Origin of the sequence: Rhizobium esperanzae, assembly GCF_014197615.1 — a bacterium.
GTDB classification, from domain to species: domain Bacteria; phylum Pseudomonadota; class Alphaproteobacteria; order Rhizobiales; family Rhizobiaceae; genus Rhizobium; species Rhizobium esperanzae_A.
The window spans coordinates 1-57,671 of sequence record NZ_JACIFY010000027.1 but is presented as its reverse complement, the minus strand read 5'-3'; the positions used below and the strand labels follow the sequence as shown (position 1 = coordinate 57,671).

Genomic DNA, 57,671 nt, shown 5'->3' with positions numbered 1-57,671 from the left:
TCAACGCGCCTCTTGCCGGCAAATCAAAGACGACGAAGCAGAGCCCGCATAACAGCGTCTGCAGGAAGGCCACGCCAATGACACCGCGTGAGACGTTGCGAACGGTTGTGGCCGCAAGCTTGGCGAAACCAACGCCCCTGTCGCCGGCAACTCTGTTGGCAAGCGCTGACACGATCGAACTCATTCGTTCGCCTGTTGTCATCAGAAAGCCGGACAGCACGACGGAGACGATGAAGCCCAAAAGGCCGGCGCCGATCGAGGCGAGTTTGGTGAGGACGACGCCGGCGATCTCGCGCAGAGGCGCCTGAAACTTGGTGATCGATGCAGCGAGGTTGCTGACGATCTGGTTCCAGGCGGCATAGAGACGTTCACCGACGACCGGCCACTCCCGGATGCCTTGAGGAGCAGAAGGCAAGGCAAAATTGTCCGTCTTTAATCTTGCTATGAGAGCCTGTGCCGCATCGGCAAAATTGACGGCAACAAGCGACAGGGGGGCGATGACGAGAAGCAGACAGGCGACGACGATGATCGTTGCCGAAATGACCGGACGGTTTCCAAGGGCGCGTGCCAGCATCTGGTGCAAAGGAAACATCGCTATCGCCAGGATCGCCGACCAGATGACGATCAGCGCGAACGGGGCGACCAGACGGAAGGACCAGTAGGCGAACAGTGCGATGATTCCCAGTCGCACGAGATCGCTGACCCGTGTCTCGATCGAAGCCTGCATTATGTCGGTGGGCTTCCCCGCCTCGCCCCGTTTCTGCTCCAGATTCATCGTGGTCAGCCCGTCTGGTTTGCCGTCGATCGGCCGATCGGTCCGCCATTCACCGCGCAGTCACGTCGGGAACGACATGCCGAACGCTCTGATCTTCGACATATCCGCCCGGGCGCTTCTGCCGCTTGCCGAGATCCGGCGCCTCGAACTTGACGCGCTCATAGGGTATCGACTGCAGGATGTGGGAGATGCAGTTTATGCGCGCCTGTTTTTTGTCATCCGAGGGAACGATCCACCAGGGCGCGTGATTGCTGTCGGTCATCCGCAGCATCGCATCGTAGGCCTTTGTATAATCCCACCAGCGTTGATAGGATTCGACATCCATCGGGCTCAGCTTCCACTGCCGAAGCGGATCGTCGATCCGGCGTTTGAAGCGCCGCTCCTGCTCCTCCTCGCTGACGGTGAGGAAGTATTTGAGCAGAATGATACCGCTTTCGACGATCGCTGCCTCGAAGCGAGGTGCCAGCTCAAGAAAACGCTCGGCCTTCTTTTCGCTGGTGAAGCCCATCACCCGGTCCACTCCCGGCCTGTTGTACCAGCTGCGATCGAAGATCACGACTTCGCCTGCGGCCGGCAGGTGAGTGATGTAACGCTGCATGTAGATCTGCGACTTCTCGCGATCGGTCGGGGCGGGCAGCGCGATGACGCGGAAGACGCGTGGACTGACCTTCTCAGTGATGCGCTTGATCATTCCACCCTTGCCGGCGGCATCGCGACCTTCGAAGATGATGACGATCCGGGCGCCTGATTTCTTCACCCAGGCCTGCAGATGGGCGATCTCCACCTGCAGACGAAGGATTTCCTTTTCGTAGTTCCAGGATCTCTTCTTTTTCTTGTCCTTGTCCTTGTCTTTGCGTTTCGCATCGGCCACGGCCTCTTCGATATTTGTGTCGTACCCCTTGTTCATAACTCCCTCCGTTCATGACCCTGGACGGGGCCATTCGTTTCTTCCGCCTTGTCGAGAATTGCGTCGCGTGCCGGTTTAAGGGCCGCCATTGCCTCGTCCTTGTCGGAGAAAATGTTCCCCGGGCCGATAGCCGTGATCACGCCGGCGCGGTCGAGCAACTCGCGGCTCTCCTCGTTGAGATCGGCTATCGCGAAGGTGACGTTTTGTTTCGAGAGCGTTTCGGCGACGACATCGAGGGCCGCTGCGCCGGTGCTGTCGATATGGGAGATGGCGCTTGCATCAAGCAACAGGGATCTGGTGCCCTGCGCGAGCTCCGTGCCGATGGTCAGCAGCCGTGTGCGGACATAATCGGCGTTGAAGAACAGAATGTTGCCCTGGATCAGGCATATCGCGACCCCCTGTTGCGGGCGCGCCTGGGGAAAGCGGGCGAGATCAAAGAAACCCTCCCGGCCTTCGATCCTGCCAAGAAGGCTGTCGCGCGGATACATGGTCTTGCGCAAGAGATAGACGAGGGTTGCGGCAATCGCGACAATGACGCCGTTGAGAACGCCGAAGCTGATTGCGCCCCACATGGTGATCAGCGCGAAGACGAATTCCATCCGGCTGATGCGCCAGACTTTTTTCAGTTCGCCGATGTCGATCAGGCCGATCGCCGCCATTGCCAGAATGGCCGCAAGCGCGGGCAGGGGCAATATTCGCAAGGCGCTGTGCAGAAAGACGAGAGCAGCAATCAGCGTGGCTGCGGACACAAGTCCCGCCGCCTGCGATACGCCGCCTGCAGACATATTGATTGCCGTTCTCGAATCCGAGACGCTGATCGGAAACGAACCGAAAAGGCCGGGGGCGAAATTCGCCGCCCCGAGGCCGATCAATTCCTGGTTCGCGTCCACCTCCTGTCCGGCACGCGTGCCGAAACTGCGGGCGGCGACGATCCCCGCTCCGAAGCTGACGAGGAAAACAGCGGCGGAGCCAAGGACGATCTTGTCGAGCGGCATCTCGTAAAGGGCAGGAAGCGAAAACCTCGGCAGGCCGCGGGGGATGTCGCCCACGACGGCTATGCCGCGTCCCTGGAAGTCGAAGACCGCAGACAGGATCACCGAGACGACAACGACAAGAACAGGGCCTGGCACCTTGAGACGCGCGGCTCGGACTACCCACAACAGCGCGAACATCGACAGGCCGAAAATCAGCGACGGCCAGTGGATCGAACCGCTTTTGCGCACTATTTCGAGGATCGGCGGAACCAGCCCGTCAGACTCGATCTTGACCCCGGTGAAGCGATTGATCTGACCGACGAGGATCGACAGGGATACGCCGGCAAAGAATCCGACGAGAATTGGGCGGGAAAGAAAGTTGGCCACGACCCCCAGCCTCAAAAACCTGGCGGCAAGGCAGAACACTCCGACGCCGAGCGCCAAGGCGGATGCTATCGCGATGCGGTCCACGCCTGCGGCTGCCGGCTCAACTGCGATGATCGTGGCCATCGCGGCGGCGAGAACGGTCATGGTTGCCGCATCCGGCCCGACGACCAGCAAGCGGGACGGCCCGAAAATGGCGTAGGCGATCGGCGCGACGATGCTCGCATAGATCCCCGTTTCGGGGGGCAGGCCGGCAATCGCGGGGTAGGCAATCGCGCTTGGCAGTCCGACGGCTGCAATCGACAGCCCGGCAGGGATATCGTTTCGAAGCCAGTTTCGGTTGAAGCCCTCCAGCCCCTTCAGCATCGGTATGCCGAAACTTCCAATCACCGCCTTGCTCCCCCTGGATTGCGCTTCGACGTCTCCCGAAAGTCCAGCTGGGCTTCAGCCCAGCCGTGTCCGTTCAATGCTCAAGGAAAACGAAGTTCATCCAACTGCTCATCCGCAGAAGTACCTTGCGGAGAACGGCGACGTGATGCCAGTGCTCGGTGTAGACGGCAACGTCGGCAACGACGCCGCCCGGCAGCTGGTATTTGCTCGTATCCTCGAGGATCTCGATGCGTGCCAGCGTTTGACCCGGGGAGGCGCGTTCGGGCGACTGCGGATCGATCAGCGCTCCCGTCGGCTGAAGCTGGCCCTGCGCCATCACGTCGATGATGCCCTGGATCCGGGCCTTGAATATCTTGCCGGGCACGGCCTTGAACGAGACTTCGGCCTCATCGCCAACCCGGACCCGCTGCAGCGAGTTCTGGATGAAGGCGGCGGCCAATGTCCGGTCTTCGCTGTTGATGAAGACCATGACAGGCCGCAAGGGCAGCGGGTTCGCCATCATTCCCGGCCGCAGGAAGACCTGCGCCACGTAGCCGGCGCTCGGAGCGCGAACTGTCGTCTGATCGAGGTCGTATTCCGCATTGCCCAATTCGGCCTCCAGGCGTGCGACCGTCGGGTTGGTGCCGTTGATCTCCGATTCATAAGCGAGCCTGGCTTGCGCTGCCTGCGCCCGTGCGGTCTCGACCGCGGCTTCCGATGTCAGATAGATGCCTCGCCGGTTCTCGACTTCGAGTTCGGAAAAGACAGCGCCTTTGCCGCTCGATTTGGCGTTCTCGTTCGATTGCTGGAATTTTTCGAAGCTTTGCAGGGAACGGTCGCGGGAGGCTTCGGCACCTGTCACGGCAGAGTTCGCGGCATCGAGCGCAGATTTCAGTTGAAGGACAGTCTGTTTGGCCTCCGCCAGAGCGGCTCTCTTCTGGTCGACGACGAATTGATAGGGTCGCGGGTCGATACGAAAGAGGACATCGCCTTTCTTCAATGGCGTGTCGGGCTGGACCGGGACCTCCACGACCTGGCCGCCAACCGTCGGAATGACCGGCGCGGAGGTAAAGTAAATGCGCCCGTCGCCCGAATAGGGATGATTGTAGCTCATGATCAGCAGGAGCGCTGAGATCAGGAAGACGCCACCCAGGACTGCCGTGGAAAGCGTCCATTGGTTTACCGGAATTCGGAAAACCTTGAAGATCGTCCAGCAGATTGCGGCATAGGTGAGAATGAGAAGCAGGTCCATCAGGCTTTCTCCCTCTCCAGCGGTTGGGCTTCGAGTTCGGCGATCCGGGCTTGAAGGCGTGCTATTTCGGCGTTCGCCTCCACTTCCTCCGCCAGTTTGCCGTCGGGCTTGATCCCCCAACCGCGGTCCTCTCGATAAAGGGTGGCCCAGATGAACAGAAACGGCCATATGGCGTGCAGGGTGAAGAGGCTTACCCATCCGGCGACATGAATGGCGTCCTGATGCGGGTGATTGCGTTTCTTCGCGATGATGTGAGGAATGTCATGGATCGCGATCACGGCGTAGAAAAGCGTTATGACCGTGAAAAGCAGCACCCCGAGTGCAAAATAGTCCAGAAACACGGCGCCCCCTTCAGCTTTCGGCTGAATATGACCGAACCGTTCGGCCTTGCGTGAAGGCAGATAGTAACGCCGTTAGCAGCCGAACGCGTGTAGCATCACGTAACATCTATAGAAGGAGGAATGGCGCCAGTGCCGGGCCGGCTATTGCGAAGCGATTGCGACCCCCGCCGTCTGCAGATCCGCCAGGACGCGTTGCTGATCCTCGGGACGAGGCAGGCGCCTGCCGATCTCGTTGCGGATGTTGGCTAGCAACGCCGGCGCGTTCGCCTTGAGCCACGCATGCTCCTCGCGTGCTTCGTCGAGCCTGCCCTCCGCGCCGAGGATCGCAAGCAGCACGAGGTGGTGTATGGGGTTGTATCGCAGATCCGCCATCCTGACCCATAGTTCGGCTGCCCGGTAGTCCCCCCGCATATAGGCGCACATCGCCAGACCCACTTCGAAATACCCTTTCGGGCCGGGGGTTTTGTTGATGGCTCCCGACATCAATTCACAGCCGGTATCCCATTTGCCGGAAAGCGCCAGGCGGAATCCATATTCGCCCGCAAGCTCCGTATCGTTGGGATTGATCTCATAGGCAGCAGCGCCCGCGCTCAACGCTGCATCGACATCGCCGCTGAAGAAGTCGGCAAGCATCAGCGCCTGCAAGGCGCGGGCGTTTTGCGGATCGAGGTCGACTGCGCGCCGCGCGGTTTCCAGGGCCGATTTCAGCGATTGCATGGCAGGCGCTTTGTCGAGACTGTATTGAAACCGAAGCTCATCGAGATAGGTCATCGACAGCAGGGCCCAATAGGTCGAATTTCCGGGGAGGTGCTTCGTTGCTTGCTGAAGGCAGGTCCGGACAGCATCCCGGCCCTTCGGATTGAGGTCGACACGGTAGCGGTAGTAAGATTGCGCGCAGGCATAATCGCCCCAGTCCTCGGGCGCGGCCGGTGATATCTTCGCGGTATCGTTCCGGAAAATGATCCCGTACGGCGATGCAAGCGCCGTCGCAACGTCCTGGGCCAGGTCGGCTTCAACCTGCAATACATCCTGTATCCGAAGGTCCTTGTCATAGCTGTTCGCCCAGATCACCGACCCATCGTGACGGTTGACGAAGCGTGCGGTCAACCGCAGCCTGCTATCTTCCACTCGTACCCGGCCTTGCAAGGCGAAACGCGGTTCCTGCAGGTCTTTCGACGGCGGCTGCCCGGCCGATACCGCAGGCAGATTGGAAATCACGACAATTTCCCGGAATTTTGCCAGGCGACCAATGACCTCGTCCGTCAGTCCTCGGGCGATGCCACCCGATGCGCCGGCTTCAGAAATGTCTTCGAATGGCTCGACAACAACTTGGGGGAAATCCGGCCGATCCGTGGGGGAGATAGAGGGGCGCGAGAGGGGACTGAACAAGGAAGGAACAGCGAAGACCGCGATCAATGCGGTCAGACCGAGGGACACCGGCGTCACATAGAACGTCCAGGACGCGGGGGCGGATTGAACAGCGCCATCGTCCAAAGGCGAATGATCTGCAGGTTTCGACGGGGCGACGGTTTGCGCGACCGGGGCGGGGCTATCGCTCGCTTCCGCCAATGGCTCGGGGTCTGTCGCGGGGCAGGCGTCGGCGTGTCTGAAGCACGGCACATACCCGCCTTTGGGGATGGTAATGATGACCTTATCGAATTGGCCAGCGACCAGATAATATCGTTCGAGAGCGCGGCGTATGCGACCGGCCTCAATCCTCACGACGGGATCGTTCTGGGCATCGAATGAGGCGTCTCGTCCAAATACCTCCAGGGCGATGGTGTAGGCCTTCAGATAGGCCCCGCGTTCAGCGAGCGTTTCTTCGACAATATAATCAAGAAATCGACGCCCACGGTCAGGTGCGTGAAACTCGCGGCTGGATCTGATGCGATCAAGCTGCTCTCGTGTTTCCGATATAGTGGGAATTGCCGCGCTTGGCGGCCCCTTTGCTCTTGCGCTTTGCATCGTCGCCCCCCGATGAAGCCAGCCGCCATGCCCACGACCGTAGCTTCTTGTATGTTACATCGCTAAATAAGCTTGATGCAATATATTAATTCATCTGCTTTGCACGAAGACAAAGAGCGGGATGGATATGGGGGCAGGCAATCCAGAAAAAATGGCCATCCTCGCGCTGCTCGAGGCCCACTTGCCCGAGCATCTCCCGCTGGCACGACGGCTTCTCGACGTGGACGAAAATTTCCACAGCATGTGCCAGGACCTGGCAGCAGCCATCGAGGCGCTCACCAACGTAGACTTGCTTCCCGTCAGCGTTCGGGAGGTGCGGCGACAGGAATACGGCAGCCTGGTCGAGGGGCTCATCGAGGAAATAGGAGATGCAGTGCTTCGTTCCAAGGTCGTGTCACTGAAGCGTTCCACCGATCCGATGCCATAGCCAGCGTTGTCGCAAAACCGCTGCACAGTTTCGTGCGGCATGCTTTTAGGAGATCGATGCGTGATGAAAGCGAGATATTTCAGGCTGCTGGCCGGCTTTTCAGCCATAACAATCTCTTCCCTGCCGCCTGTGCCGTGGACTTACGCGCAGACGGCAGCGCCGGCCACCAAGGCCGAGCCCGCGCAGGCGCCGGCCGCGGAAGCGGCCGGGCTCTCCGACGACGAGCTCGAGGTTCTCGTGGCGCGTATCGCGCTTTATCCCGACGATCTCGTCGCAGCGATCTCGGCGGCTTCGCTATTTCCGCTGCAGGTCGTCGAGGCGGCCCGTTTCCTGGAAGCCAAGAAAAAGAATGCCAGCCTCGAGCCGAAAAGCGAATGGGACGGAAGTGTGATTTCGCTGCTGAATTACCCGGAGGTCGTCAAGATGATGAGTGACGATCTCGAGTGGACGCAGTCGCTCGGAGACGCACTGACCAATCAGCAGAAGGATGTCCTCATCGCAATCCAGCAGCTTCGGGACGAAGCCATTGCGAAGAACATCATCAAGACGGACGACAAGGTCACCATCGTCAACGAGGGCGACAACGTCATCATCCAGCCCACCAATCCGGAGAAGGTCTACATCCCGCAATATGCGCCGGAGATGTTCTACGAGCCGAATTATGCCGTCGAGCCGATCTCCTATTATCCGGATTCCTACGACAACTACTACTATCCCGGGGCCGGCTTCTTCGCTGCTGCCGTGACCGGCGTCGCCTGGGCTGCGATCGTCAATTGGGATGATTGGGGCGTGTGGGGCGGGCGTTGGAACGGTGATGTCGACATCGACTGCAACAATTGCTTCAACAACCGCAATTTCAATGGAAAAATGAACTTGAACGATGTCGACTGGAAGAATGTCGATCGCAGCAAGTTGAGCATTGGCAAGGATCAACTGAACAAGCTCGATCGGTCGGCGATCCGCTCCAATCTCCAGACGGACAGCCGCAACCAGCTCAAGAACCAGGCGGGCAACCTCCAGAGGGAGCGAACCCAGTCGAGGGGCGATGTCGGGGCCCGAGCCGCGGACGTTCGAAAGAATACCGCGCAGGGGCTGAAGTCAAATCCGAAAACCTCAGTGGGCGACACGGCCAAACGCGCCAACGCGCCACGCGCCGACACCCGTCCCGCCAACGCAGGCAATCGTCAGGCCAATGCTGCCCCGAAGGCGAAACCGAAATCCGGCAAGCCCAAGATGGCCGCTAAAGCCGATAACCGGAGCCGCCAGCAGAGCGCACTCGGGAATGTCCAATCGGGTCGCCGCGAGGTCGTGAACTCTCAGCGCGGCGGTCAAAGCATGGGTGGTGGCCAGCGCGGCGCACCGCGGGCAACGCAGCACCGGTCTCGACCGCCCGTCTCACGTGGCGGTGGTGGGGGCGGACGCGGCGGTGGCGGTGGGCGTGGCGGCGGCGGCCGCCGCTGACATTGGCAGATGCTTTCCTGAAGGCCAAACCATGGGGTGAGCCGATGACACGACAATCGAGACTGATTTCATTGATGCTGGGTGCGGCGGTTTTCTGGACGGTACCGCAGCTTTCGGTGGCGCAGGAGCAGAGCAATCTTGAAGAATTTGCGGCTGGAACCCCACCCACCTTCGATAGTCCGTCACTCGCGGTCGACCAATTCAAGCAGGTCTTGGCCTCGGGCGAAGTCGACGGCCTGGCAAACCTCTTGGGGCTCAGTGCCGCCAAGCTGAAGGCGAGCAACGAAGCGATGATCGCCTATGCGTTGATACGCGAGGGCGCCGGCAAGCAGGTCGTTCTTCAAGATCTCGGCGATCGCAAGGTCCTCGCGATCGGCGATCAACTGTGGCCCCTGCCTTTCCCGCTCAGTCGCGACCAGAACGGCAAATGGGCTTTCGACAGGAAGATCGGCCTTCAGGAAATCGTCAATCGGAGAGTCGGCAGGAATGAACTGGCGACCATCCAGACGATGACCGACTATTTTATCGCCCAGTATGAATATGCGCGGGAAGATCGCGATGGCGACGGTGTCTACGAGTTCGCGCAGAAGCTCGTCAGCACCAAGGGGGCACGGGACGGCCTGTACTGGGAGCCGGGAGCATATGAAGAGGAGAGCCCTGCCGGCGGTCTCGTCGAGAGTGCAGCCTTCGGCAACGCGAAGCGGGGAGAAGGCTACTACGGCTATCGCTATCGCATCCTGACGGGGCAAGGCTCCAACGTCGTCGGCGGCAAGCAGAGCTATATTGTCAATGGGAACATGACGGGCGGCTTTGCCCTGATTGCCTGGCCGGTAAGCTACAGGGTAACCGGCGTGCAGACATTCATGGTGAACAACATGGGTGTCATCTACCAGCGAGATCTGGGTGATCAGACCGAGCGACTGGCATCGGCGATCAAGGAGTTCAACCCGGGTGCCGACTGGAGCCTGGTTGAAGATTAGAGAGGCCGTATGGCGGCGAAATCGCCGGGCGCTGGAATGCCAGCGCCCGGTTGGAATAACGTTTGTCGCCGGTCACCTCGCGGCCGAGCCAGGAGGGTAGAGACGGACGGTCCTTCTCGCTTCTCATTTCGATCTCGGCAATGGTCAGACCCTGATAGGCGCCACCGAAGACGTCGATCTCCCAGACATTACCCTGATCGACAACTTCGTACCTTGTCTTTTCCAGCACCGTGCCACGGACGTGAAGCAGCAATTCCTTGGCTTCAGCGAGGGGAATGTCGTACTCGAATTCCTCGCGCGTCAGGCCGCGTTTACCGAACTTCACCGCCAGCCGGGCCGTCCGGTCATCGATCAGGCGAATGCGCAGGCTGCTGGCAGCGCCTCGTGCGAGATAGCCTTGTCGCAACATGTGCATGCTTGTCGCGCTGGAGCGCCAGGCGTCGCTGCGCACGAGAAACTTGCGCTCGATCTCGACAGTCTTCATGCCCGGTTACTCCACCGGTTTTTCCCAGGTGAGGAAAAGACCGATATCGCCTGGAATGCCGCCCGGGAAATTGATGACCAGTGCCTTCAGGCCATAACCTTGCGGCCTGCCGATCTCTTCGAACAGGTCGTAGAGTTCCTTGGCCTTTCCCTGCAAGGTGTTCTGCCATCCGGGCAAACCGTTGTTGATTGCGCGGCCGCTGTCGGAGCAAAAACTCGATGGAAAACTGTAGATCATGGCCTCGAACTTGCCGTCGGCAGCGGCTTTCGACACGACGCGCCTGATCACCGTGCGTTCGGCATCGCCAATTTGCTTGCGGAAGAAATCCTCAACGAATTCAGAGTGTTTTTTGGCTTCGCGCGCCTTTATCTTCTCTTGGCGTTCCATCTCGAGAAGTTGCAGTTCGAGTGCGCGTTTGCGCAACTCTTCCGCGCTCGTCATCGACGGGGTAGAAGCAGCAGGTTCGGTCATCGCTTTGCCCTCCATGAATTACAATAGAGATAAAATGTCGTGGGTTCGGATGGCAGTAAAATACGGTATCATACATGATGCCCGAACGACCTGCCGGGCGTGCCTTCCCGAGGGGCTTCAGCCGAGGCCCCGGCCTCCACGTCTCCCGACTTCTGGAACACCAAAATTGCTCGGCCTGATCCGTGGGAGCCATAGCCGGCTACTGTTGCCGGTCGTGCGCCGCCGGGCCATCGCGATTGACTACGCTCAATGCCTGATTGCGCCACATCGGTTAGATTCATCGTGCAGAACCCATGCTTCTTTCGGGAGTAGCCAACATGATGAAGCTATCTTTGGCACTTGCAATCGCGATCTCGACGATCACGGTATCAGTGCAGGCCGACGCCCAGCAGAGCCGGCGCGAATACCGCAGAATGAATTGGAGCGAAAACCTGCCGGAGGCGGTCCGAACATATCATGACAAGCGTTTTACTGTTGTCAGCTATCGAATCGCCGACTTTTCGGAGACGGGCCGTCATCCCCCGCAAGGCAGCGAAAAGGAAGTCGAGGCCATTCGCGCAGCCGCTCGGTCAAATAAATGGCTTGTCGGCAAACTGAAGACGAAAAAGCTTACGCCGAACGATATTGAATGGGTCACCAGAGCGCGGAACGGCAACCTGACCTTCTACGTCGAATGAGCGTGGTGCTCCGGGTCCTGTGCCGCGCGACCTGCTTCAGGTGCTGAGCGCGGCAAGCCTGTTGCGATCGAGGATGTGGACATATCGTTGGCCGCGTCCGAAAAGCTGGACGATGTGCCGGGTCCTGAGCTTGGTAAATGAGCGCGCCACCGATTCGACCGTCAATCCGAGATAGTCGGCAACATCGGTGCGCGACATCATGAGTTCAAACTCGTTGGTGCCGCCATTGCGGGCCGACATTTCCTGCACAAAAGTCGCCACACGTTCGAGAGCGCCCTGGCGGGCGACGATAAGCTGCCGCGAATTTGCAATCGCCAGGCTGGACAAGGCTATATCCAACAAATTGATCGGCGGCATCGGACCGCCGGCTCTCGGAACGGACCGAATTTGGGAGTCGCAGATCGCCTCTGCGAAATCATCATGGATGTCTCCATCCTGCAGGCCGAACCATTCCCCCGTTCCGTAGAATGAAAGAATGTGGCGGTGCCCGTTGCGCATTATTCGATAGACCCTCACCGCACCGGACTGGACCTGGTAGAGGGATGATGCCCGCTCGCCCTCGCGATAGATACCCTGGCCCGGGAGTAGCCATAGAAGAGTGCTTGGCGGTAGCCGTCGGGTCTCACCTGCATTAATGCCGTTCGGTTCCGGCATATAGCGTTCGGCAGCCTGGCTCGTGGTCAACATTGCTGGTCCCCCCGTGAAGCTGAACTCTTACAAGGAAGGGCGACACTGAAAATTGGGGACGATCACTACGTAATTGTACGTGATGTCAGCCGTAGCGGCAGAATGAGACCTCCTTCGAAGAGGCAGCCTCCGTCGCGGTTCGAACTTCCTGTCTCCGGGAGTGATCAGGATCAAGGCAGGTTGCAAGCCGATAGGCTAGGATTCCTCAATTCGGCCCGGCCGCCTCTCACGTTCAGGTGAGCCGCCGAGCCCTCAGCATTGCTGTGAGGTGCCAGGATGTGGCGATCAATCAATGACGCGCCTTTTGCGCAGGATATCGAACTCGCCGTGATCGACCATGAAGGCGTTCACGCCCTTGTCTTTCCGTGTCAGCGAATATTCGGCGGCTGGGTCGATGCACGAAGCGGCAACAAGCTGGACGTCCACCCGACCCATTGGAGGCGGTGGCTGGCCGAGGAGTTCCACGCCGGCGGCCGGGCAATCGGTCACTGATATAGCGATGTGCAAGCCGTTTGATGCGTCGAGCATTGCTCGCGATCAATGACACCACCAGACCCGGCAACTTAACCTGGCACAGATCGGTTTGGCGCCCGCGGGGCACATGCCCTTGGTCGGCGAGACATGCTCAACAGTAGAGACAAGAAGCCAGGGAGAACCTCATGCGTGGTTTCGGTGTTCACTCGGAGGTCGGAAAGCTCCGGACCGTGATGGTCTGCAAACCGTCCCTGGCTCATCAGCGTCTGACGCCCGGCAACTGTCATAGCCTGCTCTTCGATGATGTACTCTGGGTGCACGAGGCGCAGAAGGATCATTTCGATTTTGTCCTGAAGATGCAGGAGAGGGGCGTCGAGGTTCTCGAGCTTCACGATCTGCTTGGCCAGACGCTTGCCGACAAGCAGGCACGTGATTTCGTGCTGGATCGTCGGATCACCCCGAATGTGCTCGGCTCGCAGATCGCCGAAGCCGTGCGGCCGTGGCTTGACGAGATGCCTGCCATGCAGCTCGCGGCCTACATGATCGGCGGCATTTCGATCGCCGATCTTCCCGAGGTCAAGGCCAAGTCATTGATGCTGAGCGCGCTGGCGGAGTCCGAATTCGTCATACCGCCGGTTCCCAATACGCTGTTTCAGCGCGATCCGTCCTGCTGGATCTACAACGGCGTGACATGCAATCCGATGTTCTGGCCGGCAAGACGCGCCGAGACCCTGATCCAGCGGGCGATCTACAAGTTCCACCCGTCGTTCAAGGATGGAGATTTCCAGATCTGGTGGGGCGATTCAGATCAGCAGTTTGCCAATGCTTCGATGGAGGGCGGCGACGTCATGCCGATCGGCAACGGCACGGTGCTGATCGGCATGGGCGAACGCACGACCTATCAGGCCGTCGGCCAGGTGGCGCAGACGCTGTTCAGGAGCAAAGCGGCAACGAGGGTGATCGGCTGCCTGATGCCGAAGAGCCGCGCGGCAATGCACCTCGATACCGTCTTCAGCTTCTGCGACCGCGATGTCGTGACACTGTTTGCCGAGGTCGTCGACCAGATCCGCTGCTACAGCATGCAGCCCAAGGATGATGACGGCACATTCGAGGTCCATCCCGAAAATCGGCCGATGCTCGAGGTCGTCAGCGAAGCGCTTGGATTGCCTCGGCTGCGGACCGTCGAGACCGGCGGCAATTCCTATCAGGCCGAGCGCGAGCAATGGGACGACGGCAACAACGTCGTCGCCCTCGAGCCAGGTGTCGTCGTCGCCTACGATCGCAACACCTATACCAACACGCTTCTTCGCAAGGCGGGCATCGAAGTGATCACCATTCGCGGTTCCGAACTCGGTCGCGGCCGCGGCGGCGGTCACTGCATGACATGCCCGATATGGCGCGACCCGGCATACTGACGTCTCGCACACACGCAACGGACTCGACGGAGCAAGACAATGAGCTTCAATCTGCGCAATCGTTCGCTTCTGACCGTGCAGGATTATACCCCGCGCGAATTCCGGTATCTCCTCGACCTCGCCCGCGACCTGAAGCGGGCCAAGTATGCCCGAACCGAACAGCAGCATCTCAAGGGCAAGGAAATCTGCCTGATCTTCGAGAAGACTTCGACGCGAACCAGATGCGCCTTCGAAGTCGCCTGTTCGGATCAGGGCGCCAACGTGACCTATCTCGATCCGTCGGGTTCGCAGATCGGGCATAAGGAATCCTTCAAGGATACGGCGCGTGTCCTCGGGCGGATGTACGACGCGATCGAATATCGCGGATCTGCGCAACAGGGCGTGGAAACGCTCGCCCGTTATGCCGGCGTGCCGGTCTATAACGGCCTGACGGACGAATACCATCCGACCCAGATGCTGGCCGACGTGATGACCATGCGCGAACACAGCGACAAGCCAATCGCCGATATCAAATACGCCTATGTCGGCGACACGCGCTCGAACATGGGACATTCGCTGCTGATCGTCGGCTGCCTCGTCGGAATGGACGTGCGCATCTGCGGTCCCAAATCGCTCTGGCCGTCGGAAGAATACATGCAGATCGCCAAGGAGCTGCAGCAAAGGTCCGGCGCGCGCCTGCTTGTCACGGCAGATGTCGAGGAGGCTGTCCGCGGCGTCGACTTCGTGCATACGGATGTCTGGGTCTCGATGGGCGAACCCAAGGACGTCTGGCGCGAACGCATCAAGCTGCTGACGCCCTACCAGGTCAACAAGGCCTTGATGAAGGCAACGGGCAATCCCCAGGCCAAGTTCATGCACTGCCTGCCGGCGTTCCACGACAGCGAGACGGTGCTCGGCAAGCAGATCGCCGAAGACTACGGCATGAGCAACGGCCTCGAAGTGACGGACGACGTCTTCGAGTCCGAGGCCAATGTCGCCTTCGAGCAGGCCGAAAACCGCTTGCACACGATCAAAGCGCTGCTTGTCGCGACCTTGGGAGACTAGGATGCGTGTCGTTATCGCGCTTGGCGGCAACGCCCTTCTCCGGCGCGGAGAAGCCATGACCGCAGATGTCCAGAGGCGAAACGCGCGGATCGCGGCGGAAGCGATCGCGCCGCTGGCCGCCGAACATCAACTGATCATAACGCACGGCAATGGACCGCAGGTCGGGCTGCTTGCGCTTCAAGGTGCGGCTTACAAACCCGACGAGGCCTATCCTCTCGATGTGCTCGGCGCGGAAACCGAAGGCATGATCGGTTATATGCTCGAGCAGGAACTCGGCAATCTTCTGCCGTTCGAGCAGCCGCTGGCAACGCTCCTGACCATGGTCGAGGTCGACGGCGCCGATCCAGGCTTCCAGAACCCGACAAAATTCGTCGGCCCGGTCTACGAAAAGGCCGATGCCGATCGTCTTGGCAGGGAAAAAGGCTGGGTGTTCAAACAGGATGGCGAGAAGTGGCGGCGCGTGGTCGCGTCGCCGCTGCCGAAGCGCATCTTCGAGGTCCGCCCGGTGCGCTGGCTGCTGGAACAGCGAACCATCGTCATCTGTGCCGGCGGCGGCGGCATTCCGACGATGTACGAAAAGGGCAGCGATCGCAAGCTGATCGGCGTCGAAGCGGTGATCGACAAGGATCTGTGCTCGGAGCTTCTGGCGCGTGAACTCGATGCCGATCTCCTGATCATGGCAACCGACGCCCGCGCCGTCTGCACGGACTGGGGCAAGCCGTCTCAAAAGTCCATTCACACGACACGTCCCGAAGATCTCAAGCAGTTTTCCTTCCCCGCCGGTTCGATGGGGCCGAAGGTCGATGCCGCATGCCATTTCGCCGAGGGGGCCGGAAAGACTTCCGCAATCGGAGCTCTGGCGGATATTGCGGCCATGGTACGCGGCGAGTGCGGGACGATCATCAGCAGCAGTTTCTCAGGGCTGACCTGGCACGCATGAGCGTGGGCAACAACCCCGCGTCAGGCGAGGCATCAGGAGACGAGCTGGGTGTCAGGAGATGGCCGGGCGCGTTGCAGTGCCTGCCGCCATCTCCTCACTGGCGACCGGCGTCGCCGCATTTCGTCTTTGCCAGACATAGACCGGGATCCCGAGCATCAGCAGGACGAGACCGTAGAGCACGGGCTCAGCACCCGAACCATAGAGGGTGAACATCGCGAAAACGAAGGCGATGAGTTCGACAGCGGTGACGCGCGGGAAACCTCTTCCATTGCGCAGGCGGGCAGCAACGAGGGTTCTGGCAAGCGAGCAGAAGGCATAGGGGACGACCGCGGTCATCGTGCTCAACCCGACCATCAGGCGATAAACGGCGGCGAAGCCCTCGGATCCGAGGGCCTGGACGACGACCAGGACAGTTGCAAGCAAGGCTGAGACGATCATGCCGACGGCCGGCACGCCACGGGACGAGAGCCGGGCAAAGAGCGGAGGGAACAAGCCGTCCCGGGCGGCGGCCATCGGAACCTGCCCCATCAGCAACGTCCAGCCGTTCAAGGCGCCGATGGAGGAAAGAATGACGGCGATCGAGATCGCCAGCTCTCCGCCGCGTCCCCACATGATGCCCGCAGCCGCAGAGAAGGGCGCGACCGAATGGACGAGTTCCTGGCGGGGCACAAGGCCCATCACGACGATCGTGCCGAGCACATAGAGGGCCGCGGCGATCGAGATTCCGAGAACGGTTGAACGGGGGATGGTTCGTTCCGCGTCCTGGACATCGCCTGCGGGAACGGTCGCCGATTCGAGCCCGAGATAGGCAAACATGGTCAAGGGCGCCAGCGCTGCGATCGACCCGAGGAGCGGCTGGCCGCTGGGGTTGAATTCGGAGAAATGAGAGGTGTCGATATACAGCAGGCCGACAATGGCAACAGCGCCGAAGGGAATGAGCTTGGCGTAGGTGGTGACCTGTGCAAACAGGCCGGCCGCATGGACACCGCGGAGATTGACGAGCACGATCGCCCAGATCACCCCAAGCGTCAGGCATGTCGCGGTGAAGCGGTTGCCGAGCACAGGAAAGAGATCGACCATCACGCCGGCAAAGGCGATGGCGATGACAGGAAGCGATGTCCAGATGGAGATCCAATAGCCCCAGGCAATCAGGAAGCCGGCGAAATCGCCGTAAGCCAGCCGCGTATAGGCGTAAGGACCGCCGACGGCCGGCACGAGACTGGCCAGCCGCGCGAAGGTGAGGCCGAGGCAGATTGCACCGGCTCCCATGATGATCCAGACGATGATGGCAAGGTTGCCGTAGGGCGCAACGGCGGCCGGCGAAAGGTAGAAGCCTGAGCCGACCATGTTTCCGACGACGATGGCGGTGCAGGCGGCCAGTCCCAGGCTCTTGCCATTCGACGACGTTGCCATCAGATCCCCTCCGCGAAGCCGCCTGCCGGGTGCCGTGGCTTCTCCGGCGGCCATTTCCAAGCGTGATCTTCACTCCAATGGTCAACCGCCGCAATCCGGTTCAATGCGTAGTGGTCGATCGGCCCCGATCCCTTCACGATCGACACGGAGGTTTCTTGTTTTTATGCATGACGTTATCCCTGAACCGCTGCACACTTCCGGGCGACATGCATTAGAATAAGCGGCAGGTCGGCCGCAGAGAGGTGACGATGTGAGCGAGCAGGGGTTTCTACGCATCTCGATTGCGGCGACCGTCGTGATTGCCGCCCTCGGTATCGTCTTCGGCATTCTTTCGGGCTCGTTCTCCATCGCCTTCGATGGGGTCTATTCACTGGCCGATGCAGCAATGACCGGGCTTGCGCTGTGGGTTTCGAGCCTGATCGTCAAATCGGCTGAGAGCGATGCGGTGTCGGGCAGGATCCGCAACCGCTTCACCATGGGTTTCTGGCACCTGGAGCCGATCGTGCTGATGCTCAACGGCTGTCTGCTGATGACTGTCGCGGTCTATGCGCTGATCAACGCGATCATCAGCATCCTCGGCGGCGGGCACGAACTTCATTTCGGTGTCGCGATCGCCTATTCGGCGGTGACGGTGCTTGTCTGCGCCGGCATGGCCGTTCTGGGCATCAGGCTGAACCGCAGCCTGAAATCCGATTTCATTTCCCTCGACATCAAGGCCTGGATCATGTCGGGCGGTATCGCGCTCGCCTTGCTGATCGCGTTTCTCATCGGCCTTGCCGTGCTGCCGACCCGTTTTGCCTGGGTCGCCAACTACGTCGATCCGGCGGTTCTCGGATTGGTCTGCCTGGTGATGATCCCGCTTCCGATCGGCACGGTCTGGAAGGCGCTGACCGAGATCCTGCTGATGGCGCCGGTCGATCTCCAGGACCATGTCGACCGCGTTGCCGCGGAGGTGGTTGATCGTCTCGGCTTCCTCTCCCACCGCGCCTATGTCGCCCGCGTCGGCAGGGCGATGCAGATCGAACTCTATTTCATCGTGCCTGAGGGGCTGCCTGCGAAGACGGTCGAGGAATGGGATGCGCTTCGCGACGAAATCGGCGCCGCAATCGGCGACGAGAGCGCCAATCGCTGGCTGACGATTGCCTTCACGGCCGATGCGGAATGGGCCGAATAGGCCCTCCAGGGCCCTTGTCTGTGCGCCTTTGCCGAGCTTCTGCGCCCATCTTGATTGCGATCAACGACGGTTGTGCGCCCGGCGTGTACGATTCTGCAGCCTGAGACGAGTGCGGCCGCGCGGCGCGCTGCTGCCTTCGAAAACCGGACTCTGGAGGGTCGCATGGAATTCCATAAGGCATTTCCGGTAGCCGTCATCGACGAGGATTTTGACGGCAAGAGTGCTGCCGGGCGCGGAATGCGCGATCTGGCCGCGGCGATCGAGAACGAGGGCTTCCGCATCGTTTCCGGTGTCTCCTATGAGGATGCGCGCCGGCTCGTGCATATCTTCAACACGGAATCCTGCTGGCTCGTTTCCGTCGACGGCGCGGAGGACAAGGCGTCGCGCTGGCAAGTGCTGGAAGAGGTGCTGAGCGCGAAGCGCCGGAAGAACGATCGGCTGCCGATCTTCCTCTTCGGCGACGACACGACCGCCGAGGACGTCCCGGCCGGCGTGTTGCGCCACGCCAATGCCTTCCTGCGGCTTTTCGAGGATTCGGCGGAGTTCATGGCTCGCGCCATCGTGCAGGCCGCACGCAACTACCTCGACCGGCTGCCGCCGCCGATGTTCAAGGCGTTGATGGATTATACGCTGGAGGGCGCCTATTCCTGGCATACGCCCGGCCACGGCGGCGGCGTCGCCTTCCGGAAAAGCCCGGTCGGGCAACTGTTCTACAGCTTCTTCGGCGAAAACACGCTGCGATCCGATATCTCCGTATCGGTCGGCAGCGTCGGTTCGCTGCTCGATCATGTCGGGCCGATCGCCGAGGGGGAGCGCAATGCCGCGCGTATCTTCGGTACCGATGAGACACTGTTCGTCGTCGGCGGCACGTCGACCGCCAACAAGATCGTCTGGCACGGCATGGTCGGTCGCGGCGATCTGGTGCTCTGCGATCGCAACTGCCACAAGTCGATCCTGCATTCGCTGATCATGACAGGGGCGACGCCCATCTATCTGACACCGTCGCGCAACGGCCTCGGCATTATCGGTCCGATCTCGAAGGATCAGTTCACGCCTGAATCGATTGCCGGCAAGATCGCCGCCAGCCCCTTTGCCGGACAGACCAGCGGCAAGGTCCGGCTGATGGTTATCACCAATTCGACCTATGACGGGCTCTGCTACAATATCGACGCCATCAAGGCATCGCTGGGCGATGCGGTCGAGGTGCTGCATTTCGACGAGGCCTGGTACGCCTACGCCAATTTCCACGAATTCTACGATGGCTTCCACGGGATTTCGTCGAACCAGCCCGCGCGGTCGCAAAACGCCATCACCTTCGCCACGCACTCGACGCACAAGCTGCTGGCAGCGCTGTCTCAGGCGTCGATGATCCATATCCAGCATGCCGAGACCAAGCGTCTCGACGTTACCCGCTTCAATGAAGCCTTCATGATGCACACCTCGACCTCGCCGCAATATGGCATCATCGCCTCCTGCGATGTCGCCGCCGCAATGATGGAACAGCCGGCCGGGCGGGCGCTGGTGCAGGAGACGATCGACGAGGCGATCAGCTTCCGCCGAGCAATGAATGCGGTGAGAAAACAGACGGAAGGCGGCTGGTGGTTCGACGTATGGGAGCCGACGGTTGCCGAGCAAACGCCGAGCGACACCCATGCCGACTGGGTGCTGAAACCTGACGATGCCTGGCATGGTTTTGTCGGCCTTGCCGAAAACCACGTCATGGTCGATCCGATCAAGGTCACCATCCTGTCGCCAGGCCTGTCGGCAAGCGGGGTAATGGACGAACATGGCATACCGGCGGCGGTCATCACCAAGTTCCTGTCGTCAAGGCGTATCGAAATCGAGAAGACCGGCCTCTATTCCTTCCTGGTGCTGTTCTCGATGGGCATTACCCGCGGCAAATGGAGTACGCTCGTCACCGAGCTCCTCAATTTCAAGGATCTTTATGACGCCAATGCGCCATTGACCCGGGCGTTGCCGGCGCTCGCCGCCGCCCATCCGGAAGCCTATGCCGGCATGGGGCTGAAAGATCTCTGTGAGCAGATCCATGCGATCTATCGCAAGGACGACGTGCCGAAGGCGCAGCGCGAGATGTACACGGTCCTGCCCGAAATGGCGCTGCGTCCCGCCGATGCCTATGATCGGTTGGTCAAGGGCAAGATCGAAAGCGTCGAGATCGACAATCTCATGGGTCGCATCCTCGCGGTGATGATCGTTCCCTATCCGCCTGGAATTCCGCTGATCATGCCGGGCGAGCGGATCACCCCGTCGACGAAGTCCATTCAGGATTACCTGCTCTACGCCCGTGATTTCGACAGCAAGTTCCCCGGTTTCGAAACCGATATTCACGGCCTTCGCTTCGCGCCCGGTGATAGCGGACGCCGCTACCTTGTCGATTGCATTGCAGGGGAGGGGCAGGAATGATCCCGCGTGATGTGAAGTCTCCGACGGTCGCCATACCCTTCCACAAGATGCTGAAGATCGTGGCGATCGTCGACCGTGACAATTCTCAGGCGCAGGCGCTGGTGTCGCAGATCACTGCCCAGGGTTTTGAGGTGGAACTGCGCGACGATTATTCCGCCGATGCCTCCGAGGATGCGGATGTCGGCGCCTATGTCGGCTCGGTCGAGGGCGGCAGGCTGCCGGCGGCGCGCAGCTTCCTTCGTTCCGTCAGGGAGATCGGTTTTCGTACGCCAATCTGGGCGATGGCCGATACGCTGACGATTGCCGATATGGATGTCGTGGAGATGGCCGGCGAGGTGGATGGTTTCGTCTATCTCGGCCAGCAGACGCCGACCTTCTATGCCAAGCAGATCGTCTCCAGCGCGGTCAATTACGGCAAGTCGCTGCTGCCGCCCTTCTTCGGCGGCATGATGGCCTATGACGGCGAGGCCAATATCGCCTTCGATTGCCCGGGGCATCAGGGTGGTCAGTTCTATCGAAAGTCGCCGGCCGGGCAGCTCTTCTTCAAATATTTCGGCGAGAGCATTTTCCGCAACGATCTCTGCAATGCCGACGTCGATCTCGGTGATCTCCTGATCCATGAAGGTCCCGCCGTCGAAGCTCAGAAGCAGGCGGCCCGCATCTTCGGCGCCGACCGCACCTATTTCATCCTGAACGGCACGAGCACCTCCAACAAGGTGGTGGCCAATGCGGTGCTGCGCAGCGGCGATCTCGTGCTCTTCGACCGCAACAATCACAAATCCCTGCATCAGGGCGCCCTCGTGCAGGCCGGCGCCATCCCGATCTATCTGCCGACCGCCCGCAACTCCTTCGGCATGATCGGGGCCGTCGATTGGGCGGCCTGGGACGAGGCCTGGCTACGGCAAAGGATAGAGGAGCACCCGCTCGTTACCGACAAGAGCCGTGCGAAGGCGGAAAGGCCTTTCCGTTTGGCCTGCATCCAGCTCGCGACCTATGACGGCACGATCTACAATGTCGCCCAAGTCATGGAGAAGATCGGCCATCTCTGCGATTACGTGCTCTGGGACGAAGCCTGGATCGGCTATAATGCCTTTCATCCGCTGTTCGATGGCCACAGTCCGATGCGGCTGAAAGACCTGCGACCGGATATGCCCGGGCTGTTTTCCACCCAGTCGGTCCACAAGCAGGGCGCCGGTTTCTCGCAGGCGTCGCAGATCCACAAGCGGGACGAACATATCAGCGGTCAGCGTCGGTTCGTCGAACATAAACGCTTCAACGAATCGCTGCTGATGAATGTCTCGACCTCTCCCTTCTATCCGCTTTTCGCCTCGCTCGACGTCAACGCCAAGGTGCATGAGGGAAAGGCGGGCGAGATGCTCTGGGATCGCTGCATCGAGCTGGGGATCGAGGTGCGTAAGAAGCTGCGCGGTTTCGTCGATCATTACGAGTCCAAAGCCGCAAGCGCGGAAGAACAATGGTTCTTCGATCCCTTCGTGCCGGACAGGGTCTCGGTCGCAGGCTCCAGACCGAGGAATCCTTCAACCGCTTCCCGGGCTTCAATTACGAGGTTCAGGGCGTGTTCCAGGAACGGATCGATGGGCGGATCAAATTCCACACATATGTCGTGCGCGAGTAGGGGACGGAGGATCTCATCATGACCGACAACACGATGCATCTCGCGACCGAGACGACGGCCAAGAAGAAGATGAACCTGGTGCAGCTCACCTTCATCGTCGCCGTCAACATGATGGGCTCGGGCATCATCATGCTGCCCGCCAACATGGCGCAGGTCGGGGCGATCTCGCTGCTTTCCTGGCTCGTCACCGCTGTCGGCTCGATGGCGATCGCCTATGGTTTTGCCCAGGCCGGGCTGTTCAACCAGCGCCCCGGCGGCATGTCGGCCTATGCCGAGGACGCCTATGGGAAGGACGGCTATTTCATGGTGTTCTTCCTGTATTTCCTGTCGCTTGCGATCGGCAATGTCGCCATCGGCATTTCGGCTGTCGGTTACCTCGCCGGGTTTTTCCCGGTGCTGACCTCGACGCCTGTTATGACCTGCGTGGCCCTGATCATTCTTCTCTGGCTGACGACGGCCGCCAATTTCGGCGGTCCGCGCATCACCGGGCGCATCGGCTCGGTCACGGTATGGGGCGTTATCCTGCCGGTCGGGCTGCTGTCGATCATCGGATGGCTCTGGTTCAGTTCCAGCACCTTTGCCGCCGCCTGGAACCCGCAGGGACTGTCGCTCGGGCAGGGGATGGGATCGAGTATTTCCCTGACGCTCTGGGCCTTCCTCGGCATGGAGTCGGCGGCGCAGAATTCGGATGCCGTCGAGAACCCGAAACGGGATGTGCCGCTCGCCTGCATGTTCGGCACTCTCGGGGCCGCCGTCATCTACATCCTGTCGACGACGGTCATTCAAGGCATCGTGCCGAATGCCGAGCTCGCCGCATCGACGGGTCCGTTCGCGCTCGCCTATGCCAAGATGTTCAACCCGACGATCGGTTCGATCATCATGGCCCTTGCCGTGCTGGCCTGCCTGGGTTCGCTGCTCGGATGGCAGTTCACCATCGCGCAAACCGCGCGCACGGCGGCGGAAGAGCGGATGTTCCCCACCGTGTTTTCACGGGTGAACGAGATGGGGGCGCCGGTCCAAGGCATGGTCATCCTCGGCGTCGTGCAGACGGGCCTGGCGTTGATGACGATATCGCCGACCCTCAGCGAACAGTTTTCCGCTCTCGTCAACCTCGCTGTCGTCACCAACGTGCTGCCATACATCATCGCGCTGTCTTCGCTCTTCGTCATCATGAAGGCGGCGCGCGTGCCGCAGGCGAAATACCGGCTCAACGCCGTCATTGCCCTCGTCGGCATGCTCTACAGCGTGTTCGCCATCTACGCCTCCGGCAAGGACGCCGTGCTTGGCGGCATGCTGGTCACGGGTCTCGGTTTCATCATTTACGGCCTGATCGCACCGCGCTTTACCAACGGCGCGAACCGCGTGCCGGCAGAATAGTGCAGGGGAGGAAGAACCATGCCAATCAGCAAAGGGCGGTGGACAGCGATTGCCGCCTCCATCTTCATCGGTGCGCTGGCGACAGCCGCCTTTACCCCGGCTGCCGCGCAGACGCTGGACCGTATCCGCGGCAGCAGTTCGCTGAAGCTCGGTTACGATCCGGATGCAAGGCCGTTTTCGTTCAAGTCGGACCAGGGTGCGCCCGACGGCTATGCGGTGGCGCTTTGCAACAAGATCGCCGACGGCGTGCGGGCGGAACTGAAACTCTCGCAGTTGAACATAGAATGGGTACCTCTCGGCAACGATGCCCGGCCGCGAGCCATCCAGGACGGTGTGGTGGATCTCGTCTGTGCGGCCGAGCCGGTAACGATCAGCCGCAGGCAGGAGGTTTCGTTCTCGCTGCCGATCTTTCCGAGCGGTACCGGCGCGCTGCTGAGGGCAAGTGCGCCGCTGGCCTTGCGCGAAGTCCTGGAATATGGGCAGCCGTCGAGCCGGCCGATCTGGCGCGGCTCTCCGGCGCGCACGATCCTTGAGCACAAGACCTTTTCGGCGATTGCCGGAACCGCCAGTGAACGGTGGCTCTCCGACAGGATCGAGACCTTTCAGCTGGCTGCAACGACAGTCGCGGTCAACAACTATCAGCAGGGCATCGACCGCGTTCGCGACGGAAGCTCGGCGGTGCTGTTCGGCGACATGTCGCTGCTGATGGACGCTGCTGCACGCAGCGATGATTCCGGCAACCTCATTGTTCTGAAGCGCCATTTTACCTTCCAGCCCCTGGCGTTCGAGATGGCCCGGGGTGACGAGGACTTCAGGCTCAGCGTCGATCGCGCGCTGAGCCTGGCTTATGCCGCCCCGGAATTCCGAGCATTCTTCACGACCTGGTTTGGTCCGCCGGACGAACCGATCGAGACTTTTTTCCGCCAGACCGCCTTGCCGGAATAATAAGAGGCGCAAGGCTGCCAAACGACAAGCGTCGTCATCGAGCACCGGTGAAGTCAAACGGCGTGTTCACGGGAGGGCGCGATGGGCTCGCAGGGCGGGCAAGGTGACGATCCGACAGCGGACCCCGTAAGGGTCCGCGATCAGCTTGATCGCATCCTATCGAGTGTGGAATTCCAGGCTCCGGACCGCAGCCGACGGTTTCTGGCATATATTGTCGCCGAAACCCTGGCAGGACGGGAGACGAACCTGAAAGCCTACGCAATTGCCCAGGCGGTCTTCGGCCGGGATGCGTCCTTCGATGCGCAAAACGACCCGGTCGTTCGCATCGAAGCGGGGCGTATCCGCCGGGCTCTGGAGCGCTACTATCTGGTGGTTGGACGAGACGATCCGATCCAGATCACCATTCCCAAGGGCCGATACGTACCGAGCTTTATCGTAAGGCAGCCGATCTCACCAGAAAGCCGTTCCGAGCCAAAGGGCAATCGTCGGCACACGGCGCCAGCGGCCCAACAGAAGCCGTCATCCTATCGGGACCTCCTCCTGCCGATCGGCGTGCCGCTTGTCCTTGGTCTTGTGGCGATCCTCTCTCTGATCCGGCCGCTCGAAGGACTTTTCGGCTCCTCCACCCCCTCGGTCGCCTCGCTCTCGTCCAAGGGAGATGAATTGAGGGCTGAGATCCTCGTCGAGCCTCTGGTCGGCACAGGTCGCCAGAATGGCGATGCGGAGATCGCCAAAGGGCTGACGGACGAAGTGATCGCGCAGCTGACGAAGATCAACTCCATCGTCGTCAAAGCGGCCGGTCCGCAAACGCAGATCGTTGCGTCAAACCAACGGCAGCTTTCCCTGCAGGGAAGCTTGGGAACGGAAGGCTCCAGGCTGCATGTCCAAATCCGGCTGGTCGATCGCGCCGACGGCACGGTAACCTGGACGGGCGCTTATGACAGAACCTTCGAGGGCCGGAGTATTCTCGACGTCCAGGAAGAAATCGCCCGGCAGATCGCCGACGCGATATCCAGCCGGCAATGACGTCAACCTCCATCGCGAGAGCTTACGTGATGCTACAGGCACTTGCAGCCTGACGGTGCTAGTCTTTGACTGGGGCATTTGTTCAGGGCGTCCCTGGCCGGATGCGCTACGGGCGAGGTGGTTCATGCAAAACGACATCACCGTACACATCGTCGATGATGAAGAAGAGGTTCGAAAGTCTCTGACTTTCCTGCTCGTCTGCGCCGGCTTTGCTGTACGCGCACATGCGTCTGCGAGTGCGTTTCTGGATCAGCCTCTTTCGGAAGGAAAATGTTGCCTGCTGACGGAACTCCCGATGCAAGGGGTTGACGGTGTCGAACTGCTGGAATGTCTGAAGGCGCGCCACAACGGCATACCGGCGATCATCATCAGCGGGAAAGGGGATATTGCCCTGGCGGTTCAGGCGATGAAGGCGGGCGCCGTCGACTTCATCGAAAAGCCTTTCAAGGAAGACGTCCTTATCGCCGCGATCAAGGAAGCGACGGCGCATTCCGATATATCGGAGGAACAGCGTGACGATGTCGTGCTGGCGCGTATTCACCAATTGACCCAGCGCGAGCAGCAGGTGCTGACCGGGATCGTGGACGGGCTTCAAAACAAGCAGATCGCTTTTGAACTCGGCATCAGCGCACGCACCGTCGAAGTGCATCGTGCAAATGTCATGGCAAAGATGAAGGCCCGCAATCTCCCTCAGTTGATGAAAATGGTGATCCCGCTCAGGCCTTCGGGCAACAGCTGGCTGCGATCCGCCAGTTGAAATCAAGGCGCTGCCTTGGGCATGCCGCCGGCGCAATGCCGCGCAGTTTACGCGAATGTTTCAACTTTTGACTGGGATCAATGCGCGAACGCAGACCTTTCCGTATGCTTGTCCAAAGGACAATCCAAGGGGCCAAAGAGACGGGGGATTGCCATGCGTAATCTTGAGCAGAGAGACGCCATCGCGCCATCACGCATCTCCGCGATAACAAGGGCCGCAGTGACCGAGGTTCGGCAAGCGCCGTTGCTGGTGCTGATCGTCTTCGTTCCGCTCGTCATTGTGCTCGAGCAGACATCTCCGCAAGCGCATACGCTGCTTTTTGCCATGTCGGTCTGTGCGATCGTGCCCCTGGCAATGCTTTTAAGCCGCGCAACCGAGGCGGTCTCCGCGCGGACGGGAGATGCGGTCGGGGGCCTGCTCAATGCCACTCTCGGAAATCTGACCGAACTGGTGATCTCGCTGGCTGCCTTGCAGGCCGGCCAGTATCTGCTGGTCAAGGCATCACTTGCCGGCGCCATCGTCACCAACACCCTGTTCCTGCTGGGGGGTGCATTTCTGTTCGGAGGACTGAAGCATCATGTGCAGGAATTCAATAGGGTCAATGCGCGCTTCCAGGCCTGCCTGCTGTTCCTGGCGACCGTCGCTATCATGGTGCCGTCGATCATCAGCGATGTGGATCAAACATCCGTCGTTTCACAGAAACTGAGCCTGGGCCTGGCCGTGCTGCTCATCGCCGTCTATGCGATGGGCATGCTGTTTTCCCTGAAAACACACCGCGAATTGTTTGCAAGCGCGAGCGACGCCGAGGAGGGTCACAGCTCATGGCCGCTCACTGTCAGCGTCGTCATTCTTGTCGTCGTTACGCTTTTCGTCGCGCTGGTCAGTGAAATCTTCGTCGGCTCGGTTCAGGCAGCGGCCGACCGCCTCGGCATGACGCCCGCTTTCGTCGGCTTCATTGTCGTTGCGCTGGTCGGCGGCGCGGCGGAAATGACAACCGCGTTTTCGGCGGCGCGCGCCAACCGTCTCGATCTCAGTGTCGGCATCGCATTGGGCAGCGCCGCACAGATCGCGCTCTTCGTCGCGCCGATCCTGGTGATCGTCAGCTATTTCCTCGGTCCCCAACCGATGTCCCTGCAATTCTGGCCTGGCGCGGTCGCCATGATGCTGATCGCCACCATGGCGGCGACCTTCCTGTCCAACGGCGGTCGCGGTGTCTGGTATATGGGCGTCATGGCGTTGGCCGTCTACGCGATTTTCGGGCTCACGCTGTTTCTTTTGCCGCCTGCCGTGCCGTCCTGACGGTTTATTCTTTACGTGCCGGAACGGAAGTACAGGCGCTGAATAATTGCCATCATCAGCGCGGTCGCCCAGCCGAAGATGATCCAGCCATTGACCGCTTCGAAAGGGGCTACCTGGCGCCATTCCTTTGCCAGGACAATATCGCCATAACCCACTGTGGTGAAAGTAACGGTCGAAAAATATATGGCGTCCTCGAAGCTCGGCAAAGCGTCGATCAGCGCGTAAAATAGCGCCCAAAGGCAGACATCGATCATGATCGGAATCATGAGATAGATGATCCATATCACGGTGATCGTAGTCGGCCGTTTCGATAAAAATTCGGGACGGGTCTCTTCCAGGCGCCGAAAGACCTTGAGACCGGCGGACATGAACGCCGCTTGAATGGCAACGGTGGCCGCGATGAGGCTGCTGCCGAATACGAAGTGAAACAACGCTGATATTCCTCCGCACCATAAGCCAAGCCAGCAGGACGTAGGTTACCGTAAAATACGGTACCCTCCGAAAAGGAATCCCAGCTTCGCCAAGCGGTCCTCGGCTATTGTGTGAGCGGCTGGGGCTTCAGGTTGTCGTCAAGCTGGTCGGCGGTTGCGCTTGGTCGCTTGTTGCGGTTCAACGGCTGCTCGACGATGATTGCCGGCGCGGCGACGGCGGAGGCCGCAACAGTGCCAATCGTCGACACCGTGCCTCCGACGACGGCTGTAATCCCTTGGCCGAGGGTCACTTTTGAATCCGTCAGCGGCTGCCCGGTCATAAGCCGCTGGCCGATCAATTGCACGATCTCCGGGCTCTCGGCGAACTTGCCGTGGTTGAGGCCATCCTTCGCCTTGACCTTTGTCAGATCGATCGCGGTGATGCCCGCTTTCTCCAGCTTTGAACGATAGGGTTCCTGGGTCGGGTCGATCGCTCCGAGGCGGGAGACACGCCCGCTGATGAACTGCGAGACGGCCAGTGCCTTGTCGTCCTGGGACATGAAGATCGTGAATTTCGGCCGTGGCGCACCCAGTTCGACATATTGTTTGGCGAAGACATCGATGTCGATATCAGGCGAGGCGAGGATGACATTGTGAATTTTCGCGTTCACGCGGCCGTCGCGGATTCCCATCTGACGCAGGGATTCCATGGCCAGCCACGTTCCCATCGAGTGGGCGAGGATGGTTATGTCCTTGACGTTCGGGTCGTCCGCCAATGTGCGCAAGGCCTGCTCCAAAGCGGTGCGTGAATAATTCGTGCTTTCCTTGTCGTACTGGTAGGCGACGACCTCGGCTCGCGACGGCCAGGTGAACAGCACCGGCGTTGCCTGCATGCCGCTATCATGGACGATTTGCGCCAGGCGGAAGACCGAATCTTCGTAGGTGTTGTTGAAACCATGAATGAAGACCAGCGCGTGGCCGCCTTGCGGATGCTGCCTGAACCAGGCCCGGCCTTCGGCGATTGTCGAGACTTGCTGCACCCGGGTGACTGCGAAGTCCGTTGCCGGATTGGGCGGCAGGCGCTCGGGCCACTGAACCGTTCCCGACTTGCGATTGGTCGGTATCGAGATGGACACCTCGGTCAAATGCGGCTTGGCGCTTCGCTCACCGTTAAAAAGCGTCGCCGGATCGCCGGAGGGTTGGCGGGTCGTGGCGACCAGCATGTCGACCTTTGCGGTAGACGGTGTTGACGCTGTGGCTGCGAGTGGCGTCATGACACCGGTCTGGTGGCCACAGCCCGTCATCAGGAGCAGAGCCAGCAAGAGGATGAGCCTGCTCATGCAATAAACTCCTGAAGGAAATATCTCGAGTAATTTCACGCGGGCCGATACCCCGTTTCCAACCTGCATCGTGACGTGAGAAGTCTCGCGACCGCCGACGCCGGCGCTAAGCTAGCATCTGCAAACTCCGAAGGCCTGTAACATCGCGTAGCATCTATGCCTTCGCCCGGCAGTCCCGCCGGATCGGAATGCGGCCGGCCGGCCGGCATCGATCACCGTATGACAGCCATTTTTCCGAGGCACGTTCCACCCACCGTCAATTTATGACCCATCGGAAAATGCATCGGCATGGAACGATCTGCGGCGGATACCATTACGTATCCGATGTATCCTGAAACGGCATAGGGTGAGGACGGTATGCATTCCATCCGCATCAAAGAGCGGGGGCGGAAAAAACTTATGCTCAAGCTACCAGCTTTGCGCGACCAGTTGCGGCTCCTTTCCAACGATACAATCAATGAGCTGTTCGAGTCCTATGAGCTCGCCACCAGCGCGCTCGATCGCTTCAGTTCCAACCTGGAGACTAACAGCAAATTGATTGCGGAATATAGACAGCTCTGCAGCGACATCGAAGCTGAAGTGGAAGGTCTCTGCGCATAGCCCCAATGGCAAGCTCTGTGACGACGCCGCGACCATCCGCAAAAGGCCCCTCTGCGGGGCTTTTTGCGTTTCTGGGCGACAGGAAATCATGTTCTTGCGAGTTGCAACCGACCTTCGCGCGATGACGAGATAGTTGCTAAAGGGATAATATTCTAATATATGTAGATCAGGCGCGTTTTATATTTTCATGGCAGCAAGCAACGTCCGTCCAATCGGCGGCGCCTATTATCCTATTCAGAACGCATTTCGATTTCATGAAGTAGATCAGCGATTTATAGGGGGGAATCATGCGAAAATGGCTATCTTCTCTGCCGGCCTCTCCGGATCGGAGGCGTCGTCTTCTATCGGTCATCTCCGGCTTGTCTGCGTTCTGCGCACTGGTGTTCCTTACCGGGACTGCGTCGGCGCAAGCGCCGACCGAAGAGCAGCGCGATGCCATCAAGGCAGAGTGCCGCTCCGATTTCATCGCGAAATGCTCCGGGGTGACACCGGGCGGTATCGAGGCGCTCACCTGTCTGCAGCAGCACAGCGCGACGCTTTCGGCGGGCTGCCGGAAAGCGGTTTCGGCGGTGAACGTCAAACCCAAATCGACATCCGCGGAGCCAACGCCGGCTGCGCCGGCCAATACGGCGGCGACCACGCCGGCGCCTGCGACAGCCACACCAGCGCCAGCGACCGGCACGCCGGCGCATCAACCGACGCAGGCGCAGCGCGATGCGGTCAAATCGGCCTGCCAGCGCGATTTCATGGCGCAATGTTCCGGTGTCACGCCGGGAGGTGCGGCGGCGCTCAGCTGTCTGCAGCAGCATAGTGCCGCTCTCTCGGCGCCATGTCAGCAAGCGGTTGCGGCATTAGGGGGATCGGCGGCGCCGACGACCGGCAATGCGGCTGCCACCGGCGCGATTACGCCGCCTCCGGCGATGATGCCGTCCTTCTCTCCACGCGAGGAAGTGATGATCCTGCGGGAAACCTGCGGAGCGGACTTCCGGGCCTTATGCCGCATGGTGCCTTTAGGGGGAGGCCGGGGCATTGCCTGCCTGCGCGACAATCTGCAACGCGTGTCACCGGCCTGCCATCGCGTGTTGACCTCGGGATTGTAGCGCCCGTTCGAAACCTGCTCTCAGAAAGAGGTCGTCGCGCATCAGCCAGAATTCGGTGCGCGATCCCGCAAAGGCCGGCAAATGGCCGTCGCCCGCATGCATGCACTGCATCTCTCACATGTCATATCCGGCTGCGGCGGGTCCGGCAGCCGCCGTCTGCAATTCGATGAAATCAATGACGACACCAACGAAAGGCATTGCCATGTCATCGACTTTCTCTTTCCCGCGATTGAAGCGGATTCTCCTCTATGCTTCGCTGGCCGTCGGGGTCGCGCTGCCGACCAGCGCATGGGCGGATGATGCGAAAGCCCTTCTAAAAACGATGTCCGATTTTCTGGCGGCACAGAAGACGATATCCTTCACCTACCAATCGTCGCTTGAAGCGGTGACGCCTGCCTTCGAGAAACTCCAGTTCGTGAGCTCGGGGACGGCCAACCTGACGCGTCCCGACAAATTGCGCGTGACGAGAACCGGCGGCTTTGCCGATCTCGACGTGAGTTTCGACGGTTCGTCGCTGACGGTGCATGGCAAGAATCTCGACGCCTATGCCAAGATCGACGGGAAGGGTTCGCTCGACGATCTGATCGACAGGCTGATGACCGCCGGCGTCGAGGCTCCCGGCGCCGATCTGATGTCCTCCAACGTCTACGATACGCTGATGTCCGATGTGGTCGAGGCCAAACACATTTCCAGTGCTTTCGTGGATGGCGTCGAATGCGAATATCTGGCCTTCCGCACGCCCGAGATCGACTGGCAGATCTGGATACAGACCGGCGCGCAACCCATACCCCGCCGTTACGTCATCACCAGCAAACATGTCGTCCAGGCGCCGCAGTACACGCTTGAGATCAACGATTTCAAGAGTGGAGCAGATGTCGCGGCCGTTTCCTACAACATCGAGATTCCCGGCAGTGCCAAGACGGTCGATCTCAGCGAGCTGCAATCGCTCGATGAGCTTCCGGCGGCTGCCGATGCGGGAGAAACGAAATGACCTATAACAAGCTGCTGTTCATTCTCGGCTTGGCCAGTGTCCTGACATTCACCGACCTTCGCGTCGAGGGCCAAGGTTCCATGCCGCTGTCGATCGGGTTTGCCACGCCGGCGGAGGCTGTCATCGGCAGGCCGTTGACGCCGCTCTCTTATGCGGGCGTTGCCCGCAGAACGACGCGGCGCGTCGTCACGCGGACGGCGACGACCATCGCCGTGCTTCCGGCGGGCTGTCTCTACGGTGCCTATTATGGCGGCTATTATTATCGGTGCGGGTCGTCCTATTACGCCAAGAGCGGAAGCGTCTATGTGCAGGTGATCGTGCAATAACTGCCGCGATTGTTTTACCCGACGTTCGATATTTCCGTTTCCGTCACCCTCGCGGCCGTATTTACGGTGGCTCCGCGCCGCTTCCAATATTCCTCGAGGCGCTGCAGCAGCACGTAGAACGAGGGAACGAAGAGCACGGCGAGGCAGGTCGAGGCGATCATGCCGCTGAAGACCGAGATGCCGATCGATTTGCGGGCCGATGCGCCGGCGCCCGTCGCCAGCACAAGCGGCAGGACCCCGAGGATAAAGGCGAAGGACGTCATCAGGATCGGCCGGAAACGCAGCCGGGCGGCCTCGACGGCCGCGTCCAGGATTTCCATGCCTTCCGCCCGTTTTTCCCGCGCATATTCGACGATGAGGATGGCATTCTTGGCGGCCAGCGCAATCAGCAGGATCAGGCCGATCTGGGTATAGAGATTGTTGGCGACACCTGCTGCCGTCAGTGCCGCCACCGTGCCGAGCAGGGCGAGCGGCACGGCAAGGATGACCGCCAGCGGCAGGATCCAGCTTTCATATTGGCCGGCGAGCACGAAATAGACGAGCAGCATGGCGAGCGCGAAGATGAAGTAGATCTGCCCGCCCACGGCTTTTTCCTGATAGGAGAGCGCCGTCCATTCGAAGCCGGCTCCCGGCGGCAATGTATGGTCGGCGATCTGTTCCATGACCTCGAGCGACTGGCCGGAACTGAAGCCGGCGGCCGGTCCGCCGACGATGGTGGCGGTGGGATAGAGATTGTAGAGGCTGATCAGCGAGGGGCCTTCTGTCGTGGTGACATCGATCACCGTGCCGAGCGGCACCATCGTCCCGTCGCCGGCCTTGACCTTCAGATTGCGGATATCGTCAGGGCTGACACGGAAATCGGAAGCGGCTTGCGCATAGACCTGGAAGGTGCGGCCGAATTTGTTGAACTGGGTGACGTAGCTCGATCCGACATAGCCGGAGAGCGCGGAGAAAACCTGCCCCACGGTAATTCCCAGCGTCTCCGCCTTGATGCGATCGACGGAGACCGCAAGCTGCGGTACGTTCGAGCGAAACGGCGTACTCAGCCTCTGTAGCGATGATTGGGCGTTGCCGTTCTTGACGATCGTATCGGCAAGCGATTGCAGCAGCGGATAGTCGGAGACGCCGTTGCGGAGCTCGACCTGCATGGTAAAGCCGTTGGCATTGCCGATGCCCTGGATCGGAGGCGGTACGACCACCAGCGTTTTGGCGGTCAGTACATGCTGCAGTGCGTCGTTCAGATGCTGATAGATCGACAGCAGGTCCTGCCCCTTCTCCTTGCCGCGCTCGTCCCAATCCTTGAGAATGACATAGGCGACGCCGGCATTCTGCAGGCTGGCGCTGTTGTCGAGAACGGAAAGGCCGCTGATGGTCAGCACCTGATCGACGCCAGGGGCGGCCTCGGCGATCTTGCCGACCTCTTCCATGACGGCGTCGGTCCGCTCTTTCGAGGCGCCATCGGGCAATTGCGCGCTGATGAGCACATAGCCCTGGTCCTCGATCGGCAGGAATGCCGTCGGCAGGCGCGTGAGCCCCCAGACGGCGACGCCGATCAGCGCGAGTGCTGCGATCGCCATGACGCCGCTGTGGCGGGTCATCGCTCCGACCAATCCGGCATAATGGCGTTCGCCCCAGTCATAGCCCCGGTTGAAGCCGCGATAGAAGACGTTGCGTTTCTCGGGCGGCACCGGTGCTCGCAGCCAAAGAGCGCATTGCGTCGGTTTCAGCGTCACGGCATTGACGGCGCTGATCAGCGCGGTGGCGGCGATGACCAGCGCGAACTGCCGATAGAGCTGCCCGGTCAGGCCGGGCAGGAAGGCGGCCGGAATGAAAACGGCCATCAGCACCAGTGTGATGCCCATGACCGGGCCGAGCAGTTCCTCCATCGCTTTCTCTGCCGCCTTGCGGCCCGACATGCCGGCCTCGATATGCCGGGCGACGCCCTCGACGATGACGATGGCATCATCGACGACGATGCCGATCGCGAGAACGATGGCAAACAGCGTCGACAGATTGACCGTGAAGCCCAAGGCCGCCATGGCCGCGAAGGCGCCGATGATGGTGACGGGAACGGTGGTCGCCGGCACGAGCATTGCCCGCCAATCCTGCAGGAAAACCAGAATGACGATGAGAACGAGCACGCCCGCCTCGATCAGGGTGACGTAAACCTCGTCGATGGAGGCCTTGACGAATTTCGTCGTATCGAACGGCAGATGATATTCGAGGCCCGGCGGGAAATTCTTCGAGAGCTCCGCCATCTTCGCGTTCACCGCCTGCGCCACGGCAATGGCGTTGGCTTCCGGCAGCTGGAAAATACCGATGCCGGCTGCCGGCCGGCCGTTTTGCGTGAAGGACTGGCTGTAGGTCTGGGCGCCGAGTTCGACGCGGCCGATATCGCGGACGCGCGTGATGCGTCCGCCCTGTCCGCTTTCGACCTTGACGACGATGTTCTCGTAGTCGGCGGCGTCGTTCAGCCGGCCGTTGACATTCAGCGTGTATTGGAAGACCTGCCCTTTCGGCACCGGCGGAATGCCGATCTGCCCGGCGGTGACCTCCTGGCTCTGCTGCTGCACGACATTGACGACGTCCTGCGGCGTCAGGCCGCGTGCCTGCAGCAGGTTCGGATCCATCCAGATCCGCATGGCATATTGGCCGGCGCCGAAGACCGTCACATTGCCGACGCCAGGCAGGCGGGCGAGTTCGTTCTGCAGGTTGATGACGGCGTAGTTCGACAGGAACAGGCTGTCATAGCGGCTGTCGGGCGAGGTCAGGCTGACGAAACCGAGGATCGCCGTCGATTTCTTCTGCGTCGTCACGCCCTGAAGCTGCACCGCTTCGGGAAGCGACGACATTGCGATGGCGACGCGGTTCTGTACCAGAACCTGCGCCTGATCCGGATCCGTTCCGATGGCAAAGGTCACGATCAGCGAATAGGTGCCGTCGCTGGCGCTGGTCGACTGCATGTAGAGCATGTCCTGCACGCCGTTGACCTGCTGCTCGATCGGCAGTGCCACGGTGTCGACGAGGGTCTGGGCGCTGGCGCCGGGAAAGCGCGTCGTCACCTGCACAGTCGGCGGGACGACATTCGGATATTGCGCCACGGGCAGCTGGAACAGGGCGACCGCGCCGACGAGCACGAAGACCAATGCCAGGACGTTGGCGAGTACCGGTCGCTCGATGAAGAAACGCGAGATCATGCTGTTGTCCTCAGACGTTCAGAAGAAGCATGGCGGCGAATTCACTGCGTGGTGGTTTTGGCCTTGGCATCGCCGGCGGCATTGGCCGTCGGGTTCATGTCCATCTTCTCGGGCGCGACCTTGCTGCCGGGAATGGCCTGCTGAATCCCCTGGGTCACCACCCAGTCAGCCGGATCGAGGCCGGATTGGATGACCCGCAGCGGACCTTCACGCTGGCCCGTCTTGACCTGCTTCTGCTCGACGACGTCGTCCTTGCCGAGAACGAGCACGTAGCTGCCGAGCTGGTTCGTTCCGATCGTATCGTCGCGCACCAGCAGCGCCTTGTCGTTGTGGCCGACCGGCACTCGGACTCTGACGAAGAGGCCGGGCAGCATGGCATGATCCTTGTTGTCGAACAGAGCACGGACCTGCAGCGTGCCGGTGGACGCATCGAGCTGAGGTGATGCGTAGTCGAGATGCCCCTTGTGCGGATAACCTTCTTCCGTCTGCAGCCCGATCTCCGCCGGTATGCTCGGAAGGTCCGTCTGCCTGAAGGTATGTCCTTGCTTTGCCATGGTTTCCTTGATCATCAGCACCTGCGTTTCGCTGACGTTGAAATAGGCATAGAGCGGATCGGTCTGGACGATGCTGGCGAGTTTGGTGGGACCGGACACGCCGACCAGCGTGCCGATATCGACGAGGTGATCGGTGACGATGCCGTCGAAGGGGGCGAGCACCTCGGTATAGCCGAGATTGATCGTCGCGAGGTCGACATTGGCCTGGGCATTGAGAATGGCGGCGTTCGCCTCGTCGAGCGTCGCCTTGGCGCTGTCAACCGCGGTCTGGGTGGTGACCTGTTGCTTCGACAGATTGACCTGCCGGTCATATTCCTGCTTTGCGCCGACCTGCGAAGCCTGCTGCGAGGCAAGTGATGCCTTCGCCTGATCGAGCTGCGCCTGGTACGTGTCGCGCTCGATGCCGAAAAGCTTGGTGCCCTTCTTCACCATCATCCCGTCCTGGTAGTCGATGGACTGGATATAGCCCTGGACGCGTGCCTCGATATCGACAGCATTGAGCGGCGCCGTATTGCCGGTGAGTTCGAAATAGAGCGTCACCGGCTGCTGCACCGGCTGTGCGACCCGAACCGCAGGCGGCGGAGGGGGCACATAGGTGTTGCCGCTCTCCTCGCAGCCGGCAAACATTGCCATGCCGGCCAATGTCAAAAACAGTCGCAGACCCTGATGCAATCTCCCACGCATTGCCGCCGCCTCGACAGGTCAAGAGCCCACTGCACAGTTCCTTCAATCGGGATCGACTGAAGGAAATATGCAGGCAATTCAAAAAATGCGACAACGTCCCTTGCGCCTCTGAACGACGCGCGGCGCTGTCGTCTTCATGCGTGCCTCGACGGCGGCCCCCAATCGGCCTGCCGAAGTTCAAGTCGTGCGATATTATGTCGCGGCATTGCTCAAAATTGCAATAGCCCTTGGTGCACAATTGAACTGCCGAGGCCGGAAGAGCCGGAGCGGGCGTCGCGGTTAGGGTTTCCCGAGCCGTTTCAGGGCGGATTCCAAGGGGGCGTCCGACACGCGGACCAGTCCGACATACGGATTGGCCATATCCGAGACCAGGAACACCGCACCGGCGACGGAGAGCGCGCAGACGAAGAGAATTGACATCACCGTCGGGTTGGGCGGCGCCTGCAGCCCGAAGGTGGCAAAAAGCAGGGACAGCCAACAGACGAGAACGGCGAGGAACGCCCAGGGCAGGCCCTCGCTGCCGGATTCGACCAGCAGCCAGTGGGTCTCAGCCACCATGCCACTGACATCGAGCGCGCGCGTCTGGAGAAAGTGCTGGACGGCATCCTTCGGCGACAAGGATCGAAGGTCGCCCTGAACCGCCTCGATATCCTGATATTCTCCGAGCGCCTTGCCGGACGCCTCGTCGGTGGTTTCGGCAGTCCAGCCGCGGCTCAGCCGTCTTTCGATGAGCTGGCGCAGCAGCCGACGCGCGTCGCCGGTTTCCGGGCCGTATTGCGCCATGACGCGGTCCAGCAGCAGGACCCGCGCCGCCGCCGTCCTCATCTCCACCTCGGCATTGTCGTAGGTCGATTTGGCGGATGCGATCAGCAGGCCGAGCGCCAGGGCCGACAGCGTCCCCACCACCGCCGTCGCCAGCCTGATGACGTCCTTGGATTCCGAGCTGAGATGATGATCCGGCAAACGGCCGCGCACAACCATTCCCAGCGATGTCGCCGCCGACAGAAAAACAAATACAAGCCCGCCAAGCAACAGTGAGCTCAAGTCCGGTCTCCGTATCGTTACGTCAATCCAGCAAGCTGCGATGCTTGCAAGATCTAAAAAGATGCAGTCATCATAGCGGAAGAAAGACGGAGCGTGGAACTCTTTACTTTCCTATTCTCGCGCGGACATCATTGTTGGAAGATGAGCAGCACGTAAGCCAGGAAAAGCACCAGGTGGACGGCACCCTGCATCAGATGCGTGCGGCCGCTGGCAAAGGTGATGATGCTGACGGCGAGAGTGAGCAGGAGCATCACCAGATCGCCGTGCTCCAGGCCGAGGGTGACCGGGTGCCCGTAAAGACGGCTAACGACCAGCATCGCCGGCACCGTCAGCCCGATCGTCGATAGGACCGAACCCAAAAAGATATTGACGGAGCGCTGAAGATTATCGGCAACGGATGCGCGCACGGCGCTGATCGCCTCGGGCGTCGCGACAAGGATGGCCATGACAACGCCGCCGAAAGCGGTCGGCGCATGCAGGGTTTCGATAATGTAGTCGATCGGCCGTGCAAGCTGCTCGACCAGAAAGACGACCGGACCCATATAGGCGAAGAGCAGAACGGTATGGGGCCAGAGCTGCCCGCGAGTGGGAGCGTGTTCGCCGGGATGCTGATCGCGGTTGCGATCGGTGGTGAAATAATCGTGATGGCGGCCGGCCTGGAGAGACAGAAACGTCGCGTAAAGACCGACCGATATTACGCCCAATACCATTTGTCTCGCTGCCGATGGATGCTGTCCGTCCGGGCCTGCAAGAAATGTCGGCATGACCAGGCTCAAGGTCGCCAGCGGCACGATCACGCCGAGATAGGCGTTGGCGCCCTGCAGGTTGTGCTGCTGTTCCGGTCGCCGCCAGGCGCCGAGCAGCAAGGAGAGGCCGACCATGCCGTTCAGAATGATCATGACGACGGCAAACAGCGTGTCGCGGGCAAGCGTGGGGTTGTTTTCGCCGTGAAGCATGACGGCCGATATGGCCATGACCTCGATCGAGGTGATGGCAAGCGTCAGAATGAGCGTACCGTAAGGCTCCTTCAGCCGCTCCGCCAGGTGGTCTGCGTGCCGCACGACCGACAGGGCGGAGCCGAGCACCACGGCAAACAGCCAGCCGAAAACGACAGTGAACCAAAGCGGATCGGAAAGCTGCGCGAAGAGCTGCTCCTGGAAAGCAAGAAAGACCAGGCTCGTCGCGATGCTGACGCCCAGAAACCATTCCTCGCGCACCAGGCTGGTGGCGCTGACGGCGCGCAATGCGGGACCGTCCGTCATCGACCCCGCCCGTTCTCCGGCAAATGCCGTGCGATCATCAACCCCATCATGTCTGCCCGCTGCCTCCCGCCCGTCATCTGAGCCAAGCAGAGATGAGGCTGCCTCAAGGCGCACAGAAGCTCAAGTCAGATCGTATATCGCCGACCAAAACTTTGAGGTTTGCCGTTTCATCCTCGCGCGGTTCCGTGAACCTCGAGGCGGGCGGCTGCACGCCTTGCGGCCGCCGATCAGGCCACGCCTTGGGGTTATTCGCGGCCCGTCGCCGGGATCGCTGCACCGGTGACGACGGCTGCGGCCGGCGAAATCAGGAAGGCGATGAGGCGGGCGATCGATTGCGGCGATACCCAGCCGTCCGTCTTCGCGTTGGGCATGGCGGCACGATTTTCAGGCGTGTCGATCGTCCCGGGCAGAATGCAATTGGCGGTGATGCGGTCGTCGCGGCATTCGGCAGCAAGCGCTTCCGTCAGCCGGATGACGGCGGCTTTGGAGGCGGCGTAAGCGGCCTGGTTGGGGCCGGCCTTCAGGCCGGGTGCGGCGGCGACATGAACGATGCGGCCGTAGCCCGATGCCTTCATGGTTGGCAGTACCGCGGCGCTGATCGTCAGCGCAGTGCGGGCGTTGGCGGTCATCATCGTGTCCCATTGGGCGGGGGCATCCGGGCCGACCGGTCCCATCTGGAAGCCGCCGACGGTGTTGACCAATGCGCCGACGCCGCCGAAGCGCTTGACGGCCCGGGCGACGGCGGCGGCGCAGGAAGCATAATCGGTGAGATCCGTCCCCGCGATCGACAGAAATTCCGTGGAGCTGGGAAGATCGCCGGCCAAGGCTTCCAACTGCTCACTCGAACGGTTCATGCAGACGAGTTTGGCGCCGCCCGCAGCAAGCTCGCGGACGACGGCGCTGCCGAGATTGCCGCCGGCTCCCGTGACGATCACGGCTTTCTGCTCGTTCATCACAATCGATCTCCTGACGGTGCCGCAGTTGAGGGATGTCGCATATATGCTTTCGGTAGCGTACGCCCGCTGCCGAGACAAGGCGAGACATTTGCAAACTACGCGCGGGACGTCACATCAGGAACGGCGCAGGCCTCGCCGCCGTTAAAGAGGCGGGAGCGGGTGAGAAAGCGTTTCTCGCGGCCGTTATCGAGCGAAAACATGCCGCCGCGGCCGGGCACGACATCGATGATCAGCTGGGTATGTTTCCATGCCTCGAACTGGCTGGCGCTGATATAGACAGGCACACCGCCGATCTCGCCGAGTTTGACGTCGCTGTCGCCGACCATGAATTCATTAGCTGGATAACACATCGGCGAGGAGCCGTCGCAGCAGCCGCCGGACTGGTGGAAGAGGATATCGGGATGATCGCGCCTGATCTCCGCGATCAGGTCAAGGGCCGTGTCGGTTGCGAGAACACGCGGTTCGCCGTTGACGGTCGTTTCCATGGTTCTTCCTCCGAAAGTTCTGGAGAGCAATTCCCCTCCCCACAAGGGGGAGGGGCTCAAGATGCCGCCTCCGCTGTCTTCCGCTTCACCGTCTCATCCTCAGAAAGGTCGACGGTTTGCCACGATTGGTGCCACGCGTTAGCCCCTCCCCCTTGTGGGGAGGGGTTGGGGAAGGGTTTTGACCATCTCCCGCTGGATGGAAAGCATCTCAGAAGAAGCCGAGCGCCTTCGGGCTGTAGCTCACCAGCATGTTCTTGGTCTGCTGGTAGTGATCGAGCATCATCTTGTGGGTTTCGCGGCCGATGCCCGACTGTTTGTAGCCGCCGAAGGCGGCGTGGGCGGGATAGGCGTGGTAGCAGTTGGTCCAGACGCGGCCGGCCTGGATCTCGCGGCCGAAACGATAGCAGCGATTGGCGTCGCGGCTCCAGACGCCGGCGCCGAGGCCGTAGAGCGTGTCGTTGGCGATTTCGAGCGCTTCCTTCTCGTCCTTGAAGGTGGTGACCGAGACAACCGGCCCGAAAATCTCCTCCTGGAACACACGCATCTTGTTGTGGCCCTTGAAGATCGTCGGCTTGACGTAATAGCCGTTCGCCAGTTCGCCGCCGAGATCGTTGCGCGTGCCGCCGGCCAGGACCTCGGCGCCTTCCTGCTTGCCGATGTCGAGATAGGCGAGGATCTTTTCCAGTTGCTCCGTCGAGGCCTGGGCGCCGATCATCGTCGCGCTGTCGAGCGGGTTGCCTTGCTTGATCGCCTCGACGCGTTTGACCGCCTTTTCCATGAAGCGGTCGTAGATCGACTCCTGGACGAGGGCGCGGCTCGGGCATGTGCAGACTTCGCCCTGGTTCAAGGCAAACATCGCAAAGCCTTCGAGCGCCTTGTCGAGGAAATCGTCATCCTCGGCCATCACATCGGCGAAGAAGATGTTCGGCGATTTGCCGCCGAGTTCCAGCGTCACCGGAATGAGGTTCTGGCTGGCATATTGCATGATCAGCCGGCCGGTCGTCGTCTCGCCGGTAAAGGCGATCTTGGCGATGCGGGGGCTGGTTGCCAGCGGCTTGCCCGCCTCGATGCCGAAGCCGTTGACGATGTTGAGCACGCCGGGCGGCAGGAGATCGCCGACCAGTTCGGCCCAGAGCAGGATCGAGGCAGGGGTCTGCTCGGCCGGTTTCAGCACGACGCAGTTGCCGGCGGCAAGTGCCGGCGCCAGTTTCCAGGTGGCCATCAGGATCGGGAAGTTCCACGGAATGATCTGGCCGACGACGCCGAGCGGCTCGTGGAAATGATAGGCGATGGTGTCATGATCGATTTCGCCGATCGAACCTTCCTGGGCGCGGATGCAGGAAGCGAAGTAGCGGAAGTGGTCGATCGCCAGCGGAATGTCGGCCGCCATGGTTTCGCGGATCGGCTTGCCGTTGTCCCAGGTCTCGGCCTGGGCGAGCAATTCCAGCTTGTCTTCCATGCGCTGGGCGATCTTCATGAGGACATTGGAGCGCTCGGCAGCCGAGGTGCGGCCCCATTTGTCCTTGGCCGCATGGGCGGCGTCGAGCGCCAGATTGATGTCCTTTTCACTGGAGCGGGGAATGTCGCAGAGCTTGCCGCCGGTGACGGGTGTCAGGTTTTCGAAGTATTTGCCTTCGACCGGCTCGCGCCATTCTCCGCCGATATAGTTGCCGTATTTGAGCTTGAACGGCGACTCGACGACTTTCTGATGAAGCATGTCATCCTCCCTTGATGGTCCAGGTTCCAATCGAACCGGTGGGAGGAAAATGTGCGTGTTTTGCCGAAGGGAACAGGGGAGGTCCTCGATACCGCAGTGCACACTGTCGCAGAGATGCGACAGGGGCACATCTTGATTGCTGCATCCATGGAACTGCTGGAGCCTCGCCTAATGCAGGCCGAACTTTTTCATCTTGCGGTGAAGCGTGGCGCGGCTGATCCCAAGGGCGATGGCCGCTTGCGAAACGTTGCCGCTGGTGCGTGACAGCGCGCGCAGCAGCGCCGCTTTTTCCGCCTCCACCATTTCTTCCTGCTGCGAAATGCTTGCCTCATGCAGGGCATCGGCGGCCGGGATGCCGGCGGCAATACGCTTGTCGTCCAGTTGCAGCGCGATGCGGGCGGCGCGGGTGGCGCCAAGCACGAGGTCGTGCCTGTCGACGGCAAGCAGGGCGGCCGTGGAATTGGTGCTTGTGGGGACCATCAGAAAACGGGCGCCGGCAAAGGCCGAACGAAAAAGGTTGAGCTCGATGCGTATCGCTGCGTCGCGCACGGCCTGCGTGAGGATCGCAAGCGTCATCTCACGGACGTCTTCGCGGCACGTGGAGATGTCGAGGGCCGCGGTGAGTTCGCCGCGATGATCGCGGATCGGCGCCGTCGTGCAGCTCAGCCGGATATTCGAGCAGAAGAAATGCTGGTCCCGGAAGATGGCCACGGCGCGCTCGTCGGCAAGCGCCGTGCCAATGCCGTTGGTGCCGATGCTCGCTTCGGTCCATATCGACCCGGTCCAGAGGCCGAGAGCGTGGAAGTCCTTGTCGTCGCCGGCGGAGCCTCGGCGCTCCAAGGCAATGCCGTTCCTGTCCGTCAGAAGAATGCAGCAGCCGGCCCTGCCGACGGTGGTAAAGAGGCGGTCGAGTTCCTCGGTGGCGCCGGCGATCAGTTGATCAGACCGTTGGCGAGTGTGATGAAATTCCTGATCGGTGAGGCGCAGCGGCGCGCGCTCCTCCTCGGGTGCGAGACGATGCATGGTCATGCACCGCCGCCACGACGCGACGATCGGAGAACTCGCGGCGGCGGAATTCCGTTGCGCAGAGATGTAGACATGCTCCGCATGCGCTGACTGTTCGTGCATCTGCTCCTCCCACGGAACTTCAGCATAGTCTGATGGAAAAGAGGCCGGTTTGCAAATTGCCTGCCTCGGCCGCCATCCTCCCTTCGCCCTCGGCAATCCGGGCGCGATGCTGAAAGTGTCAGCGATCGTCACACGATATTGTGCTCCGCTTCATTGATCTAGATCCGGTTCAGGATCACGGCGTCTGCTGCAACAGCCAGGCTTCGATGCCGCGCGCGGCTGCGCGGCCGGTCGCAAGGCAGGCGGTGAGAAGGTAACCGCCGGTCGGGGCCTCCCAGTCGAGCATCTCGCCGGCGACGAAGGTGCCCGGCAGCGCCTTCAGCATGAAGTTGTCGTCGACGCCGCTCCAGCGGATGCCGCCGGCCGAGGAAATCGCCTCGGCGATCGGCCGGGTTTCGAGAACGGGCACCGGCAGGGACTTGATCATGCCGGCGAGACGTTGAGGGTCGCTGCGGTCGCGCTCGGGAGCGAGTTCCCGCAGCAGCGCTGCCTTGACGCCGTCGAGGCCGGCGCCCTTGCGCAGGCGGTTCGAAAAGCTCGATTTGGTGTCCTGCCGCTCGAGGTCGCGGCTCAGCCTTTCAATCGTCCGGCCCGGCGCGAGATCGAGCGTCAGGGCAGCGCTGTCATGGCTCAGCAGCCGGTCGCGGAGGCTGGCCGCATGGGCATAGATCAGGCTGCCCTCGATGCCGTTTGCGCTGATGACGAATTCGCCGGGAAAGGTGCCGGCTTCGGATGTGGCGGTGACCGATTTCACCGGCTCGCCGGCGAAACGCTCGCTGAAATTTTGGCTCCAGCCGACGACGAAGCCGCAATTGGCGGGCTGGAAAGCGTCAATCTCGACACCCTTCTCCGATAACCACGGCAGCCAGCGCCCATCGGAGCCGAGGCGCGGCCAGCTTGCGCCGCCGAGCGCCAGCAGGGCGGCGTCGCAATGGACGAGGCTGCGTCCTTCGGGCGTTTCGAAAACATAGCCCTCGTCGGCAAAACCGATCCAGCGGTGGCGGGCGCGCAGCGTGGCGCCCTGCGCCTCCAATCGCTTGAGCCAGGCGCGCAGCAGCGGAGAGGCTTTCATCACCGTCGGAAAGACCCTCCCGGAGGAGCCGACGAAGGTTTCGGTACCCAGCCCTGCAGCCCAATCCCTGATGTCATCGGGAGTGAAGGCATCGAGAGCCGGGCGCAGACGACTGGTGGCCGCGCCGAAGCGCGTGGCGAAACGGGCATAATCCTCGGAATGGGTGATGTTCAGACCCGACTTGCCGGCCAGCAGAAACTTGCGGGCGAAGGTCGGCATGGCGTCGTAGACCGTCACCGCATGGCCGGAAAGCGAAAGCAGTTCGGCGGCCGCAAGGCCTGCCGGGCCACCGCCGATGATGGCAATTCGCTTCTGGTTCATCGATGTCTTTGCCCGATTCTTTCTGCTGCAGTTTTGGCGCGGGGGCGCGTTGCCTGCAAGGCCGTCAGTTCGTCAGTGGTGCGAATGCGTGCACTGGCCGTGATCGGCGAGAACCTCGATGACGCGGCATTGGTCGACGCGGCCGTGGCCGCAGCCTTCCACCATGGTTTCCAGCTCGGCCTTCAGCGCCATAAGGCTGCGGATGCGCTGCTCGACCTCGACGAGGCGGGCCTTGGCGATGGCATCGGCCGAGGCGCAGGATTGGTGCGGATCATCCTGCAGGGTGAGCAGCGTGCGGATCGCCTCGATCTCGAAGCCGAGCTCGCGGGCATGGCGGATGAAGGCGAGGCGGTTGATATCGGCGGGCTCGAAGGAGCGCTGGTTGCCTTCGCTGCGGCTCGGTGCGGCAATCAGGCCGATGCTCTCGTAATAACGCACCGTCGGCACTTTGACGCCGCTCTGACGAGCCGCTTCACCAATCGTGATCTTTTTCATGATTTTTCTCTTGCACCTCTAGTCGCTAGAGGATGTAGGAGGGATGCTTCTGTTTGGCAAGGAAGCGGATGATGGCTGAGACGAACGAGACAAGATACCGGGTCGGCGGCATGGATTGCGCCTCCTGTGCGGCCAAGATCGATACGGCGGTGAGACGCGTGGCGGGTGTCGCCGATGTGTCCGTCTCGGTGATGGGGGGCACTATGACCGTCCGGCATGACGGCAGCAGCGACCTCAAGGCGATAGAGAAGAAGGTGACGGGGCTCGGTTACACGGTCTCGCCTTTTGCCGGAAGCGCGGCGCCGGCGCGGGACCACGGTTCGCACGATCATCACGATCACGACCATGACGATCACACGGGCCATGACCACGATCATGATCACGAGGGTCACGATCATGATCACGCAGGCCACGATCACGATCATGCAAGCCATGATCATGAGGAGAAGGAAATCGAGGGTCTGCATGGACACGACCATGGGCCGACGACCGGTCCCTGGTGGCAGAGCAAGAAAGGCCGGCTGACGATCTTCTCGGGTGCAGCGCTCATTGCCGCCTATGCGATCGGCCATCTGGTGCCGGCAATTGCATCCTATGCCTTCATCGTCGCCATGCTGGTCGGGCTGGTGCCGATCGCCCGGCGCGCGGTCATGGCGGCGCTCTCCGGCACGCCGTTTTCGATCGAGATGCTGATGACGATCGCCGCCGTCGGCGCCGTCATCATCAATGCGGGGGAGGAGGCGGCGACCGTCGTATTCCTGTTCCTCGTCGGCGAGCTGCTGGAGGGCGTGGCGGCCGGCAAGGCGCGCGAAAGCATCCAGTCGCTGACGACGCTGGTGCCGAAGAATGCCCTGCTCGAAGACAATGGCCAGACGCGGGAAGTGCCGGCGGAAAGCCTCGCTGTCGGTGCCATCATCATGGTGCGTCCGGGCGACCGCATCTCGGCCGACGGCATCATCATCTCGGGCGAGAGCGCGATCGACGAGGCGCCGGTCACGGGTGAGAGCACGCCGGTGCGCAAGGGCGTCGATGCCGTCGTTTTTGCCGGAACGGTGAATGGCGATGCGGTGCTCAGGGTTCGGGTCACGGCCGCTGCTGCCGACAATACCATTGCCCGCGTCGTCAAGCTGGTGGAGGAGGCGCAGGAATCGAAGGCGCCGACGGAACGTTTCATCGATCGATTCTCGCGCTATTACACGCCCGGCGTGGTGGTGGTCGCAGCACTTGTTGCGGTCTTGCCGCCGCTGCTGTTCGGCGGCTCGTGGAGTGAATGGGTCTATAAGGGCCTTGCCATCCTGCTGATCGGCTGCCCCTGCGCGCTCGTCATTTCGACGCCGGCGGCGATCGCCGCCTCGCTGTCGGCGGGTGCGCGGCGCGGGCTGCTGATGAAAGGCGGCGCCGTCCTGGAAACGCTCGGCAAGGTGACGATGGTCGCCTTCGACAAGACCGGCACGCTGACGGAAGGCAAGCCTCAGGTGACCGACATCGTTTCCTTCGGATTGAGCGAGGCGCAGATCTTGTCGCGCGCGGCGGTGCTGGAGCAGGGGTCCAGCCATCCCTTGGCGCTGGCGATCCTCAACCGCGCCAAGGCCGACGGCCTTCCCGTGCCGCCGGCCTTCGAACTGGAAGCACTGCCGGGCAAGGGTGTCAGCGGCAAAGCCGGCGGCGAGACGCTGGATCTGCTGTCGCCGTCCGCCGCCCGCGAGCGCGGAGCGCTCGACGGCGAAAAGGATGCACGCATCACTGTTCTGAACGACGAAGGCAAGAGCGTCTCGGTGCTGCTCGTCAACGGTGTTGCCGCCGGCCTGATCGCCATGCGCGACGAGCCGCGCGAGGATGCGCAGGCCGGGCTCTCCGCCCTGAAATCGGCAAGCGTCAAGGCGATGATGCTGACGGGCGATAACAAGCGGACGGCGGCGGCAGTTGCCGGCATGCTCGGCATCGACTGGCGCGGCGAGATGATGCCGGCGGACAAGCAGCAAGTTGTCGGCGAATTGAAGCGCCAGGGCTTCATCGTCGCCAAGGTCGGGGACGGCATCAACGACGCGCCGGCGTTGGCGGCTGCCGATATCGGTATCGCCATGGGCGGCGGCACCGATGTGGCGTTGGAGACGGCGGATGCCGCCGTGCTGCACGGACGCGTCGGCGATGTGGCGCGGATGATCGAACTGTCCAAACGCACGATGCGCAACATCCTGCAGAATATCACCATCGCGCTCGGGCTGAAGGCGGTATTCCTGGTGACGACGATCGCCGGCATTACCGGGCTCTGGCCGGCAATTCTCGCCGATACGGGCGCCACCGTGCTGGTGACGATCAACGCGCTCAGGCTGCTTCGCGTAAAGGGATGAATGTTTTTCCGGCGGCGGTGTGAAGACTGCTGCCGGTTCGGGCCTGATCGAGAATTGAAAATAGCGGAGCCGGTCCTCAGTCAGGCCGGCTCTCGGTTTGCCGACAAAGTCTCCTCCGTCATCCTCGGCCTTGTGCAGCACAAGGCCGAGGATGACATCACCGGTTTTGCCGTGGTTTGTCAGCAGTCGGGGAGCCGACCAGCCTGGCCCGCTCATCACGGCCTTCTCCACAGTGCGTTTTGTTTAAGCCTTTATTATCCATGTTTTTCACAGGAACGCAGCGATTTCAAACCTGCCGTAACGCGATGCGCAAACCACCCGTTGACGCGTTTTTGGATTCGGGTACTATATCTAGTGTTCAAGGTTCCTTCGATTCGTCAGGATCGCGGGCTAAGACGGGAATACGGTGCGTTTCGCCATGACGGCGCAACAAGACCGGAGCTGCCCCCGCAACTGTGAGCGGCGAGCAACTGTCCGATTTCAGGTCACTGAGGCATGGCGCCTTGGGAAGGCTGGGGCAGGTGCTTCGACCCGCAAGCCAGGAGACCTGCCTTGAACGAAACGTCCACGGGCGGGGTGTCCGGAAGGTCGCGTGCATGAAGCGGAATGATCCGCGCCTGTTGCGCTGCCCCGAACCTCCGCATCAGCATTTCGGGGTTGAAGTCATGTCGAGAACATCAAGGCTGCCCGCGCTAATCCCGAAAGGGATCGTATCCGGCGTCTGAAGCGCCAATTTTGCCAGATCACCATCAAGCGTTGCCCCGGACGCCGCACGGCGCCCGATCCCCAGATTGCGTCCTGAATTCTTTGACATCACGAGGAAGATGATGAGCGTTACCGTCTACAGCAAACCCGCCTGCGTCCAATGCACCGCCACCTACCGCGCTCTCGACCGACTGGGCGTAGACTATGAAATCGTCGATATTTCCGAGGATGCCGAAGCGCTCGATCGCGTGCGCGGCATGGGCTACATGCAGGTTCCGGTCGTGGTTGCCGGCAGCCAGCATTGGGCGGGTTTCCGTCCCGACATGATCAGCGCGCTCTCCTGAGCGGAGAACGGCGGTGGGGCTGATCGTCTATTATTCGAGCCGATCCGGGAACACCCATCGTTTCGTCGAGAAGCTGGGACTGCGCGCGGCGCGCATTCCACTCAGTGCTGAAGGCATCCACATTCACGAACCCTATGTGCTGATCTCGCCTACCTATTGCGGGGATGGCGGTAGCAGGGCCGTGCCCAAGCAGGTGATCCGTTTCCTCAACGATGCGGAAAACCGTTCCAACATCCGCGGCGTGATTGCCGCGGGCAACAGCAATTTCGGCGAGACCTACGGGCTTGCCGGCGACGTGATCTCGCGGAAATGCCAGGTGCCGTATCTCTACAGGTTCGAGCTTCTGGGAACGGCCGAGGATGTCGCCAATGTCAAAGACGGGATGGGACGATTTTGGACACGGGAACAAGTCTGACGCGGGATGCTGGCGCAAAACCGCTGAAAGCGGCCGAAACACTCGACTACCACGCGCTGAACGCCATGCTGAACCTCTATGACGAGGAGGGACGAATCCAGCTCGACAAGGACCGTATGGCGGCCAAGCAGTATTTCCTGCAGCATGTGAACCAGAACACCGTGTTCTTTCACAATCTGCGGGAAAAGCTCGATTACCTCGTGACCGAAGGCTATTACGAGCAGGAGGTTCTCGACCAATATTCCTTCAATTTTGTCCGCGACCTGTTCGATGAGGCCTATGCCAGGAAATTCCGGTTCCCGACCTTCCTCGGCGCTTTCAAATATTACACCAGCTACACGCTGAAGACCTTCGACGGAAAGCGCTATCTCGAGCGCTACGAAGACCGCATCTGCATGGTGGCGCTGACCTTGGCGCGGGGCGACGAAGCCCTTGCCCGCGATATGGTCGACGAGATCATTTCCGGCCGTTTCCAGCCGGCGACGCCGACCTTCCTCAATGCCGGCAAGAAGCAGCGCGGCGAACTCGTCTCCTGTTTCCTGCTGCGGGTCGAGGACAATATGGAATCGATCGGCCGGTCGATCAATTCGGCGCTGCAATTGTCGAAGCGCGGCGGCGGCGTGGCGCTGTCGCTGACGAACATCCGCGAGGCCGGTGCGCCGATCAAGCAGATCGAGAACCAGTCGTCGGGCATCATTCCGGTGATGAAACTGCTCGAAGACAGTTTCTCTTACGCCAACCAGCTCGGCGCGCGCCAGGGCGCGGGCGCGGTCTATCTCAACGCCCATCACCCAGACATCATGCGCTTCCTCGATACCAAGCGGGAAAACGCCGATGAGAAGATCCGCATCAAGACGCTGTCGCTCGGCGTCGTCGTGCCCGACATCAGCTTCGAACTCGCCAGGAACAATGAGGACATGTACCTGTTCTCGCCCTATGACGTGGAGCGCGTTTACGGCGTGCCCTTCAGCGAGATTTCAGTGACGGAAAAGTATCGGGAGATGGTGGCGGATGCCCGCATCTCCAAGAAGAAGATCAAGGCGCGGGAATTCTTCCAGGTGATCGCCGAAATCCAGTTCGAGAGCGGTTATCCCTACATCATGTTCGAAGACACGGTGAACCGGGCGAACCCGGTGGCCGGCCGCATCTCCATGAGCAATCTCTGCTCGGAGATCCTGCAGGTGAGCGAGGCGAGCGAGTATCACGACGATCTCTCCTACAAACATCTCGGCAAGGATATTTCCTGCAATCTCGGCTCGCTGAACATCGCGGCGGCGATGGATTCGGCCGATTTCGGCAAGACGATCGAGACTTCGATCCGGGCGCTGACGGCTGTCTCCGACATGAGCCATATCGCCTCGGTTCCTTCGATCGAGAAGGGCAATGACGAAAGCCACGCGATCGGCCTCGGCCAGATGAACCTGCACGGCTATCTCGCCCGCGAACGCATCCATTATGGTTCGGAAGAAGGCGTCGACTTCACCAATATCTATTTTTATACGGTCACCTATCACGCCATCCGCGCTTCGAACCTGCTGGCGGCCGAGCGTGGTGCGAGCTTCAAGGGCTTCGAGAATTCGAAATATGCCTCGGGCGACTATTTCGACAAATATACGGATCAGGAATGGAAGCCGGTGACCGAAAAGGTGCAGGCGCTGTTCGACAAATCAGGCATCGATATTCCGACGCGGGAAGACTGGGTGGCGCTGAAGAAGGCCGTCATGACCTCCGGCCTCTATAACCAGAACCTGCAGGCGGTGCCGCCGACGGGATCAATTTCCTACATCAACCATTCGACCTCCTCGATCCATCCGATCGTCTCGAAGATCGAGATCCGCAAGGAAGGCAAGATCGGCCGCGTCTATTATCCGGCGCCGTTCATGACCAACGACAATCTCGACTATTATCAGGACGCCTATGAGATCGGGCCGGAGAAGATCATCGATACCTATGCGGCGGCGACCCAGCATGTCGACCAGGGCCTGTCGCTGACCTTGTTCTTCCGCGATACGGCGACCACGCGCGATATCAACAAGGCGCAGATTCACGCCTGGAAGAAGGGCATCAAGACGATCTACTACATCCGCCTTCGCCAGATGGCGTTGTCCGGCACCGAGGTGCAGGGATGTGTGTCTTGTACGCTTTGATTTTGAGCCTCTGGCCGAGAGTTTCGAGCTCGTAGCCATCAGATCTATTGGAAAGACATCATCACCATGAACATCGCCGTAAAGCCAATCAGCCGCGTGCGCGCCATCAACTGGAACCACATCGAGGACGACAAGGATCTCGAAGTCTGGAATCGCCTCACCGGCAATTTCTGGCTGCCGGAGAAAGTACCGCTGTCGAACGACATTCCATCCTGGGCAACGCTGACGGCGGCCGAGCAGCAGCTTACCATTCGCGTCTTCACCGGTTTGACGCTGCTCGACACGATCCAGAACGGCGTCGGCTCCATCAGGCTGATGGAGGATGCGGCAACGCCGCATGAGGAGGCGGTGCTTTCCAATGTCTCCTTCATGGAGGCGGTGCATGCGCGCTCCTATTCCTCGATTTTCTCGACGCTCTGCTCGACTGTCGATGTCGACGATGCCTATCGCTGGTCGGAGGAAAACGAATTCCTTCAGCGCAAATCGGCGCTGATCACGGAACAATATGCCTCCGGCGATCCCCTGAAGAAGAAGGTCGCGAGCGTCTTCCTCGAAAGTTTCCTGTTCTATTCCGGCTTCTACCTGCCGATGTACTGGTCGAGCCGGGCCAAGCTCACCAATACGGCCGACATGATCCGGCTGATCATCCGCGACGAGGCGGTGCACGGCTATTACATCGGCTACAAATTCCAGCGCGGACTGGAGCTGCTCGGGGGAGAGAGAAGGCAAGAACTCAAGGATTTCGCCTTCGACCTGCTGCTCGAGCTCTACGACAACGAGGCCAGATATAGCGAGGCGCTGTATGATGGCGTGGGGCTGACGGAGGACGTCAAGAAATTCCTGCATTACAATGCCAACAAGGCGCTGATGAACCTCGGTTATGAGGCGCTGTTCCCCGCCGAGGCCTGCAAGGTCAATCCGGCGATCCTGTCAGCGCTGTCGCCGAATGCCGATGAAAACCACGATTTCTTCTCCGGCTCCGGTTCCTCCTATGTCATCGGCAAGGCCGTGGCGACGGAGGACGAGGATTGGGATTTTTGAGACTTGATCGCAATCTCCCCTTATCATCTGCCTGGCCATCGACCACATACAGCGGAAACCGGCTCCGGTCTTGGCCGGTGATGCGGTGTAACGGGAGTTTTTGATGTCGTCTTTTCCAGACAAGGCCGGACGTGCCGTTGAGACGGAGCATGGCATTTGGCCGATCCGCCGGAGACGGATTCTCGACTGGCTGGTGAACGAGACACGCGGCGAGCGCTTCATCGACAATATCCTGGTGGAGATGTGCGGCAAGCTGCTTTCGGCCGGGGTGCCGGTGGCGCGGGCCACATTGCATTTCCGGACGAACCATCCGCAATGGATCGGCGCCCGCATCCTCTGGAAGGAAGGGCTCACGGAGGCGAAGATCGACACATTCGCCTATGGTGTCGAAAACACGCCGGAGTTCCTGAACAGTCCGATCAATGCGATCCATCAGGGTGCCGAGGAGCTGCGCAAACGGCTGGAAGGCGCAGCCGACGGCGACCTGGATTCATTCTATCAGGAACTGCATGACGAAGGCCTGACCGAATATATCGCCTGGCCGGTCGAGCACACCTTCGGCAAACGGCATGTCGTGACATTTTCCACCCGCCGGCCGGGCGGTTTTGCGAGCGAACATGTCGATTTCCTGCGCGATCTCCTGCCCGCCCTGACGCTGGTCAGCGAAATCAGGCTGAAGAACATCATGGCGCGCACGCTGCTGCAGACCTATGTCGGGCCGCATGCGAGCGAGCAGATCCTGTCGGGCGTGACGACGCGCGGCAGCGGCGCCACTGTCGGCGCGGCGATCATGATCTGCGACCTGCGCGACTTTACGGCGATTTCCGATCTCTGGCCGCGCGACGATGTCATCCACCTGCTCAACGACTATTTCGACGCCATGTCGGATCCGATCGAACGCTATGGCGGCGAGATCCTCAAGTTCATGGGCGACGGATTGCTGGCGATTTTCCCGCTGACCAAGGAAACCGCCTGCCTCGATCTGCTGCAGGCGATCCGCGAAGGGCAGGAGTCGATGGCCGAGCTGAACGAGCAGCATCTGCGCATGGGGCGCGAGCCGCTGCGTTACGGCGTCGGCGTGCATGTCGGCGACGTCATGTACGGCAATATCGGCTCTCGCCGCCGGCTGGATTTCACCGTCATCGGCCCGGCGGTCAATGTCGCCTCGCGGCTGGAAAGCCTGACCAAAGAGGTCAAGCGTCCGGTGCTCTTGTCGCGGGCCTTCGTTGAAATGGCGGACTGCGCCAAAGACATGGACAGCCTCGGCACCTTCCCGCTGCGCGGGCTCGGAGAGCCTGTCGATGTCTTCGCTTTTCCCGAGCGGTAGGCTCAGACAGTGTCAGAGCGGTTCCGGTTTTCATGGAAACGCCGAACCGCTCTAACTTTTTGTTTTTACGCAATCCCGGACGGAAAACCGCTTCGCACTTTTCCTGGAATTGCTTTAAACGCCACGCTTGTTTCCCCACAGCAGCACGTGCAACTGCGGCAGCACGCGTGGCGCAAACCATCCGTCGGCCGTGACCTTCTCGACGAGCCAGTGCATGCGATCCATCACGCCGTCCATATCGATACGGGCGTCGTCGTCATCGGGCGGCGGCGGCGTGTGGTTGCCCGGCTGAAGGTACAGCGGAATATAGGGGTAGCGCTGGCCGACCTCTCGCGCAAAGGCATAGTCGGCCTCGTCGAAGACGACGATTTTCAATGCGATCTCCGGCCCGCCGGCGGTCAGCCGCAGGCAGTTGTCGACCTCACCCCAGTCCGTGTGCATTCCGCTTGACGGCGGCTTGGGGCTCAAGACCAGCATGTCGAGGTCGCGAAACCAGTTCCGGGCGACACTTCCCTGCGTTTCCAGCGCGAAGCGGTAGCCTTGGGAATGGCCGAGCTCGATCAGCGGCCCCAGAGGCTGGATCGCCGGATTGCCTCCGGAAAGCGAAACCGTCATCGGCCTGCCGCCGGAGAGCTTGGTCACCTCCTGCCAGATCGCATCCACCGCCATCGGAATCCAATGATCCCGGTATGCGCTGTCGACCGCGTGGAGACTGTCACACCAGGAACAGCGATAGTCGCAGCCGCCCGTCCTGACGAAGACCGTCGGCAGCCCGATCAGAGCGCCTTCGCCCTGGATGGTCGGGCCGAAGATCTCGCTGACGCGAATGGTCTCTCCGCTCATGGCCGGTACTCCGCCCAGGTCTTCGGCGTCTCGCTGACGCGGACGGAGGATGTTTCCGGGAAGCGCTGCTTGCACCAGTCGTAAAAGTGCCTTGCCAGGAATTCCGACGTGACTTTCGAATGGCCGAAGACCTCGTTCAGGTGCCGGTGATCGAGCGCCTCGTCGATATAGCGCTTGAGCGGCGAGAGGTCGTGATAGTCGCGCACGAAGCCGTCATCGTTCAGGTTTTCGGCCGCGAGCTCGACGACCACGATATAGTTATGACCGTGGAGCCGGGCGCATTGATGGTCGGCCGGCAGATGATCCAGCTGGTGCGAAGCGGAGAGATGAAACTCCTTGGTGATGCGGTACATCAACGCACCTCCGCTGCTGAATATTGCGACACTGCGGCCTTCCAGAAGTCGCGGTCCTCGTATTCCGTGGGATCAGGGACGCCGGCAAGATGGAAGGCCTCGCGGCGTTCGACGCAGGTGCCGCAGCGTCCGCAGTGGAGCCTGCCGCCTTTGTAGCAGGACCATGTTTGCGCAAACGGTGTCGCATGTTTTGCGCCGTCGATCACGATCGCTGCTTTGGACACCTCGACATAGGGTGCAAGCAGTCTGACGCTGGCATAACCGTCGAGCGCTTCGTTCTGCATGCGCTGGAAAGCGTCGATGAAGCCCGGCCGGCAGTCGGGATAGATGAAGTGGTCGCCGCCATGCACGGCAACGGCGACGGCATCGGCTTTCTGGGCAGCCGCCAGCCCGAAGGCGATGGCCAGCATGATGGCATTGCGGTTCGGCACGACGGTGGCCTTCATAGTCTCTTCGGCGTAATGGCCGTCAGGGACCTCGACATTGTCGGTCAGCGCCGATCCGCTGAGATGGCCGCCGATGGCGGCGATGTCGATGATATGATGGGGAACGGCAAGGCGTGCGGCACATTTGGCGGCGAAGTCGAGTTCCTTGCGATGCCGTTGGCCGTAGTCGAAGGAGACGAGGCCGATAAGCTGTTCTTCCGCCGCTATCTTGTGGGCAAGCGAAACGGAGTCGAGTCCGCCAGAGCAGACGACGATAGTCTTCATATTTTAGATTCCCTTGTTTTGACCGGGTGGGCTGCGACCGGATTACGGCGTGCTTCTAGGGCAAATCACGCCGGTTGGGAATAGGGTTAAGGCGCGAGCCTTCAGAGGGTCAACCGATCGGGAAATTGATCTGCGGCGGCAGCAGCAGATGCAGACCTTCGGCGTCGGGGTTGTTGATGCGCTGCAGCAGCATGCGGCCGAGATCCTCGCCCGCCGCCGTCAGGTCCTCGTGGATCGTGTCGACTTTCGGCTGCAACTGGGTGAGGAGGCGGGAGGTTTCCTTGGCGACGATATCGTAATCGACAGCCAGTATCCGGCCGGCGTCGCCCATGCCGCTGATGACGGCGAGAGCAGAGACCTCGCCGGGACAGATGAAACCGTCGGGCGCATCCGGAGCGGCGGCGCGGCTGCAGATGAAATCGCGCAGCACATCCGCCGGCGTATCGAGATCGACCGTTTCGGGGATCTCATAGGCAATGCCTGCCTCGCGCACCGCCGTCATGAAGCCGTGCAGGATATGCTGGCAGAAGGTCAGCCGTTTCGGCGGCAGGATCACCGCCACTTTTCTGCGTTTCTTGGCGATCAGCCGGCGCGTCGCCTCGTAGGCAAAGGTGAAATTGTCGTAGTCGACATAGGGGTGCGGCGTGGAAAATTCCGTGCGGCCGTGGCAGATGAACGGAAAGCCGGTTTCGAGCAGCAGGCGGACGCGGGCATCGAGCGGCTCCGTCCGCGTGAAGATCAACCCGTCGGCGAGGTGGTTGCGGATGATGTATTCAGCGGCCTCGACGTCGGTCGTCGACAGAAAGTTCGGGGCGACGACGAGATGGTAGGAGGTCTCCTTCAATGCCTTGGCGATGCCGTACATGATCGAGGTGCTGAAGCCGACCACTTCCTCGTGCGAATCGAGCAGGATGGCAATGACATTGGTGCGGCCGGTCTTCAGGCGCTGCGCGGCCCGATCGGGGAGATAGCCGATCTCGCCGGCGATGCGGCGCACGCGCTGGCGGGTCTCCAGCGAAATCTGCGGCGCATCGGAGAGAGCCCGCGACACCGTCGTCACCGCAAGGCCGGCGATCGTGGCGATCGTTCGCAAGGTCGGCTTGCCGCGCTTATGCGCGGTATCGAGACTTTCGCCGCGTCGCGGCCGGGACGGTTCGGTCACTTTCGGCTTTCCGTGCTGGAATTGCCGATACAATAACACGATGACTCGGGCGCGCAATCGTGGAATGAAAACGTTTTAAATTTTAACGATCTTTTAGCCAAATCGGTAATTGATATAAAATTCAATAGGATATTGATAAAATGATATTTTTCTCGGGAGTCGAGAAAGGGCTTGACGATCTGTGGCTTATAACGTTTTAAATTAGCAACCGCGCGGAGGAGCGCGGCCGATGTCGACCGCCGCAACGGGTGGAAAACATCGGGCGGCAGGGAGGGCCCGCCGCCGATTTTCAAATGGGAGGAAATTCATGCGCAAGTTTTTGAGCTCGGCGGCTGTCGCCGTCGTGATGATGGCTGGCCTTGGTGCGGCCCAGGCTGCCGACGTGAAGGAAGTTCAGATGCTTCACTGGTGGACGTCAGGCGGCGAGGCAGCGGCGCTGAACGTTCTGAAGCAGGATCTGTCGAAGGAAGGTTTTGCCTGGAAGGATGTCCCCGTTGCCGGCGGCGGCGGTGA

At 61.0% G+C, this 57,671-nt stretch carries 51 protein-coding genes, 2 pseudogenes and 1 riboswitch (1 of these 54 running past the window's edge); of the genes and pseudogenes, 26 read left to right on the top strand and 27 right to left on the bottom strand.

The window, feature by feature from the left end:
- The 6 genes from GGD57_RS27115 to GGD57_RS27090 all read right to left on the bottom strand — a co-directional run.
- On the bottom strand, positions 1–775 hold the 5' portion of the coding sequence (locus GGD57_RS27115; RefSeq protein WP_184473256.1) for an AI-2E family transporter. 380 nt of this gene lie to the left of the window's left edge; 775 of the gene's 1,155 nt are visible here — the first part of the coding sequence; the start codon lies at positions 773–775; its stop codon lies beyond the left edge, outside the window.
- A 49-nt stretch (positions 776–824) separates the two neighbouring features.
- Positions 825–1,682 (bottom strand): polyphosphate kinase 2, encoded by an 858-nt coding sequence (ppk2, locus tag GGD57_RS27110; RefSeq protein WP_184473255.1) that lies wholly within the window; start codon positions 1,680–1,682, stop codon positions 825–827.
- Entirely contained in the window at positions 1,679–3,406 is a 1,728-nt protein-coding gene (locus tag GGD57_RS27105; protein ID WP_210304064.1) for a SulP family inorganic anion transporter, read from the bottom strand. The genes ppk2 and GGD57_RS27105 overlap by 4 nt, the downstream gene beginning before the upstream one ends.
- Before the next feature lie 97 nt (positions 3,407–3,503).
- Positions 3,504–4,661 (bottom strand): HlyD family secretion protein, encoded by a 1,158-nt coding sequence (locus GGD57_RS27100; protein ID WP_184473253.1) that lies wholly within the window; start codon positions 4,659–4,661, stop codon positions 3,504–3,506.
- Positions 4,661–5,002 (bottom strand): DUF3302 domain-containing protein, encoded by a 342-nt coding sequence (locus tag GGD57_RS27095; protein WP_184473252.1) that lies wholly within the window; start codon positions 5,000–5,002, stop codon positions 4,661–4,663. Before GGD57_RS27095 ends, GGD57_RS27100 begins: the two co-directional genes overlap by 1 nt.
- 141 nt (positions 5,003–5,143) lie before the next feature.
- Entirely contained in the window at positions 5,144–6,967 is a 1,824-nt protein-coding gene (locus GGD57_RS27090) for a tetratricopeptide repeat protein (RefSeq protein ID WP_184473251.1), read from the bottom strand.
- A gap of 121 nt (positions 6,968–7,088) precedes the next feature.
- Between GGD57_RS27090 and GGD57_RS27085 the strand changes: the two genes are divergently transcribed.
- The 3 genes from GGD57_RS27085 (at position 7,089) to GGD57_RS27075 (ending at position 9,835) form a co-directional block, all read left to right on the top strand.
- Positions 7,089–7,394 (top strand): hypothetical protein, encoded by a 306-nt coding sequence (locus GGD57_RS27085; protein WP_348646002.1) that lies wholly within the window; start codon positions 7,089–7,091, stop codon positions 7,392–7,394.
- Positions 7,395–7,457: 63 nt separating this feature from the next.
- On the top strand, positions 7,458–8,855 hold the full coding sequence (locus GGD57_RS27080) for a DUF3300 domain-containing protein (protein WP_184473259.1): 1,398 nt from the start codon (positions 7,458–7,460) through the stop codon (positions 8,853–8,855).
- Between the two features lie 44 nt (positions 8,856–8,899).
- Positions 8,900–9,835, top strand: a complete 936-nt coding sequence (locus GGD57_RS27075) for a DUF2950 domain-containing protein (RefSeq protein WP_184473250.1) — start codon at positions 8,900–8,902, stop codon at positions 9,833–9,835.
- On the opposite strand, the gene GGD57_RS27070 is transcribed toward GGD57_RS27075, so the two are convergent.
- On the bottom strand, positions 9,798–10,319 hold the full coding sequence (locus GGD57_RS27070; RefSeq protein WP_184473249.1) for a CYTH domain-containing protein: 522 nt from the start codon (positions 10,317–10,319) through the stop codon (positions 9,798–9,800). The two genes, GGD57_RS27075 and GGD57_RS27070, sit on opposite strands and share 38 nt — an antisense overlap.
- 6 nt (positions 10,320–10,325) lie before the next feature.
- Positions 10,326–10,790, bottom strand: a complete 465-nt coding sequence (locus GGD57_RS27065; RefSeq protein WP_085738502.1) for a hypothetical protein — start codon at positions 10,788–10,790, stop codon at positions 10,326–10,328.
- Between the two features lie 317 nt (positions 10,791–11,107).
- Between GGD57_RS27065 and GGD57_RS27060 the strand changes: the two genes are divergently transcribed.
- A complete protein-coding gene (locus GGD57_RS27060) occupies positions 11,108–11,467 on the top strand; it encodes a hypothetical protein (RefSeq protein ID WP_184473248.1) in 360 nt (119 codons plus the stop codon).
- Between the two features lie 36 nt (positions 11,468–11,503).
- Here GGD57_RS27060 and GGD57_RS27055 read toward each other — a convergent pair whose 3' ends face one another.
- Together GGD57_RS27055 and GGD57_RS27050 are read right to left on the bottom strand one after the other, a co-directional pair.
- Complete coding sequence (locus tag GGD57_RS27055) at positions 11,504–12,154, bottom strand: helix-turn-helix domain-containing protein (RefSeq protein WP_184473247.1); 651 nt, start codon at positions 12,152–12,154, stop codon at positions 11,504–11,506.
- A 285-nt stretch (positions 12,155–12,439) separates the two neighbouring features.
- On the bottom strand, positions 12,440–12,682 hold the full coding sequence (locus GGD57_RS27050) for a hypothetical protein (RefSeq protein ID WP_184473246.1): 243 nt from the start codon (positions 12,680–12,682) through the stop codon (positions 12,440–12,442).
- Between the two features lie 131 nt (positions 12,683–12,813).
- On the opposite strand from GGD57_RS27050, the gene arcA reads away from it, so the two are divergent.
- The 3 genes from arcA to arcC are packed head-to-tail and all read left to right on the top strand — an operon-like array spanning position 12,814 to position 16,027.
- A complete protein-coding gene (gene arcA / locus GGD57_RS27045) occupies positions 12,814–14,043 on the top strand; it encodes an arginine deiminase (protein WP_184473245.1) in 1,230 nt (409 codons plus the stop codon).
- Between the two features lie 39 nt (positions 14,044–14,082).
- Positions 14,083–15,087: an ornithine carbamoyltransferase gene (locus tag GGD57_RS27040; protein WP_184473244.1), complete on the top strand. Its 1,005-nt coding sequence runs from the start codon at positions 14,083–14,085 to the stop codon at positions 15,085–15,087.
- A gap of 1 nt (position 15,088) precedes the next feature.
- Entirely contained in the window at positions 15,089–16,027 is a 939-nt protein-coding gene (gene arcC / locus GGD57_RS27035) for a carbamate kinase (protein WP_184473243.1), read from the top strand.
- Between the two features lie 51 nt (positions 16,028–16,078).
- Here arcC and GGD57_RS27030 read toward each other — a convergent pair whose 3' ends face one another.
- The gene (locus GGD57_RS27030; RefSeq protein WP_184473242.1) at positions 16,079–17,440 is read right to left on the bottom strand and encodes an amino acid permease; all 1,362 of its coding nucleotides are present in this window, start codon (positions 17,438–17,440) and stop codon (positions 16,079–16,081) included.
- A 250-nt stretch (positions 17,441–17,690) separates the two neighbouring features.
- On the opposite strand from GGD57_RS27030, the gene GGD57_RS27025 reads away from it, so the two are divergent.
- The 8 genes and pseudogenes from GGD57_RS27025 to cax all read left to right on the top strand — a co-directional run bounded on the left by GGD57_RS27025 (position 17,691) and on the right by cax (position 28,078).
- Positions 17,691–18,614, top strand: coding sequence for a cation transporter (locus GGD57_RS27025; protein WP_184473241.1), 924 nt, complete (start codon positions 17,691–17,693; stop codon positions 18,612–18,614).
- A gap of 162 nt (positions 18,615–18,776) precedes the next feature.
- Positions 18,777–21,038 carry an Orn/Lys/Arg decarboxylase N-terminal domain-containing protein gene (locus tag GGD57_RS27020; RefSeq protein WP_184473240.1) on the top strand — a complete coding sequence of 754 codons (2,262 nt, stop codon included), beginning with the start codon at positions 18,777–18,779 and terminating at the stop codon, positions 21,036–21,038.
- Positions 21,035–22,591: pseudogene (locus tag GGD57_RS27015) on the top strand (Orn/Lys/Arg decarboxylase N-terminal domain-containing protein); the annotation flags it as partial. The gene GGD57_RS27020 and the pseudogene GGD57_RS27015, both read left to right, overlap by 4 nt.
- A gap of 101 nt (positions 22,592–22,692) precedes the next feature.
- Positions 22,693–24,051, top strand: coding sequence for a putrescine-ornithine antiporter (gene potE, locus GGD57_RS27010; RefSeq protein ID WP_184473239.1), 1,359 nt, complete (start codon positions 22,693–22,695; stop codon positions 24,049–24,051).
- 18 nt (positions 24,052–24,069) lie between these two features.
- Positions 24,070–24,996 carry an amino acid ABC transporter substrate-binding protein gene (locus GGD57_RS27005; RefSeq protein ID WP_184473238.1) on the top strand — a complete coding sequence of 309 codons (927 nt, stop codon included), beginning with the start codon at positions 24,070–24,072 and terminating at the stop codon, positions 24,994–24,996.
- 81 nt (positions 24,997–25,077) lie between these two features.
- Positions 25,078–26,022: a hypothetical protein gene (locus tag GGD57_RS27000; RefSeq protein ID WP_184473237.1), complete on the top strand. Its 945-nt coding sequence runs from the start codon at positions 25,078–25,080 to the stop codon at positions 26,020–26,022.
- Positions 26,023–26,146: 124 nt separating this feature from the next.
- On the top strand, positions 26,147–26,779 hold the full coding sequence (locus GGD57_RS26995) for a response regulator transcription factor (protein ID WP_184473236.1): 633 nt from the start codon (positions 26,147–26,149) through the stop codon (positions 26,777–26,779).
- 153 nt (positions 26,780–26,932) lie between these two features.
- On the top strand, positions 26,933–28,078 hold the full coding sequence (gene cax, locus GGD57_RS26990) for a calcium/proton exchanger (RefSeq protein ID WP_184473258.1): 1,146 nt from the start codon (positions 26,933–26,935) through the stop codon (positions 28,076–28,078).
- Between the two features lie 11 nt (positions 28,079–28,089).
- On the opposite strand, the gene GGD57_RS26985 is transcribed toward cax, so the two are convergent.
- Together GGD57_RS26985 and GGD57_RS26980 are read right to left on the bottom strand one after the other, a co-directional pair.
- Entirely contained in the window at positions 28,090–28,509 is a 420-nt protein-coding gene (locus GGD57_RS26985) for a potassium channel family protein (RefSeq protein WP_184473235.1), read from the bottom strand.
- Between the two features lie 104 nt (positions 28,510–28,613).
- A complete protein-coding gene (locus tag GGD57_RS26980) occupies positions 28,614–29,828 on the bottom strand; it encodes an alpha/beta hydrolase (protein ID WP_184473234.1) in 1,215 nt (404 codons plus the stop codon).
- 357 nt (positions 29,829–30,185) lie between these two features.
- Here GGD57_RS26980 and GGD57_RS26975 point away from each other — a divergent pair, with 357 nt between their 5' ends.
- The 4 genes from GGD57_RS26975 (at position 30,186) to GGD57_RS26960 (ending at position 32,845) form a co-directional block, all read left to right on the top strand.
- Positions 30,186–30,428 carry a hypothetical protein gene (locus GGD57_RS26975; RefSeq protein WP_184473233.1) on the top strand — a complete coding sequence of 81 codons (243 nt, stop codon included), beginning with the start codon at positions 30,186–30,188 and terminating at the stop codon, positions 30,426–30,428.
- A 287-nt stretch (positions 30,429–30,715) separates the two neighbouring features.
- On the top strand, positions 30,716–31,528 hold the full coding sequence (locus tag GGD57_RS26970; protein WP_184473232.1) for a hypothetical protein: 813 nt from the start codon (positions 30,716–30,718) through the stop codon (positions 31,526–31,528).
- 202 nt (positions 31,529–31,730) lie between these two features.
- Complete coding sequence (locus GGD57_RS26965) at positions 31,731–32,519, top strand: DUF2092 domain-containing protein (RefSeq protein ID WP_184473231.1); 789 nt, start codon at positions 31,731–31,733, stop codon at positions 32,517–32,519.
- Positions 32,516–32,845 carry a hypothetical protein gene (locus tag GGD57_RS26960; RefSeq protein WP_184473230.1) on the top strand — a complete coding sequence of 110 codons (330 nt, stop codon included), beginning with the start codon at positions 32,516–32,518 and terminating at the stop codon, positions 32,843–32,845. The genes GGD57_RS26965 and GGD57_RS26960 overlap by 4 nt, the downstream gene beginning before the upstream one ends.
- Positions 32,846–32,859: 14 nt before the next feature.
- Here the strand turns inward: GGD57_RS26960 and GGD57_RS26955 are convergent, their stop codons facing one another.
- The 10 genes from GGD57_RS26955 to GGD57_RS26910 form a co-directional block, all read right to left on the bottom strand.
- Positions 32,860–36,042: an efflux RND transporter permease subunit gene (locus tag GGD57_RS26955; RefSeq protein WP_184473229.1), complete on the bottom strand. Its 3,183-nt coding sequence runs from the start codon at positions 36,040–36,042 to the stop codon at positions 32,860–32,862.
- A gap of 41 nt (positions 36,043–36,083) precedes the next feature.
- Positions 36,084–37,280 carry an efflux RND transporter periplasmic adaptor subunit gene (locus tag GGD57_RS26950; protein WP_184473228.1) on the bottom strand — a complete coding sequence of 399 codons (1,197 nt, stop codon included), beginning with the start codon at positions 37,278–37,280 and terminating at the stop codon, positions 36,084–36,086.
- Positions 37,281–37,559: 279 nt separating this feature from the next.
- Positions 37,560–38,324: a DUF4239 domain-containing protein gene (locus GGD57_RS26945; RefSeq protein WP_184473227.1), complete on the bottom strand. Its 765-nt coding sequence runs from the start codon at positions 38,322–38,324 to the stop codon at positions 37,560–37,562.
- Between the two features lie 128 nt (positions 38,325–38,452).
- The gene (locus tag GGD57_RS26940; protein WP_184473226.1) at positions 38,453–39,586 is read right to left on the bottom strand and encodes a calcium:proton antiporter; all 1,134 of its coding nucleotides are present in this window, start codon (positions 39,584–39,586) and stop codon (positions 38,453–38,455) included.
- Positions 39,587–39,831: 245 nt separating this feature from the next.
- On the bottom strand, positions 39,832–40,539 hold the full coding sequence (locus GGD57_RS26935) for an SDR family NAD(P)-dependent oxidoreductase (protein ID WP_184473225.1): 708 nt from the start codon (positions 40,537–40,539) through the stop codon (positions 39,832–39,834).
- Between the two features lie 98 nt (positions 40,540–40,637).
- Positions 40,638–41,027, bottom strand: a complete 390-nt coding sequence (locus tag GGD57_RS26930; protein ID WP_184473224.1) for a DUF779 domain-containing protein — start codon at positions 41,025–41,027, stop codon at positions 40,638–40,640.
- A 208-nt stretch (positions 41,028–41,235) separates the two neighbouring features.
- Complete coding sequence (adh, locus tag GGD57_RS26925) at positions 41,236–42,744, bottom strand: aldehyde dehydrogenase (protein WP_184473223.1); 1,509 nt, start codon at positions 42,742–42,744, stop codon at positions 41,236–41,238.
- A gap of 168 nt (positions 42,745–42,912) precedes the next feature.
- A complete protein-coding gene (locus tag GGD57_RS26920; RefSeq protein WP_184473222.1) occupies positions 42,913–43,872 on the bottom strand; it encodes a helix-turn-helix domain-containing protein in 960 nt (319 codons plus the stop codon).
- A gap of 175 nt (positions 43,873–44,047) precedes the next feature.
- Entirely contained in the window at positions 44,048–45,265 is a 1,218-nt protein-coding gene (locus GGD57_RS26915) for a TIGR03862 family flavoprotein (RefSeq protein WP_184473221.1), read from the bottom strand.
- Between the two features lie 72 nt (positions 45,266–45,337).
- Positions 45,338–45,760, bottom strand: a complete 423-nt coding sequence (locus GGD57_RS26910; protein ID WP_184473220.1) for a MerR family transcriptional regulator — start codon at positions 45,758–45,760, stop codon at positions 45,338–45,340.
- A gap of 71 nt (positions 45,761–45,831) precedes the next feature.
- Between GGD57_RS26910 and GGD57_RS26905 the strand changes: the two genes are divergently transcribed.
- The 6 genes from GGD57_RS26905 (at position 45,832) to GGD57_RS26880 (ending at position 54,090) form a co-directional block, all read left to right on the top strand.
- Positions 45,832–48,111: a heavy metal translocating P-type ATPase gene (locus tag GGD57_RS26905; protein ID WP_184473219.1), complete on the top strand. Its 2,280-nt coding sequence runs from the start codon at positions 45,832–45,834 to the stop codon at positions 48,109–48,111.
- 344 nt (positions 48,112–48,455) lie between these two features.
- Positions 48,456–48,680, top strand: a riboswitch (cobalamin riboswitch).
- Between the two features lie 258 nt (positions 48,681–48,938).
- Entirely contained in the window at positions 48,939–49,160 is a 222-nt protein-coding gene (nrdH, locus tag GGD57_RS26900; protein ID WP_184473257.1) for a glutaredoxin-like protein NrdH, read from the top strand.
- Positions 49,161–49,173: 13 nt separating this feature from the next.
- Positions 49,174–49,575, top strand: coding sequence for a class Ib ribonucleoside-diphosphate reductase assembly flavoprotein NrdI (gene nrdI, locus GGD57_RS26895; protein ID WP_184473218.1), 402 nt, complete (start codon positions 49,174–49,176; stop codon positions 49,573–49,575).
- A complete protein-coding gene (nrdE, locus tag GGD57_RS26890) occupies positions 49,554–51,722 on the top strand; it encodes a class 1b ribonucleoside-diphosphate reductase subunit alpha (protein ID WP_184473217.1) in 2,169 nt (722 codons plus the stop codon). The genes nrdI and nrdE overlap by 22 nt, the downstream gene beginning before the upstream one ends.
- A 66-nt stretch (positions 51,723–51,788) precedes the next feature.
- Complete coding sequence (nrdF, locus tag GGD57_RS26885) at positions 51,789–52,763, top strand: class 1b ribonucleoside-diphosphate reductase subunit beta (RefSeq protein WP_184473216.1); 975 nt, start codon at positions 51,789–51,791, stop codon at positions 52,761–52,763.
- Between the two features lie 103 nt (positions 52,764–52,866).
- Positions 52,867–54,090 carry an adenylate/guanylate cyclase domain-containing protein gene (locus GGD57_RS26880; protein WP_184473215.1) on the top strand — a complete coding sequence of 408 codons (1,224 nt, stop codon included), beginning with the start codon at positions 52,867–52,869 and terminating at the stop codon, positions 54,088–54,090.
- Between the two features lie 114 nt (positions 54,091–54,204).
- Here the strand turns inward: GGD57_RS26880 and queE are convergent, their stop codons facing one another.
- From queE to GGD57_RS26860, 4 genes are all read right to left on the bottom strand, one after another.
- Positions 54,205–54,933 carry a 7-carboxy-7-deazaguanine synthase QueE gene (gene queE, locus GGD57_RS26875; RefSeq protein WP_184473214.1) on the bottom strand — a complete coding sequence of 243 codons (729 nt, stop codon included), beginning with the start codon at positions 54,931–54,933 and terminating at the stop codon, positions 54,205–54,207.
- Positions 54,930–55,286: a 6-carboxytetrahydropterin synthase QueD gene (gene queD, locus GGD57_RS26870; protein ID WP_085738481.1), complete on the bottom strand. Its 357-nt coding sequence runs from the start codon at positions 55,284–55,286 to the stop codon at positions 54,930–54,932. The genes queE and queD overlap by 4 nt, the downstream gene beginning before the upstream one ends.
- Positions 55,286–55,996 carry a 7-cyano-7-deazaguanine synthase QueC gene (queC, locus tag GGD57_RS26865; RefSeq protein WP_184473213.1) on the bottom strand — a complete coding sequence of 237 codons (711 nt, stop codon included), beginning with the start codon at positions 55,994–55,996 and terminating at the stop codon, positions 55,286–55,288. The genes queD and queC overlap by 1 nt, the downstream gene beginning before the upstream one ends.
- Positions 55,997–56,105: 109 nt before the next feature.
- Positions 56,106–57,158, bottom strand: coding sequence for a substrate-binding domain-containing protein (locus GGD57_RS26860; protein WP_184473212.1), 1,053 nt, complete (start codon positions 57,156–57,158; stop codon positions 56,106–56,108).
- Positions 57,159–57,465: 307 nt separating this feature from the next.
- Here GGD57_RS26860 and GGD57_RS26855 point away from each other — a divergent pair.
- Positions 57,466–57,671 (top strand): annotated as a pseudogene (locus tag GGD57_RS26855) (sugar ABC transporter substrate-binding protein); the annotation flags it as partial.

Bases quoted from the DNA above. Each gene is read 5' to 3' on its own strand.
- GGD57_RS27050 (WP_184473246.1), bottom strand. From the start codon at position 12,682: ATGCTCGACGCATCAAACGGCTTGCACATCGCTATATCAGTGACCGAT.
- queC (WP_184473213.1), bottom strand. From the start codon at position 55,996: ATGAAGACTATCGTCGTCTGCTCTGGCGGACTCGACTCCGTTTCGCTT.
- nrdH (WP_184473257.1), top strand. From the start codon at position 48,939: ATGAGCGTTACCGTCTACAGCAAACCCGCCTGCGTCCAATGCACCGCC.
- GGD57_RS27020 (WP_184473240.1), top strand. From the start codon at position 18,777: ATGGAATTCCATAAGGCATTTCCGGTAGCCGTCATCGACGAGGATTTT.
- GGD57_RS26920 (WP_184473222.1), bottom strand. From the start codon at position 43,872: ATGCACGAACAGTCAGCGCATGCGGAGCATGTCTACATCTCTGCGCAA.
- GGD57_RS27080 (WP_184473259.1), top strand. From the start codon at position 7,458: ATGAAAGCGAGATATTTCAGGCTGCTGGCCGGCTTTTCAGCCATAACA.
- GGD57_RS26905 (WP_184473219.1), top strand. From the start codon at position 45,832: ATGGCTGAGACGAACGAGACAAGATACCGGGTCGGCGGCATGGATTGC.
- GGD57_RS27090 (WP_184473251.1), bottom strand. From the start codon at position 6,967: ATGCAAAGCGCAAGAGCAAAGGGGCCGCCAAGCGCGGCAATTCCCACT.
- GGD57_RS26950 (WP_184473228.1), bottom strand. From the start codon at position 37,280: ATGCGTGGGAGATTGCATCAGGGTCTGCGACTGTTTTTGACATTGGCC.
- GGD57_RS27000 (WP_184473237.1), top strand. From the start codon at position 25,078: ATGGGCTCGCAGGGCGGGCAAGGTGACGATCCGACAGCGGACCCCGTA.
- potE (WP_184473239.1), top strand. From the start codon at position 22,693: ATGACCGACAACACGATGCATCTCGCGACCGAGACGACGGCCAAGAAG.
- GGD57_RS26995 (WP_184473236.1), top strand. From the start codon at position 26,147: ATGCAAAACGACATCACCGTACACATCGTCGATGATGAAGAAGAGGTT.
- queE (WP_184473214.1), bottom strand. From the start codon at position 54,933: ATGAGCGGAGAGACCATTCGCGTCAGCGAGATCTTCGGCCCGACCATC.
- ppk2 (WP_184473255.1), bottom strand. From the start codon at position 1,682: ATGAACAAGGGGTACGACACAAATATCGAAGAGGCCGTGGCCGATGCG.
- GGD57_RS26935 (WP_184473225.1), bottom strand. From the start codon at position 40,539: ATGAACGAGCAGAAAGCCGTGATCGTCACGGGAGCCGGCGGCAATCTC.
- GGD57_RS27085 (WP_348646002.1), top strand. From the start codon at position 7,089: ATGGATATGGGGGCAGGCAATCCAGAAAAAATGGCCATCCTCGCGCTG.
- GGD57_RS26975 (WP_184473233.1), top strand. From the start codon at position 30,186: ATGCATTCCATCCGCATCAAAGAGCGGGGGCGGAAAAAACTTATGCTC.
- GGD57_RS27030 (WP_184473242.1), bottom strand. From the start codon at position 17,440: ATGGCAACGTCGTCGAATGGCAAGAGCCTGGGACTGGCCGCCTGCACC.
- queD (WP_085738481.1), bottom strand. From the start codon at position 55,286: ATGTACCGCATCACCAAGGAGTTTCATCTCTCCGCTTCGCACCAGCTG.
- GGD57_RS26955 (WP_184473229.1), bottom strand. From the start codon at position 36,042: ATGATCTCGCGTTTCTTCATCGAGCGACCGGTACTCGCCAACGTCCTG.
- GGD57_RS27055 (WP_184473247.1), bottom strand. From the start codon at position 12,154: ATGTTGACCACGAGCCAGGCTGCCGAACGCTATATGCCGGAACCGAAC.
- GGD57_RS27065 (WP_085738502.1), bottom strand. From the start codon at position 10,790: ATGACCGAACCTGCTGCTTCTACCCCGTCGATGACGAGCGCGGAAGAG.
- GGD57_RS27060 (WP_184473248.1), top strand. From the start codon at position 11,108: ATGATGAAGCTATCTTTGGCACTTGCAATCGCGATCTCGACGATCACG.
- nrdF (WP_184473216.1), top strand. From the start codon at position 51,789: ATGAACATCGCCGTAAAGCCAATCAGCCGCGTGCGCGCCATCAACTGG.
- GGD57_RS27075 (WP_184473250.1), top strand. From the start codon at position 8,900: ATGACACGACAATCGAGACTGATTTCATTGATGCTGGGTGCGGCGGTT.
- GGD57_RS26940 (WP_184473226.1), bottom strand. From the start codon at position 39,586: ATGACGGACGGTCCCGCATTGCGCGCCGTCAGCGCCACCAGCCTGGTG.
- GGD57_RS27100 (WP_184473253.1), bottom strand. From the start codon at position 4,661: ATGGACCTGCTTCTCATTCTCACCTATGCCGCAATCTGCTGGACGATC.
- adh (WP_184473223.1), bottom strand. From the start codon at position 42,744: ATGCTTCATCAGAAAGTCGTCGAGTCGCCGTTCAAGCTCAAATACGGC.
- GGD57_RS26915 (WP_184473221.1), bottom strand. From the start codon at position 45,265: ATGAACCAGAAGCGAATTGCCATCATCGGCGGTGGCCCGGCAGGCCTT.
- GGD57_RS26980 (WP_184473234.1), bottom strand. From the start codon at position 29,828: ATGAGCAGGCTCATCCTCTTGCTGGCTCTGCTCCTGATGACGGGCTGT.
- GGD57_RS26930 (WP_184473224.1), bottom strand. From the start codon at position 41,027: ATGGAAACGACCGTCAACGGCGAACCGCGTGTTCTCGCAACCGACACG.
- arcC (WP_184473243.1), top strand. From the start codon at position 15,089: ATGCGTGTCGTTATCGCGCTTGGCGGCAACGCCCTTCTCCGGCGCGGA.
- cax (WP_184473258.1), top strand. From the start codon at position 26,933: ATGCGTAATCTTGAGCAGAGAGACGCCATCGCGCCATCACGCATCTCC.
- GGD57_RS26880 (WP_184473215.1), top strand. From the start codon at position 52,867: ATGTCGTCTTTTCCAGACAAGGCCGGACGTGCCGTTGAGACGGAGCAT.
- GGD57_RS26960 (WP_184473230.1), top strand. From the start codon at position 32,516: ATGACCTATAACAAGCTGCTGTTCATTCTCGGCTTGGCCAGTGTCCTG.
- arcA (WP_184473245.1), top strand. From the start codon at position 12,814: ATGCGTGGTTTCGGTGTTCACTCGGAGGTCGGAAAGCTCCGGACCGTG.
- GGD57_RS27105 (WP_210304064.1), bottom strand. From the start codon at position 3,406: ATGCTGAAGGGGCTGGAGGGCTTCAACCGAAACTGGCTTCGAAACGAT.
- GGD57_RS27040 (WP_184473244.1), top strand. From the start codon at position 14,083: ATGAGCTTCAATCTGCGCAATCGTTCGCTTCTGACCGTGCAGGATTAT.
- GGD57_RS26965 (WP_184473231.1), top strand. From the start codon at position 31,731: ATGTCATCGACTTTCTCTTTCCCGCGATTGAAGCGGATTCTCCTCTAT.
- GGD57_RS26910 (WP_184473220.1), bottom strand. From the start codon at position 45,760: ATGAAAAAGATCACGATTGGTGAAGCGGCTCGTCAGAGCGGCGTCAAA.
- GGD57_RS27070 (WP_184473249.1), bottom strand. From the start codon at position 10,319: ATGAAGACTGTCGAGATCGAGCGCAAGTTTCTCGTGCGCAGCGACGCC.
- GGD57_RS27005 (WP_184473238.1), top strand. From the start codon at position 24,070: ATGCCAATCAGCAAAGGGCGGTGGACAGCGATTGCCGCCTCCATCTTC.
- GGD57_RS26970 (WP_184473232.1), top strand. From the start codon at position 30,716: ATGCGAAAATGGCTATCTTCTCTGCCGGCCTCTCCGGATCGGAGGCGT.